The following is a 56,666-nucleotide window of genomic DNA, read 5'->3' as shown; positions in this document are numbered from 1 at the left end:
GTAGAGCACCAGCGCCTCGAGCGTCTCGCTGTGGCGAACGACGCCGACGAGCTCGTACTCGTTGCCCTTGTAGTGGCGGTAGTGGCCGGTGGGCGTGGGGGGCAGGGGCGGCAGCGCGTCGACTGGCATGGCCCACGATCGTAACTCAACTCATTGCGGAGGCGATCGCGTCTGGCGCCGAGCGGCCTGCCTCGATGGGGCGGCTCAGTCGGTCGGCAGGCTCGCCGCCAGCAGTGCGACGACACCCGAGAGCGCAGGGTCGGCGGTTCGGGGGGGAGCGGCACGAGACGGGAGCGAATTCACGCGAGAAACCTCGACGCGATGGTTATCCTGGCCCCATGCAGGCGACCGCACAATTGCGGCAGCGTCAATCCCCGAGCGTGTGCACCCAGTCCCGGAAGAACTGTCCGAACGCGTGGGGCTCGCCCCAGCGCTCACGGCACACAGGAGACGCAAGGCCATGACGACGATTCAGATCGAGTTGCCCGAGGCGACGTTCGGCCAGCGCATGCACGCCGGCGCAAAAAACAAGATCTGACCCCGGGGTTGACCCCGGGGTGGCTGGGGTGCGGCAGAATGGAGGGCACGACGGTCACGCCCAGAACCCCGAGTCTTCCACCCGCCATGCCCATGACCCTGGACCTGCGCACGCTCATGGCTGCGTTGGAGAACGTCTCCGACCTCGAATTGCTGCAGCTTCGCACTGCAGTCGCGCACCTGCTCGCCTCCCCGCAGCGCGTACTCGCCATCCGGCAGCGCCTGAACACCGGCTTGCCGATCGAGTACTGGAGCACGCGCGATCAGCGAATGCATCGCGGCCGTATCGCGCAGTTCAAGTCCGATCGGGTGCTCATCCACCGCGAGGCTGGCGGCCATGTATGGGTGGAGTACGCAGCCCTGGTGAGCGACGGTCTGCCTGCCGTACCGGCAACGGCTGCGCGGCCAACGCTCACACGCGCAGATTTCCAGCCCGGTGACACCGTCGGCTTCGAAGGGCGCGACCTGATCCAGCATATCGGCACGATCGTACGCATGAATCCCAAGACCGCCAGCGTCGCCTGTCCTGGAGGGGAGTGGCGCGTGTCGTATGCGCTGCTGCATCGGGTGGTCGAGGTGTGACAGAGCGCCGGCACCACGCAAGGGGAAACACGGATTGCCCGGACGCTCGGGCTGGCCAGTGGCCTGTCCCCACCTCCCGGGAACCTCTCGCCGGCAGTCGGGTCTGAACAGGGGCGATCGCGTCCAGAAGACAACGGCAGGTTGCATCAACCAACTGGGGAACTGTCATGGCTTCCGGCCTGCTTGCTCTGCTCGACGATGTGACGGCGCTGGTCAAGGTGGCCGCCGCCGCAGTGGACGACGTGGCCGCGCAGGCCGCCAAGGCGGGCGGCAAGGCCGCCGGCATCGTGATCGACGATGCTGCAGTCACGCCGCGCTACGTGGTCGGGCTGGGTGCCGATCGCGAGTTACCGATCATCCGCAGGATCGCCTGGGGCTCCGTCAAGAACAAGACGCTGTACCTGCTGCCTGGCGCCCTGCTGCTGTCGACGTTTGCACCATGGTCGATCACGCCGCTGCTGATCGCCGGTGGCATGTTCCTGTGCATGGAAGGATTCGGCAAGGTAGCCGAACTGGTACGGCCGCCGCGCGCCGGGCAGCCGACGCAGGCTGCAGCACCCATCGAGCCGACCGACCCGCACGCACTGGAACAGGCGCGGGTGTCCGACGCCATCCGAACCGACTTCATTCTGTCTGCCGAGATCATGGCGATCACGCTGGCGACCGTTGGCGACACCTCGCTCGGCACCAAGGCCGCGGTGCTGTGCCTGGTCGGCCTGGGCGCCACGTTCGCCGTCTATGGCGCGGTGATGCTGATCGTCAAGGCAGACGACTTCGGGCTGGCACTGGCCCGCGGCCGCGAACCGTGGGCGACACCGGGTCGCCTGCTGGTGCGCGCCATGCCCGGCGTGTTGACGACCTTGAGCGTCGTGGGCATGCTCGCGATGTTGTGGGTAGGCGGCGGCATCATTCTGCACGCGCTGTCCGAGTACGGCCTGAAGGCGCCTGAGTACGGCATCAAGCAACTGGGCGTGGCGATCGGCGCGCTGTCTCCGATCGGTGGCGACCTGCTCGGCTGGCTGGTGGCTGCCACCTTGTCCGGCGTGGTCGGGTTGGCCATCGGTGGACTCACCCAGGCGCTCGTGCATCGGGTGGTGCAGCCCGCGATACAGCGGGTCAAGGCAGTTTGAGGCAGATTGAGGCAGCGCCAGCACACAGACCACGAAGATCGTGCCCATGCTCCCCGGCACACAGGCCGCCGCGCCCTGCGGCAACTGATCGCCACCCCCTTGTAGCGATCGACGTCATGACCGATCGGGATGGCGCGCGGCTCGTTCTCGCGGATCGACTTCAGGACCTGACAGAACGCACAGGCCGGCGGCTTCTCGCTGCACGCGGACATGTCGATCAAGCCTGGCCAGCAGCGACACGGGGCTCGCGTAATGCGGTAGTTTCCACGCGTGGCCATGAGCCCGCCATTCGCCGGAATCAGGTTCCACTCGGCAGGACCGGCCGGCGCGTCGTTTATCGATGGAGGAGCTTCGGATGAATACCCTGCGCACGTTCGTACCGCTTGCGCTCGCCGCTATGGCTGCCGCAGCCCATGCCCAGCCGCGCGACTTCCCGCAGCGCCCGGTGCGCGTGATCGTGCCGGTACCGCCCGGCGGCAGCGTGGACGCCACCGCACGCCTGCTGGCGCCGAAGCTGTCCGAGTCGCTCGGCCAGCAAGTGGTGGTCGACAACCGCGCGGGCGCATCGACCAACATCGGCATGGAGGTGGTCGCGCGCGCGCCCGGCGACGGCTACACCTTGCTCGCGAATACCGCGCCGCTGGTAGCCAACCCGGCCCTGTTCCCGAAACTCGGGTTCACGCCCGAGAAGGACTTCGCGCCGATCTCCCTGGTAGTGAACGGCCCGGTGGTCGTGGTCGCGCATCCATCGCTGCCGGTGCGCGACCTGCAGGGTCTGGTCCGCCTGGCGAAGGCGAAGCCGGGCGCGATCAACTACTCGTCCTCCGGTGCGGGCACGCTGACCCACCTGGGCGCGGAACTGTTCAAGTACATCAGTGGCGCGAACCTGGTGCATGTCCCGTACAAGGGCGGTGGTCCGGCCATGGCCTCGACGATCGGCGGCGAGACCGAAGTGACCTTCCAGACGCCGCTCGCGGCCGTCGGCCATATCCAGTCGGGCCGCCTGCGCGCGCTGGCGGTAACCAGCGGCAAGCGGCTCGCGATGCTGCCCGAGGTAGCCACGACGGCCGAAGCCGGCATGCCGCGCTTCGATTTCCAGACCTGGGTCGGCTTGCTGGCCCCGGCGTCGACACCGGCACCGATCGTCAAGCTGCTCAACGAGCACGTGGTCAAGGCAGCGCGTTCACCGGAGGTCGCCGAGCGCTTCGCGCGCGAAGGGGCCGACGTCGTCGGCAGCACACCCGAGGCCTTCCGCAAGGTGATCGCCGACGAAACCGCCCTGTGGGCCCGGGTGATCCGCGAAATGGGCATCAAGGCCGAGTAGCCCCGCCCCACAACGCCATCCATCCCTTCTTTACCGGACGACGCACATGGAACACACCGAAGTCACCTTCTTCAGCGACGGCGACCGTATCGCCGGCTACCTCTACACGCCGGTCGACTGGAAGCCGGGCGATGCGCCGCGCCCGGGCATCCTGGTGCTGGCCGGCTACAGCGGCAACACGCAGGCCGACTGCACGCACATGATGAAGCGGCTGTGCGCCGAGGGCTGGTTCGTGCTCGGCTACGACTATGTCGGATTCGGCAAGAGCGAGGGCAAGCGCAACCGGCACCGGCCGCTCGAACAGGCGCAGAACACCTACGACGCACTGAGCTACATGCAGACGGTGGACGGCATCGATCCGGAGCGCCTGGCGATCTACGGCACCAGCTTCGGCGGCGCCAACGGCGTATGGGTCACCGCGCACGATGAACGCGTGAAGGTGCTGGTCACCAGCGTGGGCGTGATGAACGGCGAGGAGTGGATGCGCCGGATTCGCCGGCCGTGGGAGTGGCTTGCATTCAAGGAGCGCGTGCTGCAGGAGGCACGCCAGCGCGTGGTGACCGGCCAGTCGACGCTGGTGCCCAACGGCGAAATCATGCTGCGCGATCCGGAATCGCAGCGGCAGCGCGAGATGCATGCGCAGGCCGGCCACACGTTCCAGAGCGAGGAGCGCGACATCGAGAGCGGCGAGGCGGTGATGCGCTACCGCCCGGACTGGGTCGTGGACAAGATCAGCCCGCGCCCCGTGCTCACCATCTATGCAGAGCACGACAACCTGGTGCCGCCCGAACAGCAGCTGATCTGCCACGAGAAGTGCGGCGAACCGAAGAAGCTGGTCAAGCTTCCGAAGGCCGGCCACTACGACAGCTACGAGTTCCGCAACACCGAGATGTGCCAGGTCGTGTATGCCGAGACGATCGCCTGGTTCCGGCAGTACCTGTAGCCGGCATCCATGCAGCCTGACCGGATACCCGAGTTCCGCATCCGCGGCGGCGACTACGAGCACCTGATCGGCTTGCCCGGCGAGCGGCTGGGCTTCCGCTTCACCTTCGAGCCGTCGTCGCCGAACGACATCTTCAAGGCGATGATGCACAGCCGCCCCTACGAGGTGTGCGAGTTCTCGCTGGCCAACTACCTCACGCTGCGCGCGAACGGCGAGGACTGGGTGACCGCGATCCCGGTGTTCCCGAACCGCGCGTTCCGCCACGGTACGCTGATCACTCGGCGCGACAGCGACATCGTATCCCTGGCACAGCTGGGCGGGCGGCGCATCGCGGTCGACGACTACACGATGACCGCGGCGACCTGGGTGCGCGGCCTGCTCGAGGACGAGTACGGCGTCGACTGGCGATCGATCACCTGGGTCACCGGACGCAATCAGCGCCACGCCGCACCGGCCGGCGCACGCATCGACTTCATGGAAGGCGCGACCGAAGACCTGCTGCTCGCGGGACAGGCCGACGCCAGCCTCGGCTTCGTGGTGAAGGATTTCCAGAAGCCGCTGCACCAGCGCCAGTTACGCACCGTGCTGCGCGATGCAGAGGCGACCGAACTCGCTTACTACGAGCGCACAGGCATCTACCCGATCAACCACTGCGTGGTCGTACGTACCGACGTACATCAGCAGCACCCGGGCCTGCTGGCCGCAGTCGCGCAGTCGTACGTGGATGCCAAGCGCGAGGCCTATGCACGGAAGATCGGTTCGTCGCTGATGCCGTGGGCGAAGAACACCTGGGCGCGCGTGTTCGATATCTTCGGCGGCGACCCGCTGCCCTACGGCCTGACGCCGGTGAACCGGATGGTCGTCGGCAAGCTCGCTGGCTACCTGCAGGCGCAGGGGTTCATCGATGCGATGCCCGACATCGATGCGCTGTTCACGCTGCCTGAAGGGATCGCGTTTGGCGAATAGTGGGGGTTTCTACCGACCATGCCGCATCAGACCTGCCCATCAGTGCGTTCGGACCATGCGGGGCGGCCGTCCGGCACCGACCCGGTCGTTCGGGTGACGGTCGACTCCGAGCGAGCGTCGACTTCACGCGAATGGGCCGAGGAGATCGCCGCAGCCGCTCGCGCGACCGCCTGAGTGCAGCAGCAACAGCGCCGGGGGACGACCCGTTGCGGCGTGCGAGCAGGGTGGGGCAGCGTCAGGCAGCGCCGGTGATGGCGGCGCCTGCAGCTGCATCAGGCATGGCGTCACGCGCAGATGCAGACGCAGCTTCAGGCGCAGAGGATGCCGGTCCGGGCGGACCGGCACTCGCCTACTTCTTCAGCGGCGGCAGCAGGACGCTGTCGATCACGTGGATCACGCCGTTCGTGGCCTGGATGTCGCCCTTGATCACAGCGGCATCTTCGACCGTCACGAACGCACCCGCGCGCGACAGCGCGAGCGCGGTGCCCTGCGCCGACTTGACCGAGCTCGTCTTGACGTCGACGGCCATCACCTTGCCCGGCACGACGTGGTACGTGAGCACCTGGCGCAGCGTCCCCGGGTCGGCCAGGAGCTTGTCGAGCGTGCCCTTGGGCAGCGCGCGGAACGCCGCGTCGTTCGGGGCGAACACCGTGAACGGCCCCGGCCCTTTCAGCGTGTCGGTCAGGCCGGCGACCTGGATAGCCTTCGACAGGATCGTGAAGTCCGGCGAAGCGGCCGCGGTGGCCGCGATGTCGACGGGCGCGCTGTCCATCGAGGCACAACCGGAGGCCAGCACGGCGGCCGCGCAGACCAGCCAGAGACGACGTTTCATGTTTTCTGCTCCTGCGAGGATTCGGAAGGGCCCTGCATCACTTCGCCGGCCGCGCCCGGATCGGACATGGCTGGCAGGTGGGTCGACGGATGCCGTTCCCGTGTGCGCAGGCGAGGGGACGGTATCCGCCCAGTATGAAAACTCCGTGACAAACCCGAACACGGCGCAGAAGTCCAGCCGGCAAATGCACGCGGCTGCCATCAAGTAGTGACAATCTTGTCATCCACCGTCTCCAGCCTCGCGCCGATACGCCGCAAGCCACGATCGGCCCTGTATCGGCTGGCCAACCCGGCCCGACAGCGCTCGATGACGCCTGCGTCGCCCGTCATCAACCGCACCCCGATCGTTGCCGCCGCGTCTGTGGTGCACTTGATACGGCCTGTTCGACGTGCTGCAGGTCATGGGTACCGCCGCGTATGGTCCAATCCTTTGCCATGAACCAGATCAAGGAACTCATTGCCCATCTGCACAGCCATGGCGCGGGCCCGCGCCATGTGGCGCACCTGTTGCGCCTGTGGGTTCAGGCCTTGCCGCAGGGCCCGCGCCGCAGCCAGCCCGAGCACTTCCTGCCCCAGCGCGTGCGGCACGAGTTGCCCGCCTGGCAAGCCATGCTGCAGGGCCTGGCCATACTGCAACAGCGCCACCCGGCTGAGGACGGCAGCGAACGCCTGCTGGTGAAGCTGGCCGACGGCAAGACCGTGGAAAGCGTGCTGCTGACGCCCGAGCGCATTCCCGGCCTGTGCGTCAGCACCCAGGTGGGCTGTGCCGTGGGCTGCGGTTTCTGCATGACGGGGCAGGGTGGCCTGCTGCGCCAGCTGGGCAGCGCCGAAATCGTGGCGCAGCTGGCCCTGGCCCGCACGCTGCGGCCAGTGAAGAAAGTGGTCTTCATGGGCATGGGCGAGCCGGCGCACAACCTGGATGCCGTGCTCGAGGCCATTGAACTGATGGGCTCGCTAGGCAACATCGGCCACAAGAACCTGGTTTTCAGCACCGTGGGCGACCCGCGTGCCTTCGAACGCCTGATGGCGCTACACCAAGGCCAGGTGCGCCCGGCGCTGGCGCTGAGCCTGCACACCACCAAGCCGGGCCTGCGCGAACAGCTGCTGCCCCGTGCTGCCCGCATCACGCCGGGCGAATTGGTGGCCGCAGGTACCGCCTACGCGCGGGCCACTGGCTACCCCATCCAGTACCAGTGGACGTTGATGCAGGGCGTGAACGACGGCGACGACGAGATTGACGGCATCGTGCAACTGCTGCACGGCCAGTACGCGGTGCTGAACCTGATTCCCTACAACAGCGTGCCCGGCCTGCCCTGGCAGCGGCCCAGCTGGGAACGTGCGGCCGAAATGGCGCGGCTGCTGAAGCGCCGCGGCATCCTCACCAAGCTGCGCCATTCGGCCGGGCAGGACGTGGACGGTGGCTGCGGCCAACTGCGGGCGCGCAGCGAAGGCAGCGAGGCCCAGGTCAGCGCGGCATCGGCGCGGCGCACAGCCATTTCAGGTCACCCAGCGAGGTCGAACTGGTGAAGTAGTAGCGCCTGCAGGGTCCCGGACCGTCGCATTACGGATCGTCGAGGAGGCCTTTCCGGCCTTGACCGACCAACCGCGCGGTGGCCGGGACCGGCGCACCCTCCCCCGCCAGATCTCTACTCCGGCCTGGCGCCCGACGCCTGGATGATCTTGCGCGCCCGCTCGGTCTCGATGCGCACGAACTTCGTGAACTCTTCCGGCGACAAGGCCACCGGATCGAGGCCTGCATCGACGAGCCGAGCGCGCAGCGCCGGCACCTGCAGCGACTTGTTGATCTCGGCGTTCAGCCGGTTGACGATGTAGCGCGGCGTCTTCGCCGGGGCGTGCGCGCCGTACCAGAGGTCGAACTGGTAGCCGGGGACGCCGGCTTCGGACAGCGTCGGCAGGTCGGGCAGCTGGGCCCAGCGCTTCGCGCCTGTGGTGGCCAGCGGCACGAGGCGGTTGCCCTTGATGAAGCCGAGCGTGCCCGGTGCGCCCGAGATCATGAACTGGGTCGCTCCACCGACCAGGTCGGCCAGTGCCGGGCCGGTGCCCTTGTACGGCACGTGGACCATGTCGGTGCCGGTCATCTGCTTGAAGTATTCGGCCGCCAGGTGCGAGGTGCCGCCAGCGCCAGTGCTCGCGTAGTTGAACACGCCTTTCTTGGAGCGCAGCAGCACCAGCAGTTCCTTCACGCTCTTCACGTTCATCGATGGATGCACCACCAGCACGTTGGTGGTCTCGCCGATGAACGCGACCTGCGCGAAGTCGCGCACGCTGTATGGCAGCTTCGCATACAGGCTTTCGTTGATGGCTATCGCGTTATGCGTGATCAGGATGGTGTGGCCGTCCGGCTGGGCCTGGGCGGCGATCGCGGTGCCCAGCGTGCTGCCGGCGCCGGGACGGTTGTCGACCAGCCCCTGCTGGCCGAACGAATCCTGGAACATCTGCGCAAGGAAGCGCGCAGCAATGTCGTTGCCGCCGCCGGGGGCGAACGGCACGATGATACGGATCGGCCGTGTCGGATAGGGTGCATCCGCGGCCCGGGTCGCACCCGCGGCGGTGAGCAGGGCGGTAGCAGCCAGGGCAGCCAGGGCGGCCCGTCCAGCCAGGGGAACTGCCGGAACCGGGCGACGGGTCTTGTCATTCTGGGTCACGCACTGGCCTCCTCTGCACGGCGAACCAGGAAAGAATACCCCGGAACCTGTGCCCCCGGAACACAACGCTCCTGAGCCGGAGGGCGTAGCGCTGCCGGGCGGAAGTACGCCGCGCTGCGCTGCCATCGCCGCAATGTCACGGTGCTATCCTTCCGGCCCGATATAGCGTGTGGGCGAATCCATGAGCAAAGAATTGCGGGTGATGACTTCAGGCGCATTCACCGCCGCCCACCTCCGGCTGCTGCCCGCCGTCGAACGCATCACTGGACTGAAGGTCGTCACCGTCACCACGTCTATCGGCACCGGGGACATTTCGATCCCCAACCGGCTGAAACGCGGCGAAGTCGCCGACCTCGTGATCTGCGACGACAGCGTCATGCAGGGGTTCATCCGCGACGGCCTCGCACGGGCAGAAGGCCGTGTGCTGCTGGCACAGTCGGTGATCGGGGTCGCGGTACGGGCCGGAGCGCCCGCACCCGACATCGGCACGGTCGACGCCCTGCGCGACACCCTGTTGCGCGCCACCTCGATCGGTTATTCCGCGAGCGTGAGCGGGCGCTACCTCACCACCGAGTTGTTCCGGCGGCTGGGCATCCATGACGAAGTGATGCCGAAGTGTCAGTTCGTCGGCAACGGCCAGCGCGTCGGCACATTCATCGCCAATGGCGAGATCGAAATCGGTTTCCAGCAGGTGAGCGAACTGCTGCCGATCGAGGGCATCGCGCACATCACCCCGCTGCCGGACGAAGTCCAGCTGTTCACGACCTTCAGCGCGGCAGTCGGCGTGAGCGCCGTGCATCCCGAAGCGGCGGCACGCGCGATCGAGTTCCTCGCCTCGGCAGAGGCGGCCGACGACATCCGTGCGACAGGGCTGGAACCTGCTGCACGCTGATCGACGATCGGATTCATGCTCGCACCCCGGCGATACGCCGGGCGATGACAAGGCGACGCGCTGATGACCCGATGCAACTGCTTCCGAAGCTCGACACCGATCCCGCGGTGAAGGTGGTCGTGATCACCGACGCCGGCGACAGGGCGGTCTGCACCGGCAGCTGAAACGATATCCGGGCCGTGGCTTACTGCAGGCCGAAGGTATAGCGGCTGCCCACGTTCGAGTACACCACGCGATCCGGCATCTGCTGGCGCAGCATGTCGATGAAGCGCTCGCCGGTGCAATGCATCGGCACGATCACGTCGGGATTGATCGCCTGCAGTTCCTTCAGCGTGTGCTGCAGGTAATCCACCGGCGCAGGGCCCAGATGGAAGCCGCCCATCACGGCGTGTACCTTGTCGGTGTTGGCGGCCTTCATCGCGCTCCTCACGGTGTTGATGATGCCGGTGTGGCCGCAGGATGAAATCACTACAAGGCCCTTGCCCTTGACGATGTAGCAGGTGGCGTGTTCGTCGGGATGGGTGTCCTTGACCAGGTTGCCCGCGCGCTCGGTCGGCGTGAAATGGTCGTCCACCACCAGCGAGCCGCCGGTCACGGTCTCGAAGGAGGTGCGCTCGATGTAGCCCGAGGTGAAGGCACCATCCAGTGCCTGCGGCTGCGGGCAGCACACCGGCAGCACCTTCTGCGCCTCCAGCGCCGCGCGGTCGAGGGTGCACCACGGCAGGGTCTCGCCGCCTTCCTTCACCCACTTGGTGCGGAAGATGGTCTCGCCACCGACATACAGCGCGAGGTCATCGCGCATCTGCCCGCGATGCTGCTTGACGAAGCCCTGCAGGCCGCCGAAATGGTCGAGGTGGCCGTGGCTGAGGATCAGGCCGTTGATCTTGCCGGGCTCGATGCCGAGCAGTTCGAAGTTGCGGTTGATGATCTCCGGCGTGTAGCCGAAGTCGAGCACGTACTGCGCCTTCGCACCGTCCTTCTCCGAGGTCAGATGCAGCGACAGGCCCCACTCGCAGGCAAACGTGCTCTCCGGCCGGCCGATGATGCGGCCGACGTGCTCGATCTTCACGTGCGGATGGTCCATCCGCGGCAGGAAGCGCTCGTAGCGCGAATCCACCAGCACGCGTACGGAAAGGGCGTCGACGACGGGCGCGGCAAATGCATGGGTGGTCATGGTGTCCTCCTGGGTAATGGGTGGTTCCGGGCCATCATTCCACGGTCACGGTCTTGCCGAACAGCTGCATGAATTCGACCACCGGCACCATGATCCTGCCACTGCTGTTGCGTGCCGGTACCGACAGGCTGCGCTTGTCCACGCGGGGGTCCTCCGCCGCCACCCGGGTCTTTCCGTCGACGGTATCGCCGGGATGGATGGTGCCACCCACACGCAGGAAGCGCTCGCCGGGCTTGATGTTCACGGAAACCTGGTTGAACAGCACCGTCTTGACCGACACCATGTCCGAGGGCTTCTGGTTGTAGGCATGTACATCGTAGACGCGGAAATCCCTTTCGCCGTAGATGCGGGCAAGATCGTCCAGCGCCACCATCAGCGCACCCCCTTCGCGCACCGGCGCCGTGGCCAGCTTGACGCGGGACGTCGCGCCGCCCGATTCCGCCACCGTGGCGGTAGCCTGGCCCGCGCCCAGTCGCACCGCGGCGACGTTCCTCGGCGGCGTCCGATCGAGCGCGCGCTCGAAATGGTCGAAGGTGATCTGGTAGAGAGAGGCCGGGCCGAAGGAGTGGTGGCCGTTCTCGACCGTGATCGTGGTGAGGTTGCGCATCCGGCCGCGCAGGTTCTCCGCGTACCAGGTCTGGCAGGAGTTCCTGGCGTTGCCCACATAGAAGACGGTCACGTCGGCCGTGAAGCACGAAAGGACGGTCGGTATGTCGAGGATACGGTCGTTGAGGTCCGCGGCGTAGGGCTTGCTGCCGCCCGGCGCGGTCGGCGCCATCGCCTTGAACAGGTGGCCGTGACGCCGCACGAAGCTCATCGCACCCGCAGCGCCGGCGGAGTTTCCGAAGATGAACATGCGCTGGGGGTCGATGCTGTACCGCTGCCGGACCTGCTCCAGCGCGGCCAGCATGATCTGCTCGCCGGGTCCACTGCCCCACACCGGCCCGCGCGTCCAGCCGTTGGGTGACAGGATGATGTAGCTGTAGTGGTCGGCGTAGGCTTCGAGGCTGTTCAGCCCGAGCGCCGAAGGATGGTTCTTCAGATGGTCGTTCGGCCGTTCGAAGGGGGCGTTCTCGTTGCCGGTGGCGCCGTGCAGGTTGAAGGTGAACTTCGAAGGCTGCCGCGAGTCGTAGCGCGCCGGCACATACAGGCGATAGGGGACGATGCGGTCCACTGCCGACATCACGTGGATATCCTGCCCGTTCGCATCGGCCTTGCCGCTGAACACCCGGATGTCGCCCAGATACATCGAGAACCACAGGTTGCCGCGGTCGATGCTGCCGTCGAGCAGGCCGTTCATGGTCTTCACCCGCGCCGGGGTGATCGGCGTATTGGGCAGGCCGCGGTTGGCGTATGCCGGGTTGAAGATGTCATCTGCCGTGTCCTGCGGGTCGACATGGCTCACCGCCAGATAGCCACTGGCGGCGGTATCGTCGGTGATGGTCTTGCCGAGGGTGCGCATGAAGCTCGCCACGGGCACATAGATGCGCCCGTTCCGCTGTACCGGTGCCGCGGCCAGCGTCGCCGCAGCGGCCGCGCCGGCATTGGCCACCGCGGCCTTGTCGATCTGGTTGCGGTCGGTGACCGTGGCGTGGGTGGCCGACGAGGAGGTTGCCGCCGTGCTGCCGAGCGCATAGGCCCCCTGCCAGGCGATCCTGGTGTATTCGATCGTCGGCGCGCGCGAACCCGAGCCCGCCGCCACCCGCTTGCGGAAGAAGTGGTGCTGCACCGTGAAGCGCTGAGTCGAGGCGTCGACCGAGTAGCTCATGAACGGCGCGTAGATCCTGCGCAGGTCCGACAAGGCCACCATCAGCACGCCGTCCTGCATGAATGGCCGATGGTCGAGTTCGTGGCGTACCAACGCCTCGGCGTTGTTGTAGCGCAGCGAGGGATCGAAGGGATAGAAGGTGTCCATGAACACCGTCCGCCGGCTGCGCTCGCGGGTATTGAACAGCACCGAGTTCTTGTCCCACGAGTAGTCGAGATAGCCGGCGATCGGCCGGCTGCTTTCCTCCAGGGACGCGGGGGTGATCGCGCAGCCGGCGACCAGCAACGCCAGCGCGGCGAAGCTCAACAGGCGCGCAAGAGCGCCTGACGAATGACCTTGCATGACGTCCTCCTCCCTGATGGTGGCCGACAGCGCTGGCTTACGTGCACGCATGCGCGTGCTGCAGCGAATCGAAGCGAATCAGCGCAGGCAGGCCACCGCGCGGTGCCAACACCCCGTGATGGGGCGATTGCTGACGCTCTTCAGGGTTTTGCCGCGTTGGTTTTATTGAGCGGGGGTCATCACCGCTGCCTGAACCGCCTTCCTTGCCATGTTCTGGAAGGATTCGATCGATCCGCTTCCGGTTCGGAAAGAATCGCCCTGCACGGTCACCACGCCGCCGCCCAGAAAGGCACGCGACATGCTGTCCACGATCTTGCTCTCGACCACCATTGCCGGGATCTTCGAGTTGACGCCGCCGGCATGCGATGCAGCATTGACCACCAGTCCAATCGGCGTGAAATCGTAGAGCTTCAGTCCTGCAGGGTCGATCTCGGCACCGGTGATGGCAACCGAGATGCGGGCGACGCCAGGCCCAGGGGTACTCACGATTTTCATCGAGCCCCGACTGCCAACCGCTTCGTGGATCGCAGCCTGCAAAGTTGCCTTGGTCTGAGCGACGATTTCGGGCGTGATTTCCTTGGTGTAGGCAACATGCTTGATATCGATCGGATCGATGATGATCGAGGTATAGGTCGCCGGGTTGACCGACGCATCGCGGTAACGCCACAGCTTGACGTCTTTCGGCGTTCCACCGACTTCGCTCAGGAGGTTGTAGTCGGGCAGGAAACCAGACTGCGGAATGGGCTGACCCTTGTCTTTATGGCTGCCGGCGCAACCGGAGAGGGTCGCGGCGAGAGTCAGAGCCGCGGCGATAACGAGAATTCCTGATGTTCTCATGAGGGGTCCGGCAAGGCAGTTACGACAAAGTCTAGCTGATGAGGTTATCTGAAAACTCGTCTGTGAACGCACTGGACGTCCCCCAAGGCCCACCGCGGCACGATGACTGAGGCACGACCGAGCAGCTACCTGCGTGGCCGTGAGGGCTTGGCCGTCAGTCAGCTGCGCTACCGGGTGCAAGAGGCGCGCCTTGCACTGAACGCAACCTGGCCTACCCCAGCCCCACCAATAGACGCACCGCCCACCAGACGATGTCAGGCTGACCCCAACAAAGCCAGGCAACTTTGGTGCCGCCGCCAGCGCGAGGACCACCTCCGTCACCGCGGCGCTCACCGTGCGGCCGCGGCGAGCACGCGGGTCTGGCCCGGGTTGAACAGCACAAAGGCCTCGTCGGGCACGCCGTGGCGCGCCCGGGCCCGGGGCAACTCGTCCAGCGGCGCGTGGACGGGCTCGTCACACAGCCGGAAGGCGCCCCAGTGGATGCCCATCGACAGTCGGCTGCGCACGTCGAGGTGGATGCGAACGGCCTCGTCTTCGTTGACGTGCATGCTGGCGTGGAACCAGCGCGGCTCGTAGCAACCCACCGGGATCAGCGAGAAGTCGAAGCCCCCGAAGCGCTCGCCCAGCACCCTGAAGTCGGGCGAGTAGCCGGTGTCGCCAACGAAGAGCATCCGGTAGGGCAGCTGGCCCGCCGCGCCCTCGACGACGTAGCCGCCCCACAGCGTGGCGTGGCGGTCCCAGGGCGTGCGGCTCGACCAGTGCTGCACCGGCACGAAGTGCACCACCACCTCGCCGGCCGGCCCGGGCAGCGCGATGCGGTCCCACCAGTCCATGCGGCGCACGTTCGGGATACCCTCGTCGCGCATCCACAGGTCCACGCCCAGCGGCACCACGAACAGCGGTGGCCCGCCGGGCTGCGCCGCCAGCGCGTGCACGGTGCCACGGTCCAGGTGGTCGTAGTGGTTGTGGCTGAGCAGCACCACGTCGATACGCGGCAGCGCAGACAGCGTGGTGGGCAGGGGCACCATGCGCCGCGGCCCAGCGAAGGTCACCGGCGAGGCGCGGTCGCCGAAGTGCGGGTCGGTGAGGATGTTGAGGCCACCTATCTGCCACAGCACGGTGGAGTGACCGATCCAGGTGACGGTGACGTCACCACGATTGCCGTGCAACAGCTGCGCGTCCAGCGGCACGCTGCGCACGCGGTACAGCTCGTCCGGTGCCTGCTCGCCGAGCAGCCGCTCCCATTGCCAGCGCCAGAAGCTGGGCGCGTCGGCGCGTCGATTGTCGACAAACAGGTTGTTGAAACCGTCGGGACGATGGTGCTGCCGCGCGGGGTCGTAGTACGGGTTGACCGACGCGCAGCCGGACAGCGCAACCGCCAGCGCCAGCGTCCGCAGCAGCGCGGCGGTATGCCGGGCGAGAACCGTCGCGGCCACCGCCGCGTAGCGCGGGCGGCGGGTCAATCACGCGCCCCGCCGGCGCGGCTGCGGCGAGCCAGGCGCGGGCCCAGCCACATCGCCAGGCCAGCGGCGGCCACCAGCGGGAACACGCCCCACTGCACGATGGCCAGGAAGGTGTCGTTGGCGCGCAGGGCGCCGGAGTACACGAAGGCGCCGATGAATGGCGACGCCGCCAGATGCAGGTTGCGCAGGAGCTTGTACGGAAGCTGCAAGGGATCCTCCGGTTCTGGTGGGGTGGGCTTCGGGGGGTGGGATTGCGTTCAGTGCGCCGCGGCGCGCAGATCCAAAGGCTGCAGCAGTCGCTTGGACACCGCCGCCACCATCGCCCGCGGCACGAAGCGGTTGCCCAGCACCATCACTCGGTTCGTCAGCCCCACCACGCGGGTGAGTCCGCCCCCGAGCAGCAGATCCACGCCGACGGCGGCCACGTCGCGCGGGTCGGCGCGGCCGGCCTTGCCGAGGTGGTGGCCGCCGGCGATGCGACGCGGGTCGATGCCGTCGAAGAACGCCGTGTCGGTGGGCCCGGGGGCCAGGCAGCCGACGCTCACGCCGTGGTCCTCCAGCTCCTTGGCCAGCGCCTCGGAGAAGTTGAGCACGAAGGCCTTGGCGGCACCATAGGCAGCGAAGTACGGCGTGGGCTGGAACCCCGCCGTCGAGGCAACGTTGAGGATGCGGCCGGCCCTGCGCCGCTTCATCTCGCCGCCGTAGCGGTGGCACAGCTCCGCCACGGCCACGACGTCCAGCTGCAGCATGCGCTGCAGTTGCGCCACGGCGATGGCCACATGCTCGTCAACCACGCCGAAGCCGGCGTTGTTCACCAGCGCGTCGATACGCAGGCCCTGGTGCTGCGTGTGTTCGAACAGGTGCTGCGCTGCGCCGGGCTCGGCCAGGTCGATGGCGTGTACGTGCACCTCGGCGTCGTGCGCGCGGTGCAGTTCATCGGCGGCGGCCTGCAGCCGGTCGGCGTCGCGGCTGGCCAGCACCAGGCGCTGGCCGCGCGCGGCCAGCAGCCGCGCCATCTCCAGGCCGATGCCGCCGCTGCCGCCGGTGATAAGGGTCGTGGTGAGAAGGCTCATGGTCGGTTCCCCAAATAACGAAAACGTCGTTGCAGAATAGAAACACCGTTTCCATTAGCGCCGACAAAAGGGCTCGTGCAAGCCCTGACGACGGCCGCGGCGCGGGCCCGCGTCAGTAGCGCAGGTTGACGCGCAGCACCGCCGACTCGCGCGCCGCGACGGTGAAGCGCGACTCGTCCCGTTTCGGACTCGACGCCGCGAAGGTGCGGTTGTTCGGGACGCCGTAGCCCTCGGTGGGGATGCCCAGGGAGTTCTTGTCGAGACGGCCGTTGCCGTTCTCGTCGTGCACCACGGCCACCGCACAGGCGCCGGACGGGAGCTCATCGAACACGCAGGTGGCCTGCGCGCCGGAGATGGGAGGCGCGCGCCTGCGCCGGAGTGGCGGCGGCCCGCGTCGGCGCGAGGGACAGGCCGAGTCGGAAGGCGGCGGCCGACGCTGCGGCGGCGGTGTGGTCTCGAAGGTTCACGGGCGCGTCTCCGGGTGGGTGGACAAGGGGGGATGCATCAGTCGCAGACCGACCAGCACGTCAGTCACGGCCAGGCGGGCCAGGCGGCCGCCGTCGTTGCTGAAGGGGGGGATACCTTCGAGTTCGAGCGTGACCGGGCCATGCGCCGCGGCCCAGAGCCGCACGGCAGCCTCGTGGGCGTCGCTCGGGTCGTGGCCGAGTGCGCCGCGCGCCTCGGCCACCGCCGACTCCACGGCGCCCAGGGCCAGCCGCGCCTGCGCCCGCGAGTAGTCGGTGGGCACGTGCTCGGGCAGTGCGTTGCCGAACATCACGCGGAACAGCGCGCGCTGGCCCAGAGCGAAGCTGCGGTAGGTCAGCATCACGGGCAGCAGCGCGCGCACGGGATCGCGGTGGCGGCGCCGCTCGCGCTCGACGGCGAAGCGCAGCTGAGCGAAACCCTCCACCTTGAGGCCCTCGCTCAGGCCGTTCTTGCCGCCGAACAGCGTGTAGACAACCTTGGTGGAGCAGTTGGCCCGCTGCGCCAGCGTGCGCAGCGTCAGCGCCTGCGGCCCTTCCTCGGCCAGCAGCCGCGCGGCCAGCTCCAGCAGGCCGCGGCGGGCAACGGCGTCGCCCTCGGCGCGGGCATGCTGGTAGTCGAACGCGGGTTGGACGGCATCCATGAGCAACAGTGTTACCACGAATGGCGGTCTCGTCAAGGCCCACCCCCGCGGCCGGGGTCGCCCGCGGCTCAGCGGGGCGGTTTCGGCCAGCCCACCGTCTGCACCAGCAGCAACTTTTCGTCGTTAGCCCGGTGCATGGCGCGCGCCACCGCGATCCGCCAGATGATGCAATGGCCGATCAGCTCATCCAGCGACCCGGCCTGTACCGGCTCCCCGCTCAACCAACTGTCTCGCGCTCTTGCTGGTGAGCGGCCAGGCGGCGATGGCCGTGTACTACCCGAGGCTGTGTCTGATCAACGTCGTGCTGGCCGTGCTGCGCCCGCGCCTCGACTGGCCGCGCGCGAAGTCGCGCCCGGCCTGGGCATGGTCTGTCCAGGCCGAGGTTGTCCGACGTCGACAGCAGGATGACGGGATAAAGAGCGACTCCAGCCTTCTTCTGCTTGCCCGAATGCTTAGCATCGCCTAGCATCGATCGTGGAACCTGTCGCTTGCCACTCGGCGCTGGTCGACCTGGGCCAGCATGTCTTATGCCGAGCGGTCGCGGCGGAGTGCCGACGAACCGCCCAGGAGATGTCCGATGACGAATGTTCGACGTGTGCGCGGGGCTATGCTGTCGCTCTTGCTCTCGCTGGCGTTATCTGCTTGCGCCACCATCGAGCAGACCGAACCGGTTCCTGCCGGAGCCCAGCTGATGAGCGCGGGTGAGGTCTCGGCCTTGCTGTCGAGGCCGGCCACGTTCAACAACGCGATCTTCGGCGGGATGCGGTATGAATTCAGTCCGGACGGAAGGGTGCGCTATTCGATGCGAATGCTGCCGGTAAGGAAGACAGGACGATGGCAGTTGGACGGCGATCGGCTTTGCATCAACGTCGATAGCGATCCGTGGGATTGCGGAAACCTCTATCGCTTCTCCAAGTCCCGGTTCTACTTTGCCCTCCGCGGTTATGGCCAGGACTACAACACCCTGGAGTTGCAGTGATGCAGACCAGTAGCCGACCAGCGAATAGTACTTTCACCCCCCCCTGCCAGCCCCACCGCGCTGCCGCCTGAAGCCGGCTCGCCTCGCGCCGATGCGCTGCAGGCTACGATCGGCCCTGGATCGGCTGGCCAACCCGGTCCGACAGCACTCGATGGCGCCTGCGTCGCCCGTCATCACCCGTGCCCTGATCGTCGAGTGCAGCACGCCCCGCCCTGCACCTTCAGCGCCAGTGCACGGTGTGCGCTCGACCTGCCGACACCCTCCCTGACACCTCGGTGACGTACACGCCATCGGCGAAGATCATGTGAAAGTGCACGTTCAGATTCAATGCCGAGACAAAGCGCTGGATCAGCGTGGCCGCACCCGTGTGGCCGGAGATCGTGCAGTACACCACGCAGAGCACTTCGGGCAGCACCTCATCGGCCGGCAGCGCGCGCTTGCCGTGCGCAGGCGGTGGCGTGCATCGCACCAGAAACGCGGCCGCGCGGCCGGATCACGCATGCCGCATCGCGCCGGCGAACTTCTCCTCGACCTGCATGATCTCCTCGGCGGCCCAAGGCGTCATGTTGTAGACGGTCGGTATGGGCCCCACGTACTCATCGGGGCTGACGAGCGCCTTGCGATTCGCCGCCGAACCGAGTACCGGCGTGTGCACCTGCAACAGGATGTTCTCGTCTTCTGAAGTGACGTGTGCCCAGTGCGGCATGTTGCGCGGCACGATGTTGAAATCGCCCTCGCGGCAATCGAAACCGTTCTCCGGCGTGTAGATCTTGATGTCGCCCCTGACGATATAGTGGATCTGCTCGGCGTCGTGAATGTGCGGCACCGAGTGATAGCCACCCTTGCGCGTCGCGATCGTCATGTTGTGCTCCAGCCCGTGGACACACTTCGACGTGAGTTTGCCGGAGGCAGCCGCGCCGATGGCACCCGAATGCACGCTGGTCTTGAGCTCGGCGGCGCGCGCGACCAGCGGCCCTTCAGCCGGCGCTTCGTTCCTGCGCTCGGCTTCGTCCGCGTACTTGCGCGCGAGCCACACCACACGCGGATAGTCGGTGGGTATCGTCTCGCCTTCGTCGAACAACGCCGACCGCGATTGCCGCACTGCCGGATCGCCGGCGAGGGGCGGGCAATTCGACTGGTAGAACGTGCAGTTCGCGCCCGAGCGGTTCCACATCCAGTGCATCTTCATGCGCGGCACGCGGATCGCGTCGCCTTCGCGCAGAAGGTATCCGGTGCCGTCCACGTACACCCACAGCTCGCCGCATGCGACGTAGGTGATCTCCTCGGAGGCGTGTATCTGCGGCGCGGGGTGGTAATCAGGCTCACAGACACCCACCGCGAGTGCGACCGAGCGGCCGAACACCATCCGCAGGTCGACCCGGGCGGCGTCGGCCGGCGTCTCCCCCGACGCATAGAAGTTCCGGAGCTGGGAAATGTTCACGATCTGGGACATGGCTCGCTTCCTTGCATGCGGACTGTCATTCGATTGGCTTCAGCACCTTCTTCCACTGCGGCACTTCCTTCTGGATGAAGGCGCGGAACTGCTCGGGTGAGCTGTCGATGGGTTCGGCTCCCATTTCCACGAAGCGCTCGCGAACTTCCGGCGTCCGCTTGAACTGAGTGAGCTGCTCGCTCAACGCCGAAACGATGGTCCGCGGGGTGTTCGCAGGCGCAGCGAGCCCAACCCAGCCCGCCGTGTCGTACTCCGGCAGCCCCGACTCCGCGACCGTCGGGAGATCCGGCAGTGACGGCACACGCCTGGCGGTGGAAATGGCGAGCGCGCGCATCTTGCCCGACTTGATGTGCGGCATCAGCGCGGGAAGGCCACCGAACTGCATCTGCACCTGACCGGCAAGGAGGTCGGCGATCGCCGGGCCGGTGCCTTTGTAAGCGATGTGCTCGATCTTGACCTTTGCCATGCTCACGAAGAGCGCACCGGCCACGTGCGGCCCGCTGCCGGCGCCGGGCGCAGCGTAGTTGAGGCTGCCCGGTTTCTGCCGCGCGAGCTCGAGCAGATCCTTCACGCTCTTCGCGGGAACGGACGGATGGACGACCAGCACCTGCGGCACGAGCGCCGCGATGCCGATGGGGGCGAAATCCTTCGTCGCGTCGTAGCTCAACTTCGAGTAAAGCGCCGGGCTGGTGACCAGCGCGGGCGAGGCGACGAGCAGCGTGTACCCGTCGGGCGCAGCCCGCGCCACGATTTCGTTACCGATGTTCCCGCCGGCGCCGCCGCGATTGTCGATGATGGCGGGCACGTTCCACGCGCGATTCAGATGCTCGCCGACCATGCGGCCGATGAGATCGGTGTTTCCTCCGGCCGCCTGCGGTACCACCATGCGTATCGGCTTCTGCGGATACGCATCCGCCGCGTGGGCGGGGAGTTGCAGCGATGCGCAAAGGATTGCGCCTGCGACGGGAGTGCGTAATGCGGGCGTCACCTGAATCCTATTCGAACAGCTTCTCGCACGACATCACTGTACTTCCCCGTGCTCCGAGCGGTCAACTGCGGATTCACCACACACTCACAGGCGATGAATTTCCCCTCGCGACCCCGGTCCCCGAGGTCGAATCTCGTCGAATCTCGTCGACGCTCATGCCGACCGAAAGCGCGGCGGCAATGATGACGCCGGTGGAGTTGCCCGCGATCAGATCGCAGTAGTCGCACAGCCGGGAATCAGGATCGCCGCCATGGCGGGCTCCCGATGCGGATGCGCTATCCTCCCCCGCACAGACGAGGAGGGAACCCCATGCCGACGCACCCGAACGTCGTCCTGTTCAGCGTCCACAAGGACGCCATGGACGCAGCCGTGCGCGCCTTCGCCAGCGACTGGCCGGAGGCACGCACCAGCAACCTGCTCGATGACGGGCTGTTCAACTGGGTGCGCAGCGCCGGGGGCGTCGTGCCGGAGATGTACGACGCGTTTCGCACGCTGGTGCGCTACTCGATCTCGCGCGGTGCCGAGGGCATCGTGTTCACCTGTTCCGCCTTCCGCGACGTGATCGATGCCTGCGCGAAGGAGTTTCCGATCCCGATGATCGGACCCAACGAGGCGATGATCGAACAGGCGCTCGATGCCGGTTCGAGGTTCGCGGTGATGGCCACCGTCGGGCCGACGATCCCGTCGTTCTCGGCCGAGATGCTCGATGTCGCCGCCGCGCGCGGCCGGAAGATCGAACTCGTGCCGTACGTGGTCGATGGTGCCTTCGATGCGCTGGCCGGTGGCGACCCGGCCCGGCACGATGCGCTGGTCGCGGCGAAGGCGCGCGAGATCACGGGCTGCGACGCGATCGTGCTGGCGCAGTTCACGCTGTCGCGGGCGGTGCCGGCGGTGTCCGGGGTGAGCTCGCTGCCGATCTTCAATTCGCCGGGCGCAGCCGTGGCGAAGATGCGCCGCCTGCTCGACCGCTGAAGTGCAGATGTGCCGGCCTGCCTGGGCAGGCCGGCTGCCGGATCACTCCGGCTTGATGCCCACGGCGCGCACCACCTTGCCCCACTTCTCGTACTCGGAAAGCACGAACTTGCGGAACTGCTCCGGGCCGGCCGGGGCGATGTCGGTACCGGCCTTGCGGAAGCCCTCGACCACGTCGGGTGCCTTGACGAGCGCAACCGTCTCGCGATGCAAGGCGTCGACGACCGTACGCGCGGTCTTCACCGGTACCGACAGGCCCATCCAGAACGTCGCGTCGTAGCCGGGCACGCCAGCCTCGGCGAGGCTCGGCACATCCGGCATCTGTGCCGAGCGCTGCGCGGTGGTGACACCCAGCGCCAGCAGCCGGCCGGCGTTGTGGTGGGACAGCGCGATGGCGATGCCCGGGAACCCGATCTTCACCTGGCCGCCGAGCACGTCTGCGATCGCAGCACCACTACCCTTGTACGAGACGTGCGTGACCTTGATGCCCGCCATCGACATGAACAGTTCGCCGAACAGGTGCTGCCCGCCACCCACGCCCGATGATGCCCAGTCGAGCTTGCCTGGCTGGGGACGCGCCAGTGCGATGAGTTCCTTGACCGACTTCACCCCGAGCGACGGATGCACGACCAGCACGTTGGGCGAAGACGCGAACATCGCAACCTGCGCGAAGTCCTTCAGCGTGTCGTAGCCGAGCTTCGGATAGACATGGGGACTGACCACGAACGGGGTGGCGGTGACCAGCACCGAGTAACCGTCGGGCTCGGCCCTGGCCACGGTCGCGGTGCCGATGGCGCCACCGGCGCCGGGGCGGTTGTCGATGATGAACGGACTGCCCATCCGCTCGCCGAGCTTCGTGGCGAGGATGCGCGTGGGCACATCGGTCGCGCCGCCGGCCGCAAAAGGCACCAGCAGGCGGACGGGCTTGGCCGGATAGGCTGGCGCCTGCGCCCATGCAGCCGATGCAGCCGTTGCTGCGAAAACCGTTCCCAGCCGTACTCCAGTGCGATGCACCCAGCCTGCCATGTCGTCCTCCGGTCGAGCGCGCGCTTTGGCGCGGGGGCGCGATTCTATCCGAGCCCACGAATGGCGAAAGCCCGCCCGGTGACACCCGGCCCACGCCGGCACCGACTGCCACACTCCGGTACAGTCGCACGAAACAACCGTCCTGATCCATGCGACCTGTCACCGCGCAGGACGCCGATGAGAGCGAGACGAACGGATTGCGCGCCGGCACCTGTTTGATCCCGCACGGCGAGGACGGCCAACCGGATCCGGAGGAGAGTTACCATGAACACACCGCTGTCCTGCGCGGTGGCGACACTGGCCGCTGCTGCCGGTATCGCCCTGCCCTCGACCACCCTCGCCCAGGCGTGGCCTGCCAAGCCGGTGCGGGTCGTCATCCCCTGGCCCGCTGGCGGCTCGAACGATGTCGTCGGCCGCATCGTGATGCAGGAACTGTCGCGTACCCTCGGCCAGCAGTTCGTGATCGACAACCGGGCGGGTGCATCCGGCGTGGTCGGCGCCGACCTGGTGGCCAAGGCGCCGGGCGACGGCTACACCCTGATGGTCCACTCGACCACCCATGTCGGCAATGCACACCTGTACGGGAAGAAGCTGACCTACGACACGATGAAGGACTTCACCGGCGTCGGCATGCTCTCCTCGCAGCCGGGAGTGCTGACCGTGCATCCATCGCTACCGGTGAAGACGCTGAAGGACTTCATCGCGCTGGCCAAGGCGAAGCCGCGCCAGATCAACTATTCCTCGTCGGGCAACGGCAGTGCGCCGCACCTGCAGATGGCGCTGCTGATCTCGATGGCCGGCATCGACATCACTCATGTGCCGTACAAGGGCGGTGCACCACAGGTCGCCGCGCTGCTCGGGGGCGAGACCCAGGCCTCGTTTGCCACCATCGGCACGGTGATCAGCCAGATCCAGGCCGGCAAGCTGCGCCCGCTCGGCGTAGGCTCGGCTACGCGCACCAAGGCCCTGCCGGGCGTGCCCACCATTTCGGAGGCGGGGCTGCCCGGCTACGACATGAACCCATGGATCGGCGTGTTCGCCCCGGCCGGAACACCGAGAGCCATCATCGACCGGCTGAACACCGAGATGAACCAGACCCTGTCGATCCCGGAGGTGATGTCCACCCTGGCGAAGCAGGCACTCGATCCGGCACCGACCACGGTCGACGAGTTCAACCGCATCCTGCGCGTGGACTTCGAGAAGTACGGCAAGCTGATCGCGCTGACCGGCGCGAAAATTGAATGAACGTCGGTCGAATGAAAGTCGGTCGAACATGCTTCCTGGCGCGACGCACGGGAGGCTTCCGGTGAGCGCAGCACACGACGGCATCCCCGGCGCCGAGGGCGCCACGGTAGCCCAGGCGCGCTTTGCGTCCGCACTCGGGTTCGACCGGCTGCCACCCGAGGTGGTCGAGCGCACGAAGACCTGCGTGCTCGACACCCTCGGCTGCTGCCTGTTCGGGTCGACGCAGCCGTCGGTGCGCAAGCTGACCGCCATGGTCGCCGGCGAAGACAGTGGCGGCAGCGCGATCCTCATGGGGACCGCACGGCACGCAAGCGCCTCGATGGCGGCACTGGTCAATGCCACCGCCGCGCACAGCTTCCAGCTCGACGAGATCCACATCCAGGCCACGCTGCACCCTGGCTCGGCAGCGCTGCCGGCGGTGCTGGCCGTGGCGCAGTGCGCCGGGCGGCCGGTCAGCGGGCGCGAGGCGATCACCGCGCTGGTTGCCGGCTACGAGACGGCGCTGCGCACCGGGATGGCTGCGCGCGGCTCGATCTTCACGCGCGGCTACCACAACCAGGGCGCCACCGGCGCGCTCGCCGCTGCGGTCGCAGCCGGGAGACTGATCGGCCTCGATGCGCTGCAGATGCAGCACGCGCTGGGCATCGCCGGCTCGCAGGCTGCCGGACTGATGGCCGTACAGGAAGGTGCGATGGCGAAGAGCTTCCACTGCGGGCGGGCCTCGCAGGGCGGCGTCTATGCCGCGAAGCTTGCCGCCCTCGGCTACACCGGCATTCCGCAGGTGCTCGAAGAGCCCTATGGCGGCTTCCTCAGCACGATCGCGATCCCGGCACAGTGCGATGGCGAAATGCTCGCCGCAGGACTGGGCGAGCGCTGGGAGATCCTGAACGTCGGCTACAAGCCGGCGCCGGCCTCCAACGGCAGCGTGAGCGCGATGACCGCCCTCGATACGATCATGCGCGAACACGCGATCGACGCGGGGCAGATCGAGCGCATGACCGCGCATGTCAGCAGCAACACGCTCGGCCACTGCGGCTGGGAGTACACCCGCGACAAGGTGCAGGGCGTGCTGGCCGCGCAGATGAACCTGCGCTACGGGCTGGCGGTGATGGCGCTCGAGCGCGAGGCTACCGCCGCCCAGTTTGCTCCGGAGCGCCTGTTCGCCCCCGAGACGATGGCCTTCCTGCCGCGCATCCATGTCGAGCACGAGCCGAAGTACGACGGCCACGGCGGCATCTACCGGGTGGCCTGCCGGCTGCAGGTGCAGACGCGGGACGGACGCCTGCACGAGACCGAAGTGCTGTTCCGCAAGGGCAGCAACGAGGATCCGATGAGCGCCGGGGAACTGCGCCACAAGTTCCTCGGGCTGGCCTCGCCGGTGCTCGGCGAAGGCCGCGCACGGGCGCTGACCGATGCGGTCGACCGGCTGGAAACGATCGACGATCTCGGCGCCCTGTCTTTGCTGCTTGCGGCCACTTGAGTGAGCGTGCGCTCACATCCGGACATCGCGCTACCATCCCGGCATTGAGGGCGAACGTCATCGGGACTGCCATTCGCGCACCCGTGGCCGACGGCGCCCGGACCGCGACCTGAGGAGACACGCGTGGCCAACGACAAGCTGAACGCCTACAACATCTTCGACCTGCGCGAGCAGGCGCTGCGCCGCGTGCCGAAAGGCCTGTTCGAGTTCACCGACCGCGGCACCGAAGACGAAGTCTCGCTGAAGAACAACCGGTCGATCTTCGACGGCATCCGCTTCAAGCCGCGCACCCTGGTCGACGTGTCCAAGCGCACCCAGGCCACCACGATCTTCGGCGTGAACCACAAGATGCCGATCGCCATCGCACCGACCGGGGTCGCCGGGCTGATGTGGTACGAGGGCGAGGTCGCGCTGGCGCGCGCAGCGCGCGCGGCCGGCATTCCGTTCACGCTGGCCACCGGTTCGGTGACGCCGATGGAGAAGGTCGCGAAGGAAGCCGGCGGCGACCTCTGGTTCCAGCTCTACATGTGGCCCGACCGCTCGCTGTCGCACGAGCTCGTGATGCGCGCGCGCGACGCCGGCTACAAGGCGCTGATCGTCACCGTCGACGGCGTGTCCTCGGGCAACCGCGAATACAACATCCGCAACGGCTTCACGATCCCGTTCACCTTCTCGACCCGCAACATGGTCGACATGATGAAGCACCCGCGCTGGCTGTTCGGCACGATGGCGCGCTACCTCGCCACCAGCGGCATGCCGACCTATGCCAACTATCCGGCCGCAGCGCGCGCGAAGCTCACCGCCGGCCCGGTGGGCCGCTCCAGCCTGCGCTCGGACTCGATCAACTGGGACGACCTCGACGCGCTGCGCAAGATCTGGCCGCACAAGCTGATCGTGAAGGGTGTGCTCGATCCGGCCGACGCGCTACGCGCAGTCGAACACGGCGCCGACGGGATCGGCGTATCGAACCACGGCGGCCGCAACCTCGACGGCATCATCTCGCCGATCGAAGCCCTGCCCGAGATCGTCGACGCGATCGCAGGACGGGCGACCGTGTTCATGGACAGCGGCGTGCGGCGCGGCAGCGACGTGGTGAAGGCACTCGCCCTGGGCGCCGACGCGGTGATGGTCGGCCGCGCCACGCTGTACGGTGTGGCCGCCGGTGGCGAGGCCGGTGCCGCCCGCGCACTCGACATCTTCCGCGACGAGATCCACCGCGTGCAGGCGCTGCTCGGGGTGCACCACCTCGGCCAGCTCGGCCCGCAGTACCTGAAGCTGGTCGACCCGACCCTGCGTGCGCCGAAGTACGTACGCCGACCGCTGCAGGCCGTGCCTGCCGATCCGGCAGCGGCCGCCGCCGCCGAGGCCGCCAAGCCGCGCTGAACGGCAGCCCCGGGCGCATTGCCGCCCACCCGATGGAGCCAGAGAAGATGACCGTGGTATCCCCTGCCGTACTCGCCGACCTGGCACCGACTGGCAAGCTTCGCGCCGGCATCAACTTCTCCAACTTCCTGCTGACCGCGCGCGAGCCGGACGGCACGCCAAGGGGCGTCGCGCTCGACCTCGCGCATGAACTCGGGCGGCGGCTCGGCGTGCCGACCGAGATCATCGAGTTCCCGAACCCGGGCAAGCTGGCCGAGAGCGCGGACAAGGGCATCTGGGATGTCGGCTTCCTCGGTGCCGAGCCGGCGCGCGCGGTGCTGATCGATTTCTCCGCGGCCTATGTCGAGATCGAGGCCACCTACCTGGTACGCGACGGTTCGCCGTTGAAGTCGATCGCCGATGTCGACCGCGATGGCGTGACGGTGATCGTGCCGGCCAAGGCCGCCTACGGGCTGTGGCTGGCGGCCAACCTGAAGCACGCAAAGCTCACCGGCGTCGACATGGCCGATACGGCCGCCCGCCGGTTCGTCGAGGAGAACTTCGACGCGCTGGCTGGCCTTAAGGATCGACTGACCCAGGACGTGGAGAAGATCCCCGGCACGCACCTGATCCCCGGGCAGTTCGCAGCCGTGCAGCAGGCGGCGGGCACGCCGAAGGGTCGCCCCGCCGGCAACGCCTACCTGTGCGATTTCATCGAGGACGTGAAGGCGTCGGGCCTGGTCGCGAAACTGATCGACAGGCACAACGTCGGGCACGGGCTGGCGGTGGCGCCGCAGCGCTGAGAGGTCAGGCCGGTCACCGGCCCAGATTCAGCTCCATCTGCTCCAGCACTGCTCGGCCATGAACGCATAGCGCCCGGTGACCTGGGCGCGGTTCGCCGCATGGCCCGCCTGGTCGAAGGACGCATCGAGTTCGGCCTGGTCCGGGTCGAGCCAGACGACAGAGCCACGCGTCGGACCGTGCATCGCCCTTACTCCGCCTTGATGCCTGCAGCCTTGATCACCTTCGGCCACTTCGCCAGTTCCGCTTCGAGGAACGCGGTGAAGCGCGCCGGCGTGCTCGCGACCGGTTCGTAGCCCTGGTCGCGCAGGCGCGCCGCAACCTCCGGACTGAACAGGGCCTTCGCAGCCTGCGACTGGATCGTGTCCACGAAGGGTTTCGGCGTACCTCCGGGGAACAGCAGGCTCTGCCAGGTCGCCACTTCGTAGTCCGGGAAGCCCCCCGCTTCGGCGACCGTCGGCACGTCGGGCAGCGACGGCGCACGCTTCGACACGGTCACGGCCAGCGCACGCACCCTACCGGACTTGATGTGCGCGGCGGCCGACGGCAGCGTCGAGGACATCACCAGCACGCGGCCGCCGAGCAGGTCGGCCAGCGCAGGTCCGCTACCCTTGTAGGGAATGTGTACCATGCGGATGCCGGCCACCACGTTCAGCAGCTCTCCCGCCAGGTGCTGCGGCGAGCCGGGGCCCGGCGATGCGTAGTCGACCTGCCCCGGCCGGCTGCGGGCGAAGTCGATCAGTTCCCTGAGGGTGCGCGCCGGATGCGACGGATGCACCAGGAATACGTTCGACGACTCGGCGAGCAGCGTGATCGGCGTGAAGTCCTTGCCCAGCCGCAACGGCCGATCGGGCGACAGAGCCGCGTTGATGACCAGGCTCGCGCCGCCGAGCAGCATGGTGTGGCCGTCGGGCAGCGCTCGGGTGACGATGTCGCTCGCGATCGCCCCGCTGGCACCGGGCCGGTTATCGACCAGCACCGAATGCCCGAGGTACTCGCCCAGCTTCTGCGCGGAAATCCGGCCAACGGTGTCCGACGCGCCGCCGGGGGACTGGCCGATGATCAGGCGGATCGGCCGCTGCGGATACGGCGCCTGTGCGGCGGCGTCGCCGGTCGCGAGTGACGGCAGCAGTACGGCTGCAGCGATGATCGCGGCTACCGATGTATCGAGAAGACGTCGATGGCATTGCATGCGGCACCTCCTGCGGGGTTATGCGGGCAGCGCCACCACGTCACGATGCCCGACCTGCAGCGTCAATGTACCGGCGGCGGCCTGCCGCCTGCGCAGCATTGCCCACTGGTTCACCGGGTCGACCAGCGCCCCCTCGGCCGACAGTGTCGAGTCCGCCACCGCGGCGCATTCGTCAACCATCCGCAGCAGCATCCCGTCCTGTCCGGCTTCGATGCGCCAGTCGCTGCGGGCGCTTTGCGTACGATAGCCCCGCGCATCCAGCTTCGCCAGCAGCGCGGCGGCGGCGGCCGGGCCGACCGAGGCTCCGAAGCCCTTGTCGCCCCGCTGGTGCCGCTCGAACGCGGCTGCGATCGCGGCATCGCCGTCGGCGGGCGGCTGCCACTCGCGCCGACCATCCACCGTGAGGGTGGCCAGCAGCGGCAGCGCCGCGGCGGCGACACGATCGGCCAGCCGCTCGAGCCATGCGTCCGATACCAGGTCGAGGAAGGCGGTGGTGGTCACACCATCGAAGGACCCCAGGTGCAGCTGGTCGAACGATGTCTGGAGGTCCAGCCGGCGGGCGCGCACGCGCCACTGCGCACGGCCGGTATCGATCAGCAGGCCACCGGCGGCGGCGCTGCAGTGCCAACCCTGCGCGCCTGCCCAGCGGCCGAGCGCGCCCGCCTGCGCCGCGATCAGTTGCGGATCGTGGTCGACGAGCAGCCAGTCCTGGTCGCCCGGTATCTGAGGCGCCAGCACGCGCAGGTTCGCACCGGCACCTGCAGCAAGGTCGACCATGCGCGCTGCCCCAGGCCTCCAGGCGGTTGGCGCCGTACCGACGGGCGAGGCGGCATCAGGTGTACTGCCTGTCGTGCGCATCGATGCCCGCGCAACGACCGCCGAGATGAAGCACCGCGCCAGAGCGCCATCGCGCGCAGCTGCATCGAACGGCTCGCGCAGCGCGAGCCAGCCGGCATCGAAGCCGCTCATGCCGCGAGCCGATCGGCTGCGTCGGCCCAGTGCCGTACCGCCGTCGGCCAGTCGGGCAGCGCAGCCGCTGCCTCCAGGGCGCCGGCGGCAAGCTGCTGCCGCAGGGCTGCATCGACCATCAGCCGTTCGAGCGCAATGCGCAACGCATCGACGTCGCCGGCCTCGACCAGCAGACCCGCCGTCTCCGGCACCGTATCCGGGATCGCGCCTGCCGTGGTTCCGATTACCGGAAGCCCGCGCGCCATCGCTTCTGCATAGGCCATGCCATAACCCTCGTGGCTCGATGGAAGGACGAATACGTCGGCATCGTGCCACGCTTCGCGCAACGCATCCGGCCCCACCTCGCCCGCAAGTGCCACGCGGCCATCCAGTCCATGGCTGGCGATCGCAGCACGCACACCGGCGACCGCAGCGAGATCGCGCTCGGTGCTGCCGATGCAGTTCAGGCGCCACGGTAATGCCTTCAGTCCGGCCAGTGCTTCGACCAGCAACCGGTGTCCCTTGCGCGGCACGACGCTGCCGATCGACAGCAGCCTCAGCGTGCCGCCATCACCCGCACCCGCCAGCTGGTGTACGGCGTCCTCCGGCGGGCGCTCGGTGCCGGGCGGCGTGACCGCGATGCGCGCCGCGTCGACGCCCGCGTTTGCGAGGCAGCGCGCCGTGTGCGCACTCGGGCACAGCAGCCCGCGCAGCATCGGCCACAGCCTGCGCTCGATGCCGGCCATGCGCTCGGCCATGGCTGGCGCAATGCCGGTCTCGAGCGACAGCGGATGATGGATGAAGCCGAGCAGACGAAGGCGCTTCGCCTCGGCCTGCAGGCAATCTGCGAAGCCCGGCAGCGCGAGCCCGTCGATCACGGCGAGGCTTCCGTCGGGCAAGGCATGCAGTGCATCTGTTGCAGCCGCGCGCGCAGCCGCGTCCGCATCGGGATAGGCGCCGGGCAGTTCCACCACGCGCACGCTGCGCCCCGATGCGCGCAGGCCGTCAACCACCCGGCGGTCGAACAGATAGCCGCCGGTAAACTGGTCCAGTGCGCCGGGTACGAGCATTGCCAAAGGCGATCCAACCTCTGCCAAAGGCGATCCAGCCCGCACCACGGGCGATCCGGTCAACGCAACACGCCTTCGTAGCTGGCCCAGGCGACCGGCGACTCGCGCAGCGTCACCCGCATGGATGCCAGTTGTCCCGCCGTACCGGGTCCGACCTCTCCGGCCGCGATCCGTGCCTGCATGCGGCGAAAGATCTCGCCCGCCATGAACTCGGTGGTGGTGTTGCGGCCGGCCAGTTCGGGCAGCGTGTCGAGATTCTTGTAATTGAGCCCGGCGAGCACGTCGCGCAGCGCCTGCAAGGCAAGACCGATGTCGCACACCAGCCCGTTCGCATCGAGTTCTGCGCGACGCAGCTCGATCTCGACGCCGTAGGTGGCGCCGTGCAGCTGCTGCGCCGGGCCGAAGATCTCGCCGTTGAAACTGTGCGCGATCATGATGTGGTCGGAAACGGCTAGGCTGTACATGCGGGTACTCCAGGATCAGGAATAGGTCACGACGGTGCACAGCGCACCATCGGGTGAATGGGCGAGCCGCGCCATCGCGTAGGGCAGATCGTCGAAGCCGACCTGTGCCTCGACCAGCGCATCGAAAGCGTCGTCGGCCAACAGGTCGAGCGCCAGCGCCATGCGCCGGCGGGTATCCCAACGCGCGCGCTGCGCGGTGGCAACCGCCCCGACCTGCGACGAGCGGAGTATCAGCCGGCGGCTGTGGAAGGACTCCCCGAGCGGCACGGGCACGCTGCGATCGCCGTACCAGCTCATCTCGAGCACCGTGGCCTCGAAGCCGGCGAGCGACAAGGCGGTCGCGAGCCCGTCCGGATGGCCACTGGCATGCACGACGATGTCGCGCTCGCCGGCTGCGTCGGACGGCAGCACATGGCGCAGTCCGAGCCTGCCGGCAACGGCGGCACGGCGTACGTCCGGGTCGACCAGTTCGACCTCGACACCGGGGATGCGCGCGGCGAGCGTCGCGACCAGCAGGCCGACCACGCCCGCGCCCACGACGGTGAGCCGGTCGCCCAGGCGCGGAGCGGCGTCCCACAGGCCGTTGACTGCGGTCTCCATGTTCGCGGCAAGTACCGCGCGCGGCGCCGGAAGCGACGCGGGCAGCCGGGTGACCCATCCGGCAGGCACGACATAGCGGTCCTGGTGCGGATGCAGGCAGAACACGCGCTGCCCGAGCAGATCGTCGACGCCGTCTTCGACCACACCGACCGAGCAGTAGCCATACTTCACCGGCGCCGGAAAGTCGCCCTGCTGGAACGGGCAGCGCATCGCCTGCCACTGGCTCGGTGGCACCGCACCCCGGAACACCAGCGCTTCGGTGCCGCGGCTGATGCCGCTGTACAGGCTGCGTACGCGTACTTCGCCCGCTCCGACCGGCGGCAGCGGCGCATCGCGCAGTTCGCCCCGAGAAGGACCGGTGACCCAGAATGCACGCGCGGTGGCGGCAGGAACATCGGCCCCGCTGCCGCCGTTCGCGATGCCCTCAAGCATGGGCACCCGGCCCGGCATCAACGAGCGATTCGAGATCGCATTCGATCATCACGTCATCGCCCAGCATCACGCGCCGGGTGCGCGGACGCAGGCTCAGCCCCAGATCGCGGATCTCGGGCAACGTGATGGCGGGGCGGCCCGAGCCCAGGATCACCGGTGCCACCGTGACCTGCAGCCGGTGCAGCGCGCCCGCCTCGAGGAATCGTGACACGGTGATGCCGCCGCCTTCGACCAGCAGCCGATGCAGCCCGCGCCGAGCCAGGACACGACAGATCTCGCGCGGATCCAGGCCACGCGCGCCGCGTTCGACCGGTACGACCTGCGCGCGGCCGACGCGTTCGCCCTCCTGCCCGCGACCTGCGGCCACCAGCAGCAGCGTCGGCGCGGCATCGTCGACGAACACGCGCTGTGTGCCATCGAGTCGACGTTCGGGATCGATCACCACCCGCACGGGGTGGCGGCCGAGGCAACGGCGTACGGTCAGCTGCGGATCGTCATGCAGGACGGTGTTCACGCCCACCAGGACGGCATCCGAAATCGCGCGCATGCGATGCGTGTGCAGCAGGTCTTCGTCACCGCTGAGCCAGCGCGACATGCCGCTGGCGGTCGCGATCCGGCCGTCCAGGCTCTGCGCGAGATGGCCGACCACCAGCGGCCGGTCCCGTCGTCCCGCACACAGCGGTCCGTACAGAGATACCAGCGGGTCGTGCGGCCACTGCGCGAGCGCCACGGTATCGCCATCGAGCAGCGCCTGCCATTGCACGCCGCCAGCCGGCGCCGGTTCGGCGGAAGGATGGGCAGTCACGTCGAGTTCGGGCGGCATGGGTCGGTGTTCGGTTTCGATGCGGGCGGAATATCAGCGGGGCGCGAAGGCGGTGAAGCCGTCGAACACGATATCCGGAGCGCTGAGGTTGTGATGCGAGGGCTCGCTGCGACCGAAGCGCGCAGCTGGCGCGCGAATGCCCCCGAAGGAAAGAACTGGTGCGGTCGACTGCGTGCCGGCAGCCCCGGCGTTCCAGGCGACCAGCGACACATCCGCCTGGTCAGTCGTGACGAACATCGACCGCAGCGCCGCGAACGGGCGGTCGGGCGCCAGCGGCCGGTCGAGCGACAGCGACAGCACGAGCTGCTTGCGCGACACCTCGGAGACGCCCAGACGCCCGCGCGAACCATCGCGGAACACCAGGTCGAAGTTCTCGCGCACCGGGTCAAAGGTGACTTCGCGCAGCGCGACATACGGACGACCGTCATGCTCTACCGGGCCGAACAGAAAGGAACTGCCATAGGCACTGTCGGGCAGCGTCGATGGCGGCAGCGGCTTCGGACGCCAGTAGCCGTCCGACGGATAGAGCACGAGTATCTCGACATCGCGCGGTTTGGGCTCAGGGCCGGGAACCGCCAGCCGCACCAGTTGCACGAGATGCAGGCCGCGCTCCACGCGGTCACCCACGCGGAAGTCGACCGACTCCGGCCGCCAGAACGTCGGGAATGCGTGCCCCACCAACCGCGTGCGGGCGTCCTCGTACAGGATCACGGTCCGCGGTTCGAACTTGTACACCGGGTCGTTCGACATGTCGCAGTTCGTGAAGTCGGGGTCTGTGCTGTCCTTCACCACCGAGGCAATGTACGGCGGATGTTCGGCCACGATCCGGAACGCGGAGATGCCGGTGCCCACGACCTTCACATAGACGTTGTCTTCTTCGGCGCACAGCGTCGGCTGGCTCGCGTTGATGAATTCGGCCTGCACCGGCATGGTTGCCCGGCGCGCCGGGTCGATGACCGTACAGCCGACCGTTCCCGCCAGCGCAGTAGCCGACAGCAAGCAGACAAGGATCTTGCGCATCAGCCGTTCGCCGCCATCGAAGGCTCGAGGCCGGGTGCGAACAGTTCGGCGGCGGCAGCGTCGGTCGCCACCACCGCAGCCGGCCATGTCTCGTCGGGCGTGCGGCAAAGACCGGCGCGCGCCATCGTCCGACCGAGGGCAGGCGAGGCCGTGGCCATCGCGAGCGGTATCGCCAGCAGCAGGCCGAGGTAGATCGGCAGGCCGAACCAGAACGCCCCGGGCGCGATCCACAGCGTCGCGCCAGCCAGGACCAGCCCGGTCAGCGCCTGCGGCCAGAGACAGCGAACCGCGACCGACAGCGGCACCTGCGCGGCGTCGCGCTGCTGGGAGGTCCAGCCGACGCGGCGACCGAACGGCAGTCCGAGCAGGAAGATGCTGATGGCGACTGCCGAGACAGGTGCCAGCAGCGTGGTCAGCAGCAGTTCGATGAAGGCACTGGCCAGGATGCGCAGCGTTCCGCCGAAGGCAGCACGCAGGCGCGCACGCGCCAGCACGTTGAACAGCGTCGCCAGCTTCGGCGCGAAAGTCATGGTGAGTATGGCCACGAACAGCATCAGGCCGGTATCGGGGCGCAGCGGCAGCTGCCGCACCAGCCCCGCGAACATGAGCAGCAGCCAGGCGAGCGAGCCGAAGTACATCGCGATCGCCAGCACCAGCTGGATGCGGCTGACCGGCAACAGGTCGCGCAGGCCGAGCAGCTTCAGGTACTGCATGTTGCCCTGGCACCAGCGCAGGTCGCGGCGGATGAACTCGGGCAGCGCCGGCGGATTCTCTTCCCAGCTGCCGTCCTCGACCGGCAGTACCCGTACTTCGTAGCCGGCACGGCGCATCAGCACTGCCTCGACCTGGTCGTGGCTCAGCACATGCCCGCCGAGCGGCGGGCCGCCGGGCAGCACCGGCAGGTGGCAATGCGCGGTGAACGGCGCTACACGCAGGATCGCGTTGTGGCCCCAGTACGGACCGCAATCGCCCTGCCAGAATGCGGAGCCGAGCGTGTACGACCGCATGCCCAGGCGCATGCCGAACTGGAACACCCGCGCGAACGGGCTCGCGCTCGGCAGGCCGGTCACCAGTGTCTGCACGATGCCGAGGTGCGGCCGCGCCTGCATGATGCGCACCAGCCGCAGCATCGACTCCGCAGTCATCACGCTGTCGGCATCGAGCACGATCGCGAACGGGTGGCGGTCGCCCCAGCGCTCGCAGAAGTCGCGGATGTTGCCCGCCTTGTAGCCGGTGCAGACGCTACGCTGCCGGTAGGTCACCTGCACGAGACCGTCGAAACGCGCGGACAGGGCCGCAGCCGTCTGCGCTTCGGCAGCGGCAATCGCTGCGTCGTCGCTGTCGCTCAGCATGTAGAGATGGAAGGCGGACGCATGGCCGGTGGAGACCAGCCCCTGCAGCATCCACTCGAGGTTGCGCTGCAACCGCCGCGTATCCTCGTTGCGCACGCAGATCAGCAGCGCGGTGGAGCTATCGATAGGCGCATCGTCAGCCACGTTGCACAGGTCGGGTGCAACTGCCTGTGCCGGATCGCGGCTGAAAGTCATCACCGCGAAGCCGATAACGGCGTTCCAGAACCCGATGGCGGTCCAGGGCAGCGTCAGGGCGAACAGCGCCAGCATCAGCAGCCCGATCGGATCGACATCGTCGACGAACAGCGTGAGCGCCATCAGCCACAGAAGCGCGCCCGAGGTCGAAAGCACCAGCGCGGCGAAGCCGACGCGACGCCACGTCATCGAGGGACGGATATTTCCGGAGGCCACGGCCAGACGGTCCGCGGCAGGTGTGTCGTTAGACATCTGTATCGCCTGCTAGGTCATTCGTTTCAGGAGGCCGTCGCGACGGACGAACGTGTGGTAGACCACGCCGGCCAGATGGCCTCCGATCAGAAGGATGATCGTGATCGCCCCGCACCAGTGGAACAGCGAAAGCCATTGCGCCAACGACTCATTCTTGCCAATCGGAGATGGCAGCGGCAGCACGCCGAACACCGACAGCGGGAAACCCCAGGCGTTGGTCGCGAGGAATCCGATCACCGGCATCAGGAGCAGCAGCGCGTATAACGCGCCATGGGTCAAATGCGCGCACAAGCGGACCCATGTCGGCGTATCGTCTGCCAGCGGAGGCGGCGGATTCAGCCGACGATAGACGATGCGCGCCAGGGCGAGGACGAACACAATCACGCCCAGACTCTCGTGCACGTTGTAGAGGCGCATCTTGAATGCCTCGTCGGCCGGCTCGAAGTAGACGATCCAGAGCCCGGCGACGATGATCACCAGCATCAGGGCGGCGGTGATCCAGTGCAACCATCGTGCAGGTGGCAGGTAGCGCAAGGCAGGCAGGATGCGGTCTCCGGGCGGGCTCTGGCGACGACAACAGGGCCGCGCCTTCGGGGTTTTGCCTGCAGGCTGCAGGGCAAACCCCGGATGCTACTACGCCGGCACGCGAGAAACCGTGTGATTCTGCGTGTCTGACCGTCAGCAGCTCGGTGCATCAACGCCAGAACACGACGCCCGTCCGACAGCGATGCGGCGAAGGCGCGCCGCGAACGTCGGCCCCGCGACAGGTCACGCGGGCCGCCCCGGCTCAATCGACCTGGATGTTCGCGCCGCGGATGACCTTCTCCCACTTGGCGATCTCGGTCTTGATGAAGGCGGTGAACTCGTCAGGCGTGCTGCCGATCGGGTCGGCACCCAGACTCGCGAACCGTTCGCGCACATCGGCGTTCTTCAGCAGGGCGGCCGTGTCGCGCCAGGCCTTGTCGACGATCGGCTTCGGCAGCCCGGCCGGCCCGAGCATCCCGAACCAGAGCGAGACGGCGTAGCCCGGCACGCCAGCTTCGGACACCGTCGGGATGTCGGGCATCGCGGCCGACCGCCGGGGGCTGCCGATCGCCAGCGCGCGCAGCTTGCCGCTCTTGATCTGCGCGCCGATCGAAATCAGGTTCTCGAAGATCATGCCGGCTTCGCCGCGCATCAGGCCGATCACCGACTCGGTACCCTTGTAGGGCACGTGCACGATATCGACCTTCGCCAGGCTCTTGAACAGTTCCATCGCCATGTGCGGCGAACTGCCGTTGCCGCCGGAGGCGTAGTTGAGGCTGCCCGGCTTCGCGCGGGCCAGCGCGAGCAGCTCCTTCACCGACTTCACAGGCAGGGACGGATGCACCGCGAGGAAGGTGTCGATCGACACCACCTGCGTGATCGGCGTGAAGTCGCGCAGCGGGTGGTAGTCGAGCTTCCGGTACAGGCTGAGGTTGGCGGCGTGGCTCAGGCCGACCATGAACAGCGTGTAGCCATCCGGCGGTGCCTTCGCCACGATCATCGCGCCGATGTTGCCACCGGCCCCTGGTCGGTTGTCGACCACGATCTGATGCCCCCAGTTCGCGGTAAGTCCCTGGCCAACGACGCGGGCAAGGCCGTCGGTCGCGCCGCCCGGCGGGAACGGGATCACCAGCCGCACGCTGCGCTGCGGGTAATCCTGGGCGCAGGCGCCAGCGCTGAGGATCGCGGCGAATGCAGCTGTCGAAAACAGGAAGGCGCGGGCAGGCAGTTTCATTCGAAGGCTCCGGTGTCGGTACATCCAGCCATGCATGAACCGTACCGGCCGGATCGAAGGTGGCTCAAGGCGTCACGCGTCGGCGGTGGCAAGCGCAGGCCAGCGCGCAGCCCACGGATGCGCTTCCTCGAACTGCCGTGCCAGCTGCAGCACGGTCAGGTCTTCGCCGAACGCCCCGACCAGCTGCATGCCGATCGGCAGGCCCGCCGGGGAAGGATCGACCGGGACGCTGATCGCCGGCAGGCCCGCGGCGTTCACGTAACCCGAGAAGAGCCCAGAGCCGCGCGCGGCTGCGGGGCGTCCGTCGATCTCCTTCGGCAACGGATACTCGACCGGCCATGGCATTGCAGTGGAGGTCGCAGTCAGCAGGATGTCGAACGTCTCGAACTCGGCGGTCGCGCGGACGCGCAGCGCCTGCAGCGAATCGAGCGCGTTCACATAGTCGGTCGCGGTCAGGCGCAGGCCCTTCGTCCCCCAGTCGAGGATCGCCTCGCCGACCTTCTCGCGCCAGTCGGCGTGCTTCTCGACCACGCGCGCGACGGCTGCGCCGCTGAGCACGCCACGGATCGCATCGACCTGGTCGATGTCGAACGGCACCGGCCCTTCGACCACCTCGTGGCCGAGCGCGGCGACCTGCTGCGCGGCCTGGGCGATCGCCGCGCGCACCTGCGGGTCGACCGGCTCACTGCCGATGCCGGATACGTACCGGATGCGCAGCCGGCGCAGCGACCGGGACTCCAGTGACTGCGGCAACGGCCGGTCACCGAAGGCGAGCGACGCACGATCGGCAGCCTCGGGGCACGCAACGGTGCGGAACACCTCGTACAGCTCCGCAACCGTGCGCGCCGCCGGGCCGATCACCTGGAAATCGTTGGCGAGCGCCGGGAAGCCATGCCGGCGCGGGATGCGTCCGGTCGACGGGCGCAGCCCCACGATGCCCGTGTAGCCCGCCGGGCGCCGGATCGAGCCGCCGGCATCGGTGCCGATGGCGATCGGCGCCAGCCCGGCGGCGATCGCCGCGACCGCGCCACCGCTGGAGCCGCCGGGCGTGAGCGCCGTATCCCACGGATTGCGTGTCTTGCCGAACAGCAGGTTATCGGTATGCGCGGCCAGCGCGAGTTCCGGCGTATTGGTCTTGCCGACGATCACCCCGCCCGCCGCGCGCAGGTTTGCGACGACGCGATCGTCGTCCGCCGGCATGAATCCGTCGAACAGCCGGCTGCCCCATGTCGCCGGCAGGCCTTTCGCGAACAGATTGTCCTTGATGGTCGCGGGAATGCCGTCGAGCACGCCCAGGCGGGTGCCGGACATCATCCGGTGCTCGGAGGCCTGCGCGGCGGCGCGCGCGCCGTCGATATCGAGGGCGACGATCGCGTTGAGCACCGGGTTGATACGCTCGATCCGGGCGAGGTACATCTCGAGCAGTTCGACCGGTGAAAGCGCCTTGCGCGCCATCAGCGCGGACAGCTCGATGACGGTCGATTGCCAGGGATGCTGCGACTGCCGGGACAGCGATGCCATGAATCCAGCCTCGACGAATGCGGTCGATCGACAGTACACGAATCGTCCCGCAGCGTGTTCCGGCAGCGGCTGCGGCGCCGCGTGCTAGATTGACACCTTACGAGAACAGACCTTCCGGAGGAGCATCGAATGCACAGATCCAGGTCGTTGCGCCTGGGCGTCGCCATCGGCCTGCTGGCCGGGGCGATGTCCGCACACGCGCAGAGTTTTCCCAACCGCTCGTTGCGTATCGTCGTGCACTTCCCGCCCGGAGGGCCGGTGGATTTCGTCGCCCGTGCACTCGGGCAGCGCCTGGGCGATGCCTGGAAGCAGCCGGTGGTGATCGAGAATCGGCCCGGCGCCGGCGGCGTGGTAGGCGTCGAGATGGTGCTGCGCTCGCCACCCGACGGGCACACGCTGCTGCTGGGCACATCGGGCTCGATGGCCGTGGCGCCAGCGGTAAGCAAGCTGCCCTATGACGTGTTCACCGACCTCGCACCGATCGCACTGCTGGTGATCAACCCGCAGATCCTGGTGGTGCACCCGTCGCTGCCGGTGCGAACGGTGAGCGAACTGGTCAAGCTCGCGAAGTCGAAGCCGGGGCAGATCAACTATGCATCGGTCGGCCCGGGAAGCCCGAACCACATGGGGATGGAACTGCTGAAGTCGATGACCGGCATGGACATGGTGCACATCCCCTACAAGGGCACCACGCCGGCCATGACCGATGTCATATCCGGCCAGGTCTCGCTGCTGTTCAACAGCATGCCGTCGGTGCTGCCGCACATCAAGTCGGGACGGCTGCGCGCCATCGCCGTCGGCAGTGCGAAGCGCTCCCCGGCCGCGCCGGACGTGCCCACCGTCTCCGAGACACCGGGGCTGCAGGCCTTCCAGTACACGACCTGGTACGGGCTGTACGGCCCAGCCGCAATGCCGAGGGACATCGTCAACCAGGTCAACGCCGAAACGGTGAGAGCGCTCAACCAGCCCGACATGTCCGAGCTGTTCGCGAGCCAGGGCGCAGAACCGGCACCGAGTTCACCCGAGGGGCTGGCGAAGTTCATGCGCGCGGAGTTCGAAGCGTGGCGCAAGGTGATCAAGGCAGCGAAGATCACGCTGCAGTAGCCGCGGGCGGCGGCGCTGCTGCGTCAGCCGTCCAGTTCCGCGAACACCTGCCGCGCCTTCTCGAACGCGGCGCGGCCGCTGGCTGCGCCGGCGAGCGCACCGGCGAGGATGAAGATCTCGCCGATGCGCTCGCGCGTCACGCCACCGCGCACCGCGCTGCGCACATGACGGTCGACCGCGCCCACCTGGCCGGCGGCCGATGCGATCGCCAGGCAGAGCTGGCTGCGCATTTGCCGGTCGAACAATGGCCGAGACCAGATGTTGCCGAAGCAGAAGTCGTGGGTGATCGACCAGAACAGGTTCATGAAGTCGCCGGCCTCGCGCTCGTTGCGATCGACGTTCTCGTCGCCGAAAAGCGTGCGCCGCATGCGGGCTCCGTCGGCCGTGCGCCCGGCGATGGTCGTCGACGGTGCCGGCGGGTTGACCACCGCTGCAAGCGAAGGCGGCAGCTCGCCGGCGGCTTCCATCGCATCGAAGGTCGCGCGCGCCGCAGTGAAGCTGGACAGCCCGGCGTATACCCCGGCATAGCAGTACACCTGCAGCAGGGCCTCGCCGACCTCGCTGCGCCCGAGGCCCTGCGCCACGCAACGTCGCACCTGCGCCGGCACCTTGTCGTCCTCGCAGCGTGCGGCGACCATGGCCAGTGCGAGCAGTGCGCGGGTACGGTCGTCGATGCCGGGGCGCTGCATCACCGCGTCTGCGTCGGCCTCGTCGTGAAGGTCGTGAAGGTCGCGAAGGTCGTCCAGCAGTTGCGTGAACGCGCGGCGGTCATCATCGTCCACGGAAGGCCTCCGGCCAGTGCTGGGATGCATGGATGGTATTCATCCCGGCGCACGGCGTCACGCGTGCGCGGCGCCCCGGCCGGTGCCCCGGTGCAGTAGCCTAGCGCCGGGCGCCGCGCCTGCCGCGCCACTGCCGGAGGATGTACATGGACTGCTGGGCTGGCCCGTCGTCGGACTATGAAACCACCCAGGCCGCGCTGCTGGCCGCAGGCCTCACCGACGGGCTGCCGGTGATTCCGCCGACGACCGCGCGCGTCGAGCGGATGATGGCGGCGGCCGGCGTGGATCCGGCAGGCACGCTCGGGGTCCTGCCGCCGACCTATGTCGACGTCACCTGGCAGCAGGTGGCGATCAACGCGGTGATGGCCGGATGCACGCCGACCTGCCTGAAGATCGTGGGGGCGGCGGTCGCGTCGATGTGCGCGGACGACTTCAACATGCTGGGCATCGCGACCACCACCGGCTCGGCCTGCCCGATGGTGATCGTCAACGGGCCCGCAGCACTCGCGGCCGGCATGAATGCGGGCGCCAACGCGCTCGGTCCGGGTAACCTGGCGAACGCGTCGATCGGCCGCGCGCTCGGCCTGGTGCTGCGCAACGTAGGCGGCGCGATGCCCGGCGAGGTCGACATGGCCACGCTCGGGCAGCCGGGCAAGTACAGCTTCTGCGTCGCGGAGAACGAGGCGGACAGCCCATGGACGCCCCTGCACGTCGATCGTGGCTTCGACCCGGCGCAGGGCGTGGTCACGGTCGTCGGCGCAGCGGGCAGCGTCGAGATCAACGACAGTTCCAGCCGCGATCCGGCCGACCTCGCGCAGACCTACGCCGGCTCGATGCCGGCCGCCGGCAATGTAAGCGCGGCCGGCACCGTCGGCGGCGGGCAGGCGGTGCTGCTGGTACCGCCCGAGCATGCAACGCTGTTCCAGCGCGGCGGATGCAGCAAGGCACAGGCCGCCGCGCTGATCCATGCGCGCGCACGGCTACCCATCGACTGGCTGGGTGAGCCGATGCGCCGCTCGCTGGCGGAACAGGGTGCGGCGCTCGCGCACGGCGGGCTGCCCGTCGGCGCGACGCCGCAGGACCTGCTGCTGGTGGTCTGCGGCGGCGTCGGCCGCAAGGCGGCCTACATCCCGAGCTGGAGCGGGCCGACCCGCGCAGTAAGTCGCGCGATCGGCTGAGGCTTCATCGCGCGTGCCTGCGCAGCTGCCCGCCAAGGCTGGCGATGTGCGCACGAGCATCGGTGGCCGGCGGAATCGGAGCACACCCTCGGGATGCATTGTAGGATCGTCGATCGTGATCCTATCGTCCGCAGCACAGGCCCCGATGAAACTCACCCTGATCGAGAATTTCCGTGCGCTGTTCTATGCACCCTTCTACGCCGCCGCCGAACTCGGTGCCTGGCGGGCCGAAGGCCTGGAGATCGGCATGATCACGCCGAAGACCTCTGCCGAGACGATCCAGATCCTCGCGACCGGCGGCGCAGAGGTGTCGTGGGGCGGTCCGATGCGGCTGATGATCGCGCTCGACAAAGACCCCGAATCCGATTCGGTGGCCTTCTGCGAAGTGGTCGGCCGCGATCCCTTCTTCGTGCTCGGCCGCACGCCGAATCCAGGCTTCACGATGCAGCACCTGGTCGGTCCGCGGGTCGCCACGGTGAGCGAAGTACCCACGCCCTGGATCTGCCTGCAGCGCGACCTCGTGCTGGCCGGCATCGACCCGAAGCAGGTGGCGCGTGCGCCGGAGCGCACGATGGCCGAGAACGTGGCCGCCCTGCGCGCAGGCGAGGTCGACGTGATCCAGGTGTTCCAGCCGTTCGCGCAGGCGGCCATCGACGAGGGCATCGGCCATGTCTGGTACCGCGCGTCCGACCGCGGGCTGGCCTGCTACACCACGCTCAACACGACGCGGGCGTTCATACGCAGCCATCCGGATACGGTGCTGGGCGTCACGCGAGCGATGTACCGCACCCAGAAGTGGATCGCGGCACACTCGGGGGCTGAACTGGCCGGGGTCGTGTCCGGCTACCTGCCCGAGGTGCCGCGCGACGTGCTCGCCACCTGCTTCGACGGCTACAAGGCGACCGGCGTCTGGAGCGCCGACCCCATCGTCCAGCGCACCGGGCTCGACTGGAAGCGCGACGCGATGCTGTCGTGCGGCGCGATCTCCAGGTCCGGTGCATATGAAGACTACGTCGACCTGCAGTTCGCCGAGCGTATCGTGCGCGAAGACCCGCCGTCGATCTGATCCAACCCGAAGGACAAGACGAGGACACCATGCTGAAGAAACCCGAACGGTTCGGCTATTCGCCGGTCTCGCGCAGGCCCGCTTTCACCTGGCCGGATGGCAAGCGCCTCGCGCTCTACGTTTCGGTCAACGTCGAGCACTTCCCGTGGGGACAGAACTCGGGCCCCGACCTCGACCGCCCGACGCTACCCTGGAGCCAGCGCAGCTGGCTGTGGCGCGAGTACGGCAACCGCGTCGGCGCCTGGCGCCTGATGAACCTGTTCGACGAGCTCGAGCTATCCGTCGGCGTGATCGCCAACACCGCGATCTACGACCATTGCCCGGAGGTGCTCGAGGCGCACGTGAAGCGCGGGGACGAACTCATCGCGCACGGCCGCAACCAGGTCGAGCGCCAGATCGAGATGACGCTCGAGCAGGAGCGAGAGATGGTGCAGGACGTGACGCGCACCTTCACCGAGCGCAACGGCGTCAAGCCGGTGGGCTGGATGTCGCCCTACCTCACGCCGAGCGAGCACACGACCGACCTGCTTGCCGAGAGCGGCTACCAGTACTGCATGGACTGGGGCATCTGCGACGAGCAGCCGTTCTGGGTGAAGTCGGCGACCGGCAGCATGCTGGCGATGCCCTACCCGATCGAACTCAACGACCAGCCGGCGGTGGTCTACCGGCGCAACACCGGCGCGGAGTATGCCGAGATGCTGGTCGACAACTTCGACGAGATGCTGCGCAGTTCGAAGGACACGCCGCTGGTCTACGCGATCTCGATCCACACCTTCGTCGTCGGGCAACCCTACCGGCTGGCCCGGCTGCGCCGCGCGCTGCAGCACATGCTTTCTCACGGCGACGATGTCTGGGTTGCGATGCCGAAGGACATCGCGGCCCACTACGCGGCACTGCCTGCAGAGCAGCAGCTGCACGCACGGTGAGCGCGACAGCCCGGCTCGCCAGCTTCATCGCGGACGCGCGCTGGAGCGACGTGCCGGCCTCGGTGCGCCACGATGCCAAGCGCTCGCTGCTCAACTGGCTGGGCTGTGCCATCGGCGGCTCCCGTGCACCGTCGGTGGACCTCGCGATCGAGTCCCTGGCCGTCTTCTCGGGACCGGCACAGGCCACGGTGATCAACCGTGACCGCCGGTTCGACGTGGCGACCACCGCGATCATCAACGGTGTCGCCTCCAGCGTGCTCGACTTCGACGACACCCACCTGCAGACGGTGATCCATCCGTCGGTACCCGTGGCCTCCGCCACGCTGGCGCTGGCCGAGCACCTGAAGGTGCCCGGCGAGGCTTTCATGCATGCGTTCGTCATCGGCATCGAAGCAGCCTGCAAGGTGGGCAACGCGATCTCGCCCGAGCACTACGCCTGCGGCTGGCACGTCACCTCGACCTGCGGCACGATCGGCGCTGCGGCCGCCTGCGCGCGGCTGCTCGGGCTCGACCAGACGCAGGCCGCGTACGCGATCAGCATGGCGGCCAGCCAGTCCGCCGGGCTTTCGGAGATGCTGGGCAGCCCGACCCGGATGTTCAACATGGGCCATGCAGCCCGCAACGGTTTCATGGCCGCCTGGTACGCCTCGAAAGGCATCACCAGCTCCGCCTGCGCGCTCGAGGCACCGCGCGGCTTCGGCAATGCCTTCACGACGCGCTGCGACTGGTCCGCGCTGACCGATACGCTCGGCCTGACCTGGGAGCTCGCGGCCAACGCATTCAAGCCCTATCCCTGCGGCATCGTCGTGCATCCGGTGATCGACGGCTGCCTGCTGCTGCGCGAGCGCCACGCCATCCGCGCGGGCGACATCGATCGCGTCGAGGTCACCGTGAACCCGGCTGTGCAGATCATCATGTCCCGACCGGATCCAGCCGACGGCATGCGCTCGAAAGTGTCGGCGGAGCATTGCATCGCGGTGGCGATGGTGCAGGGTGCCGCCGGCGTGCAGCAGTTCACCGACGCCGTGGTACGCGATCCCGAAGTGACAGCACTGCGTCGGCGCGCCAGGCTTCTGTGTTCCGATACGGTCGCAAAGGATGCCGCCGGCGTGTGCGTGGTGATGAAGGATGGCACGCGGCACGAGACCTTCATTGCGCATGCCAGAGGCAGCGTAGAAGTGCCGCTGACCGATCGCGAACTCGAGGACAAGTTCCGCAGCCTGTTTGCCTACGGACGCAGCGGCAGCGACGCCGCGCGCGTGATCGGGATCGTACGAGACCTGGAGACGCTCCGTGATGCGGGTGCACTCGCGCGGACGTGAGTGCGTCCTGCAGGGCGACGACCGCCTTCCAAAGCCGGGCTTTCAGTCGGCAACCCTCGCTTCGAGGGTCAGGCCCATCGGATCGAACGCCCGCACCGCTTCTTCGGCGAACGCCATGAAGACGGCGATGCGCCGCGGCACGCGGGGCATGCGGCGATAGAGCATCGACAGCGCGGGTGCACCCGGCCATTGCCATTGCTCCAGCACGCGCACGAGCCTCCCGCTGCTCAGCAATGCCGGCGAGAACATACCCATCCGGAACAGGCCAGCGCCGGCGATCGCAGCCTCGAGCAGGGCCTCCCTGTCGTCGGTGACCAGATGATGGCCCACCTGCACGGCTCCCTCGACTCCGTCGCGCTCGTAGGTCCACTGGTCCCACGGCGCGATCGTGCTGGAGCGTGGTGACTTGTGCACCAGCGTACGATGCGCGCGCAGTTGCTCGGGCGAGGCCGGGATACCATGGCGCGCGAGGTATCCTGGCGATGCGTAGACGCCGAACCTGAGCCGCGCGAGCGGGCGGACGACCAGCGAGCTGTCTGCAACCGGGCCGATACGAAAGTGCAGGTCGGCCCCACTCAGGTGCATGTCGACCACGGAGCCGCTGTTTCGCATCTCGATCCGGATATCGGGATACCGTCTGTTGAACTCCGGCAGCATCGGCATCAGCACATGCCGCGCGAAGCCGGGCGGCGCCCCCAGCTTGAGCGTGCCCGCGGCCCGGTCGCGTTGCGACGTGGATACCGACTCGATCCGGCTCAGCGTCGCGAGCGCTTCGCGCGCATGGCGCAGCACCTCCGCGCCTTCGGTGCTGACCTGCAGTTGCCGAGTCGTCCGATAAAACAGCACGACGCCCAGTTCGCGCTCGAGGGTCGTGATCGCATGACTGACCGCAGAGGGCGTGATCAGCAGCAGCCGCGCGGCCCGGGCAAAGCTGCCGGCATCCGCGACCCTGGTGAGTATCTCGAGCTTCCTGAGTCTGTCCACGACGAGCTGACTGCCGACGGTTTATTGGTGAATCCTATTCACTTGTGTTCTGTGCGGCAACCGCTCGACCGACGGCCTCGCCCTGCATAGAGTGTGCGCCACACCATCAGCTGGACGAGATATGGACTCGAAAGGCAGGACCACCTTCGCGCTCGCCGCCGTGTGCATCACCACCGCCATGCATGCCGCGGCGCAGCCCTTCCCCACGCAACCGATCCGGGTGCTCATCGGCCTTCCGGCCGGGACTTCACCCGACGTGGTCGCGCGCACGCTCGGTGCCGCGATGGGACCACTGCTGGGCCAGCCGGTCATCGTCGAGAACCGCCCGGGTGCCGGTGGCACGCTGGCGACCAGCGCCACGGCCACGGCAGCGCCCGACGGCCACGTGCTCAACGCCAGCGGCTGCTCGGGCGACTCGATCACGCATGCGTTCGTCAGCCAGGGTCGGCCGCCGCTGGCGCTGTTCAAGGACCTCACGCCCGTCGGCAGGATGATGCGTGACCACTGGCTGGTACTGGTAACGGGAAATTCGCCGGTCACCAGCCTCAAGGCACTCGCGGCGTTCGCCCGCAGCCAGCCGAACCCGGTTGCCTATCCATCTCAGGGCGAAGGCAGTTCGCCCCACCTTCAAGGCGCGCGGCTCGCACGGGCCCTCGGCTTCGAGGCGCTGCACGTGCCCTACAAGGACGGCGCGATGAACGACCTGATCGGAGGCCGCCTTGCCTATGCGGTACAGGGGTCCGCCGCTGCGGTACCGCTAATCGCGTCCGGAAGGCTGCGCGCGCTCGCCGTGCTGTCGTCGGAGCGCCTGCCGGCCTTGCCTGAAGTCCCGACCGCCGAGCAGGCCGGGCTGAAGGGCCATGTATTCAATGGCGGCATCTGCCTCTGGGCACCCGGCAGGACGCCAGGCTCGACGCAGGCTCGGCTCAACGCGGCGCTGGCAGACGCCTCGCGCGATCCGGCCGTACGCGCCCGGTTCGACACCCTCGGCGTCGAACCCATGACGTCCGACCTTGAAGAGACCGTGCGCTTCGTCACTGCATTTGCTGCAGCAAGCGACCAGTGGCGGACGGAGGTGTTCGGACCGGGCCGCTGACCGGTCGAGGCCAGGCCGGGATAGCAGACAATCGACCGCGGGGTTAACCTTCGCGGGTCGATCCGGTCAAAGGCCCTCCATGAAGATCAAGCGCATCGAACACGTCGGCATCGTCGTCGGCAACCTCGAGCAGAGCCGCGCGCTCTGGGAAGACTGCTTCGGCATCAAGCTCACCGGCACCGAGAAGATGCCGGATCGTCCGGTCGAGCTCGCGTTCTACCCGGTCGGCGATTCGATGGTCGAACTGATCGCTGGCACCACGCCCGACAGCAAGCAGGCGAAGATGGTCGCCGAAGGCAAGGGTGGCCTGAACCACATCTGCTTCGAGGTCGAGGACATCGACGAGGCGCTCGAAGAACTCAAGGCGAAAGGCATCCCGCTGCTCGACGCGGTACCGCGCATCGGCCACGGCGGCGCGCGCATTGCCTTCATCGACCCGTCGGCCACCGGCAACTGCCTGGTCGAACTCGCGCAGCTGTCTGCCGACGCGCACTGAGGCCGCGCCGATGACCGTCCCCGAGTACTTCACCGCCAGCGACGGCGTGCGCCTCGCCTACCGAGTCGACGATTTCACCGACGCCTGGAAGCCTGCACCGGTCCTGGTACTGATCCATCCGGGCATGGGCAGCGCCGAGCGGCTGCAGGCCTGGGTGCCGCACTTCGCGCGCGAGTACCGGGTGGTGCGGCCCGACCTGCGCGGCCACGGCCGGTCCGACGCCGGCCTCGACCAGCCGCTGACGCTGGAGCGGCTCGGGCTCGACCTGCTCGAACTGTTCGATCATCTCGGCATCGTCGAAGCGCATGTGATGGGCTCGTCCGCAGGCGGCATCATCGCGATGGACGCGGCGCTGCAGGCGCCGTCGCGCTTCGCCTCGCTGGCACTGTTTGCCGCGACGCCGGGTATCCACCCGTCGCGCCCGAAGAAGGGCAACTGGCTGGAGCGGGTCGGCAAGAACGGCGTACGTCATTTCCTCAACGAGACGGTGCACGACCGGATCGGCGAGGCGTCTCCTGAAATGATCCGCTGGTATCTCGATACGGCGGAGGGCGTGACGCCCGAGTTCCTCGGCCGCTTCGTGCCACTGCTGGCCAGCCATTACTTCCCCGAGAAGCTGGCTGCATTCGATTTCCCCGTGCTGATGTGCGTTCCGGAGCCCGACCCTTCGGTCGAGGACAGCGAGTACGCGCTGATGCGCACCTGCCTGCGCCACTGCACCTATGTGGGCATCCCCGGCGGCGGCCACGGCATGACCGCGCAGATTCCCGATGCCTGCTCGCGCGTGCTGCACGGCTTTCTGTCGGGCCTGGGTCGGCCGGCGGCGGCCGACGGCGCTGCGCCGCGCATTGCGCCCGCCGACCCGGCGCACAGCGCCGACCTCGCGCTCGTCTACGACCGCATCACCGCCACGCGCGGCTACGTCTCCGGCATCCTGGCCAGCATGAGCCACGCGCCGGACGGGCTCGGCTGCTTCGCAGCGCTGGGCGAGTACGTCCGCTACCACAGCTCGCTGTCGGGCCGGCCGCGCGAGTTCGCGATCCTGTCGATGGCGCGCGGCAACCAGTATGCGTGGACGCACCATGTACCGTCGGCACGCAAGGCCGGCATCACGCAGGCGGAGCTCGACGCGCTGAACGCGGGCGAGGTTCCTTCGACGACCGACGACATGGAGCGGGCCGCAATCGCCTATGCGCGCGCGTTCCGGCACCACGGCCAGGTCGGCGACGAAACCTTCGCCGCGGTGAAGCAGCGGCTGGGCGAACGCGGCATCACCGACCTCACGATCACCTGCGCCTACTTCCTCGGGCTCGGCTCGATCGTCAACGCGTTCCGGGTGCCGCTGGAGCCGGACTTCCCGCCACAGATGAAGCCGGTACACGACTGATGAAATCCCTGACTACCGCATCCCCTTCGCCGGCAGCGGCGATGCTTGCGATCTGCGGCGCGGCAGCGCCGTTGTTGCTGCCGCTGCCAGCGTCCGCGCAGGCCTTCCCGGCAAAGCCCATCCGCTTCGTCGCCGCCTTCCCGGCTGGCGGGCCGAGCGACATCGTCACCCGCGCGGTCGGCCGCCGGCTGTCCGAGATGCTCGGCCAGCCGGTGGTGATCGACAACCGAGCCGGCGCGGGTGGGCATATCGCCGCCGAGAACATCGCGCGCTCGGCACCCGACGGCTACAGCCTGCTGCTCGCCGGCAGCTTCGTGACCATCGGGCCCAGCCTTTACAAGAAGCTCGGCTACGACGTCACGCGCGACTTCACCGCGATCGGGCTGGTCGCGCAGAACCAGTACCTGCTGGTCTCGCACCCGTCGGTGCCGGCGAAGAACGTGAAGGAGCTGATCGCGCTCGCCCGCAGCCGCCCGGGTCAGATGACCTACGGCTCGTCCGGTGTCGGTGCACCGCCACACCTGGCCGGTGAGCTGTTCAAGACGATGGCGAAGATCGACGTGCTGCATGTGCCGTACAAGGGTGCTGCCCCGGTGCTGGCCGACCTGATGGGCGGCCAGATCGACTTCTACTTCGGCGGCATCTCCGGTGCGCTGCCCTATGCGCGCAACGGCAAGCTGCGTGGGCTCGCGGTGACCGGACGCACGCGCTCCAGCCAGCTGAAGGACGTCCCGACAGTGGCCGAATCGGGGCTGCCCGGCTACGACATCACGACCTGGTTCGGACTGGTGTCGTCGGCCGGCGTACCGAAGCCGATCGTCGACACACTGAACGACGCACTTCGCAAGATGGTGGCCGAACCCGATATGCGGAAGTTCCTCGATGCGCAGGGCCTCGATCCGATCAGCAGCACGCCGGAGGAGTTCGCATCGTTCATGCGCGCGGAGGTACCGAAGTTCGCGGCGATCGCCAAGGCGGCCGGCCTCCAGCCCGAGTGAAACTTCAGCGGTCGTCGTCCTGCTCGAGCCCGCCGCGCAGTGCCTCTAGCGGATCGGTACGATCCCGGCTGAGGTGCTTCACCGAGTCGCCGGCCACGACCTCGAACCACGGCCGTCCCTCATCGGCCAGCGCCTCGGTGCGGTAGAACACTTCCAGCCGTGACGAGACCTTGCCCGGATGGACATGCAGGGCGGCGCGCTGCGTGCCGTCCTCGGCGGTGGAGAGCTTCACCCAGCCGCCATGGCCATCGGCCTCGAGTTCGGGACACGCATCGAGCAAGGCCTTCAGCGCCCCGGCATCAGGCACGCGGTAGTGGTCGGTGACGAACACAAGGGGCTCGCCAGTCGACGCGTCCCGGAGTTCAGACGGTTCGGCCGGCATCAGTACATGGTCGAGCCAGATCGCCATGATGGCCCAGCCCTGCTCGTAAATGCGCTCTTCCGCTGGGATGTCCTCGTGCGCCAGGTGCTCGCGCACGCCGTCGATGGCGTGGCCCGCACCGAGTTCCGGGAACGGATAGAGGCACCCGGACAGCTCGTGCCGATCGCCGAGCTTCAGGATGCGGCAACCGAGCAGCAGGCCCGGATCGGCGGTATCCGAGAGCGCCACGTCGTTGACGAACACCGGCGGCTGGCCAGGCGCGAGCGCATCGACCAGCGTCACGCCTTCGCGTGCGGTGACATCGGTCACGTAGTAGAGGCCGAGCGGGGTGGTCCCGAGTTGCCGGAGGTACTCGCGCTGCGCAGGATTCAGTGGCGGCCCGCCATCGGCGAGCACCATGTCATTGAGCCGGTGCAGCTCCTTCCGGATCTCGATCGATCCGGCGGCCAGCATCCACTCGTTGATGTTGATGATGATCTGCTGCATCAACTGCGGGTCGACGTCCTCGGGATGCGGACCATCCTCGGGCCAGAGATCCTCGAACAGCAGGTCGGTGGTCTCGCGTTCGAGTGCCTTGCGGTGGCGGTTGCCGATCCACTCGAGCGCGCGCCGGCCGGCATCGACATGCGAACGATCGCCGGCCGCCTCCGGGCCGGGATCGCGGCCGTGGCAGAGCTTGAACTTGCGTCCGCTGCCACAGGGGCAGGGATCGTTGCGGCCGGTCTTGCTGCTCATGTGCGCGCCATCCTCGAAGCCCGCGAGGGTAGCAGGTTACACGCCGCCGCCCATGAGAGCGCTACCCGCGCGCGATCGTGCGCGCCACCACGCCCATGTCGCGCCACGCCGCCGGATGGCAGGTGAACAGCAGCACCTGGTGGCGCTGCGCCGCGTCGAACAGCACGCGCTTCATCCGGTCGAGCCGCTCACTATCGCTGTGTACCAGGGCATCGTCGAGGATCACCAGCGTCGGGCGGCCAGCCTCCTGCAGCAGGTCGGCATAGGCGAGCCGGGTCAGTACGCCCATCTGCTCGCGCGCACCGTGGCTGAGTTCAGAAACTGCGCCAGACTCGTCGCCCTGCGTCGCCGGACGGGTGAGCAGGCCGGGCAGCAGGTCGTCGCCGACCTCCAGCGCGGCCTTCGGAAACAGCAGGCGGATGTAGTGGTCGATGCGCGCCTGCAGCGGCGCGCGCAGCTGGCGCATGCGCTCGCGGCGGCTCGCCTCGAGCCGTTCGAGCAGCAGGTGCAGCGCCCTGGCACGCAGGTCGAGCTCGCGCTGGCGGCGCAGTGCGGCCTCGAGGCGCACGGCCAGCGCGGCGCGGGCTTCCTCGAAGCCCTGTGCGCCGGCCTCCTCCAGCATGCCGTTGAGCCGCGTGATGTCGCGATCGCGCTCCTGGTGCGCACGCTCGGCGAGCTCCGCGCTGCGCCGGAAGCGCTCCACCGACTGCCGCAGTATGTCGGGCTGCGTGCCCGCGACCGCGTCCGCCTTCGACGCGATCGACGCGAGCAGTGCCTGGCGCTCGGCCCGGACGGCCAGCAGTTGCCGGCCCGCATCCTGCTCCCGCGACTGCCGGTCGGCGGCGCCGAGACTGACCTGCAGCCGGGCGTGCTCCCGAATCGCCGCGGCATGCTGTTCATGCGCGACCAGGCGCGCCTGCGTCGCCTCGGCCAGCTGTGTACCGATCGTCGCGGCCTGGTCGCGCGCAGCCTGGTGCCGGGTATCGGCCTCGGCGAGCGAGGCTGTCGTACCCGGGTCGCCAGCCGCCCGTTCGTCCGCCGGAAGTGCCGCCATCTGCTGCTGCAACACCTCGATCCGGGCGAGCAGCCCGACCCGGTCGGCCTTCAGCGCATCGATGCCCTTCGGCGCCAGGCTCGCCAGCGTCCGCGACGCCTGGGCGCCGTCCTGCAGCGCCTGCCGGTGCCCGGACAGGCGGGCTTCGGCGTCCGCGACGGTCGCCACGCCACAGCGCTGCAGCAGCGCATCGCAGGCCGCGCGGGCATCGGCCTCGTCCCGCGCGAGTGCGCCCAGCGTGTCGCCGCCAGGTACAACCTCGAGATGTCCTCCAGGTATTTCGATAGATGTCGCCGAAGTGAGCAGACGCTCACCTTCGCCCTGCAGCGGTTCGCCGGCGAGTGTTACCTGTGCGCCGTCGACGAGCCGGAAGCGGATCCGGGTCGCCACGACCTGCTGCCGGATGCGCAAGGCCTCGAGTTCCGCGGCCAGGCCGCGCAGCCGGTCGACGTCCGCCGGCTCGATGGCGGTGGCCGCCGCCTGCTGGCGCAACTGTTCGATGCGCACCTGCTCAGCGACGGCGCGCTGCAGCAGCGTGTCCAGTTCCCGCACGCGCGTGTCGGCGTCGGCCGCACGCTCGGCCAGGTCGCGGCGCAGGTCATCGTGGCGCGCCTGCTCGAGCGCGGCTGCAGTCAGGCCGCAGGCGGCTTCGGCCTGGGCGTGTTCGCCGGCACGGCGCGCCTCGATCGCGGTGGCCGCCTCCAGGCGCTGCGCCGCCTCGGCCAGTCCGGCTTCGCGCTGCGCCAGTGCGCGCCGGTCCTCGTCGTAGCCGGCCAGTTGCAGCTCGGCCATCTGCAGCCGCTCCTCGACCGGCTGCAGCGACGCCCTGTCCGCGTCGAGCTGCCGCGCGAGGGCCTCGCTTGCGGCGAGCGCCTGCTCCGCCGCCTGCTGCTGCAAGCGCAGCGCATCCCAGGGCCGCGCCACCTGCTCCAGTGCGTGCTCCGCCTTGAGCGCCGCGAGCTGGTCTACCTGCCGGCGGTAGGCCTCGATCCGCGCATCCTGCTCGGCGAGCTGTGCCTGCAGCTCGTCGCACTCATCGAGCGCACGCTTCAGTTCGCCGCGCGGCTTGTCGTCCTTCGGAGTAAGCAGCAGGTCGCGCTCGGCGCGTACCTTCGCGATCAACGCGTCGCCCTGGGTGCTCGCGACTTCGCCGACCGACACGTCCAGTGCCTTGCGCAGGTGGTCGGCCGCGTTCTCGACCGAGGACTTGATGAGGTGTCCCTGCCCCTGCTCGATCCAGAGCAGCCCGGGGATACCCCAGTGCTCGGGACGGCTGGCACCCTTGCCGGCGAAGCTGAAACCGAGCAGCTCGGCGAGATACTGCTCCGCATCCTCGCCATCGAGCGTGCGGGCCCCGTACTTCAGCTCGCAACGCTTGCGCTGCAGAAATGACTTGCGCAGATGGAAGGCGGTGTCGCCCACCGTGAAGTCGAGCTCGATGGTCGGTGTCGCAGTGGCCTCGCCCCACGGCCGAAGGTCTTCGACCGTGGATGACCGATGCCGCTCGAAGAAGGCGGCGCGGATCGCCCGCACCAGCGTGCTCTTGCCCGCCTCGTTCTCGCCGACGAACAGGTTCAGCCCCGGCTCGATGCCATCGAGCTCGAACGGCGCGCGGAACTGGCGCAGCTGCTCGACCTTCAGCCGCTGCAGCCTCATGCCGGCGCCACCGCATCGCGGCCTTCGAGCAGGAAGGTGGCGAGGAGCCCGAGGGCATGGCCGGCGACGGCTGCCGCCTCGGGATCGGCGCCACCGGATTGCGCGTCGCGCAGCTCGGCGATCAGGTCGCCGAGGTAGCCGTCCGCATCCAGCGCGGCAATGTCCTCGGCGGTCGGCACCAGCCGCAGCGGCGCGAGATCAGATTGCAGATGGCGCATGGCGGCCTCGGCCAGCCCGATCGCCTCGCGCAGCCGGACCAGCCCCGGCAGGTCGACCTGTCCCGTCACCTGCAGCGAAAGGACGTCGGCCGCCTGTGCCGCGGCGAGCGTCCTGGCCAGCTGCTCCACGTCGCTCGCCACCGACAGGCTGGCCTCCAGCGTGCGCCAGCGGTAGCGGCCGGTCGCGATGCGCGTCACCACCGGCAGCGTCCCGGGCGCCTCTATCTCCACCCGCAGCACATGGCCGGGATCGTTGTCGCGGAAGCGGTCCGGCTCGGGCGTGCCGCTGTACCAGGTGCGCTCGTCCATCTGCCGGCAACCATGCCAGTCGCCGAGCGCCAGGTAGTCGAGCCGCGACCGGCGCGCCCGATCGGCGCCGATCGGATTCGGCGAATCGATGTCCTCGGCCAGCTGGCCCTGCACGCAGCCGTGCGCCAGGCCGATGCGCAGCAGGCCCGGCGGCGTCGTTGCGGTGTCGAACCACTCGGTGAGGTCGTTGTAGGTATGGCGCTGGGTCAGCGGTGCCGCGAGCGCCACGAAGCCGAGCGCCGCGAAGTCGAGCACGCCCGGTTCTAGGGCCAGGTGGACGTTGGGCGGTACCGCACCGATGCGCCGCGCGCAGGTCCAGACGCTCTCGGCGAGCGCGGCATCGTGGTTGCCGGGAATCATCAGCCAGGGACCCACGAAGCCGGCGAGCTGCGCGAACAGCCGGCGGATCGTGCGCTCGGAGACTGCCTGCGCATCGAACACGTCGCCGGCCACCAGCACGGCGTCGACCGCATGCTCGGTGGCCAGCCGGGCGATCGTCGCGACCGCCTCGAGCCGCGCCTCGGCCAGCGGCACGCCATCGTCCGGCGGGAACTGGCTGTACTGGCGGCCGATCTGCCAGTCGGCAGTGTGCAGGAAGCGTGGCATCGGGCTACTCCGGCGTGATGCCGACGGCCTTCACGAGCTTCGCGTACTTCGCGATCTCGGCGCGCAGGTACTGCGCGAACTCGGCGGGCCGCGCCGTGGTGAACGGCACGATGCCCAGCACGTGCAGCCGCTCCTTCACGTCCGGCAGCGACAGCGTACGGGCGATCTCGACGTTGAGCATGTCGACGATGGGCGCAGGCGTGCCGGCCGGTGCGATGAACGAGTACCAGTTGTCGATCGCGAAGCCGGGCACGCCGGATTCGCCGATCGTCGGCAGGTCGGGAAACAGGTCGGAGCGCACGGCCGAGGTGTTGGCGAGGGTGCGTACCTTGCCGCTCTTCATGTGGCTCGCCGCGGTGGACACGGTGGCGAAGATCAGCTGCAGGTTGCCACCGACCAGGTCGGTCATCGCCGGGCCGCCACCCTTGTATGGCACGTGCTGCATCCGCACCCCGGCCATCATCGAGAACAGTTCACCGGCAAGATGGTCGGCGCGGCCCGCGCCCGAGGAGCCGTAGTTGAGCTTGCCCGGGTTGGCGCGCGCAAATGCGATGAGGTCCTTCACCGACTGCACCGGCACCGACGGATGCACCACCAGCACGTTGAGCGCCGACACCGCGCGCAGGATCGGCGCGAAATCCTTCAGCGGATCGTAGGGCAGCTTCGCGTAGAGGCTCGGGTTCACCGCGAGCGGACCTACCCCGCCCTGCGAGATCGTATAGCCGTCCGGGTTGGACCGCGCGAGCATCTCCAGGCCGACGATGCCGCCCGCCCCGGAA

54 protein-coding genes and 2 pseudogenes (2 of these 56 only partly in view) are annotated in these 56,666 nt (G+C 68.3%); 22 read left to right on the top strand and 34 right to left on the bottom strand.

The window, feature by feature from the left end; genetic code table 11:
* A protein-coding gene (locus ING98_04550) for a DUF1653 domain-containing protein (protein MCA3101120.1) crosses the window boundary here: on the bottom strand, window positions 1–129 show its 5' portion. The gene continues 144 nt to the left of window position 1, outside the view; the window shows 129 of its 273 coding nt (coding positions 1–129); it begins with the start codon at window positions 127–129; its stop codon lies off the left edge, out of view.
* A 495-nt stretch (window positions 130–624) separates the two neighbouring features.
* Between ING98_04550 and ING98_04545 the strand changes: the two genes are divergently transcribed.
* The 5 genes from ING98_04545 to ING98_04525 all read left to right on the top strand — a co-directional run bounded on the left by ING98_04545 (window position 625) and on the right by ING98_04525 (window position 5,482).
* Window positions 625–1,119, top strand: a complete 495-nt coding sequence (locus ING98_04545) for a hypothetical protein (protein MCA3101119.1) — start codon at window positions 625–627, stop codon at window positions 1,117–1,119.
* A gap of 167 nt (window positions 1,120–1,286) precedes the next feature.
* Window positions 1,287–2,249: a DUF808 family protein gene (locus ING98_04540; GenBank protein ID MCA3101118.1), complete on the top strand. Its 963-nt coding sequence runs from the start codon at window positions 1,287–1,289 to the stop codon at window positions 2,247–2,249.
* Between the two features lie 355 nt (window positions 2,250–2,604).
* Window positions 2,605–3,573 carry a tripartite tricarboxylate transporter substrate binding protein gene (locus ING98_04535; GenBank protein ID MCA3101117.1) on the top strand — a complete coding sequence of 323 codons (969 nt, stop codon included), beginning with the start codon at window positions 2,605–2,607 and terminating at the stop codon, window positions 3,571–3,573.
* A gap of 46 nt (window positions 3,574–3,619) precedes the next feature.
* Window positions 3,620–4,516, top strand: coding sequence for an alpha/beta hydrolase (locus ING98_04530; protein MCA3101116.1), 897 nt, complete (start codon window positions 3,620–3,622; stop codon window positions 4,514–4,516).
* Between the two features lie 9 nt (window positions 4,517–4,525).
* On the top strand, window positions 4,526–5,482 hold the full coding sequence (locus tag ING98_04525; protein ID MCA3101115.1) for a PhnD/SsuA/transferrin family substrate-binding protein: 957 nt from the start codon (window positions 4,526–4,528) through the stop codon (window positions 5,480–5,482).
* Between the two features lie 349 nt (window positions 5,483–5,831).
* On the opposite strand, the gene ING98_04520 is transcribed toward ING98_04525, so the two are convergent.
* The gene (locus ING98_04520) at window positions 5,832–6,314 is read right to left on the bottom strand and encodes a fasciclin domain-containing protein (protein MCA3101114.1); all 483 of its coding nucleotides are present in this window, start codon (window positions 6,312–6,314) and stop codon (window positions 5,832–5,834) included.
* A gap of 434 nt (window positions 6,315–6,748) precedes the next feature.
* On the opposite strand from ING98_04520, the gene ING98_04515 reads away from it, so the two are divergent.
* On the top strand, window positions 6,749–7,840 hold the full coding sequence (locus ING98_04515) for an RNA methyltransferase (GenBank protein ID MCA3101113.1): 1,092 nt from the start codon (window positions 6,749–6,751) through the stop codon (window positions 7,838–7,840).
* A gap of 119 nt (window positions 7,841–7,959) precedes the next feature.
* Here the strand turns inward: ING98_04515 and ING98_04510 are convergent, their stop codons facing one another.
* Window positions 7,960–8,979, bottom strand: coding sequence for a tripartite tricarboxylate transporter substrate binding protein (locus tag ING98_04510; GenBank protein ID MCA3101112.1), 1,020 nt, complete (start codon window positions 8,977–8,979; stop codon window positions 7,960–7,962).
* Between the two features lie 181 nt (window positions 8,980–9,160).
* On the opposite strand from ING98_04510, the gene ING98_04505 reads away from it, so the two are divergent.
* Entirely contained in the window at window positions 9,161–9,871 is a 711-nt protein-coding gene (locus ING98_04505; protein MCA3101111.1) for a substrate-binding domain-containing protein, read from the top strand.
* Window positions 9,872–10,055: 184 nt separating this feature from the next.
* On the opposite strand, the gene ING98_04500 is transcribed toward ING98_04505, so the two are convergent.
* The 9 genes from ING98_04500 to ING98_04460 form a co-directional block, all read right to left on the bottom strand.
* On the bottom strand, window positions 10,056–11,045 hold the full coding sequence (locus tag ING98_04500) for an MBL fold metallo-hydrolase (GenBank protein MCA3101110.1): 990 nt from the start codon (window positions 11,043–11,045) through the stop codon (window positions 10,056–10,058).
* Between the two features lie 34 nt (window positions 11,046–11,079).
* Window positions 11,080–13,155: a hypothetical protein gene (locus ING98_04495; GenBank protein MCA3101109.1), complete on the bottom strand. Its 2,076-nt coding sequence runs from the start codon at window positions 13,153–13,155 to the stop codon at window positions 11,080–11,082.
* 162 nt (window positions 13,156–13,317) lie between these two features.
* On the bottom strand, window positions 13,318–13,992 hold the full coding sequence (locus ING98_04490) for a DUF3313 domain-containing protein (GenBank protein MCA3101108.1): 675 nt from the start codon (window positions 13,990–13,992) through the stop codon (window positions 13,318–13,320).
* Window positions 13,993–14,321: 329 nt separating this feature from the next.
* Window positions 14,322–15,374 (bottom strand): MBL fold metallo-hydrolase, encoded by a 1,053-nt coding sequence (locus ING98_04485; protein ID MCA3101107.1) that lies wholly within the window; start codon window positions 15,372–15,374, stop codon window positions 14,322–14,324.
* Window positions 15,375–15,451: 77 nt separating this feature from the next.
* Window positions 15,452–15,664, bottom strand: a complete 213-nt coding sequence (locus ING98_04480; GenBank protein ID MCA3101106.1) for a hypothetical protein — start codon at window positions 15,662–15,664, stop codon at window positions 15,452–15,454.
* Between the two features lie 48 nt (window positions 15,665–15,712).
* Window positions 15,713–16,528 carry an SDR family oxidoreductase gene (locus ING98_04475; protein MCA3101105.1) on the bottom strand — a complete coding sequence of 272 codons (816 nt, stop codon included), beginning with the start codon at window positions 16,526–16,528 and terminating at the stop codon, window positions 15,713–15,715.
* Between the two features lie 112 nt (window positions 16,529–16,640).
* The gene (locus ING98_04470; protein MCA3101104.1) at window positions 16,641–16,883 is read right to left on the bottom strand and encodes a DUF2141 domain-containing protein; all 243 of its coding nucleotides are present in this window, start codon (window positions 16,881–16,883) and stop codon (window positions 16,641–16,643) included.
* Between the two features lie 108 nt (window positions 16,884–16,991).
* Complete coding sequence (locus tag ING98_04465; GenBank protein ID MCA3101103.1) at window positions 16,992–17,654, bottom strand: WHG domain-containing protein; 663 nt, start codon at window positions 17,652–17,654, stop codon at window positions 16,992–16,994.
* Window positions 17,655–17,722: 68 nt separating this feature from the next.
* Window positions 17,723–17,875 (bottom strand): hypothetical protein, encoded by a 153-nt coding sequence (locus ING98_04460; GenBank protein ID MCA3101102.1) that lies wholly within the window; start codon window positions 17,873–17,875, stop codon window positions 17,723–17,725.
* Between the two features lie 356 nt (window positions 17,876–18,231).
* Between ING98_04460 and ING98_04455 the strand changes: the two genes are divergently transcribed.
* Entirely contained in the window at window positions 18,232–18,633 is a 402-nt protein-coding gene (locus ING98_04455; GenBank protein MCA3101101.1) for a hypothetical protein, read from the top strand.
* A 271-nt stretch (window positions 18,634–18,904) separates the two neighbouring features.
* Here the strand turns inward: ING98_04455 and ING98_04450 are convergent.
* The 3 genes and pseudogenes from ING98_04450 to ING98_04440 form a co-directional block, all read right to left on the bottom strand.
* Window positions 18,905–19,000 (bottom strand): annotated as a pseudogene (locus tag ING98_04450) (transposase).
* Between the two features lie 126 nt (window positions 19,001–19,126).
* Window positions 19,127–19,999, bottom strand: a complete 873-nt coding sequence (locus ING98_04445; protein MCA3101100.1) for a cupin domain-containing protein — start codon at window positions 19,997–19,999, stop codon at window positions 19,127–19,129.
* Window positions 20,000–20,111: 112 nt separating this feature from the next.
* The gene (locus tag ING98_04440; protein MCA3101099.1) at window positions 20,112–21,080 is read right to left on the bottom strand and encodes a tripartite tricarboxylate transporter substrate binding protein; all 969 of its coding nucleotides are present in this window, start codon (window positions 21,078–21,080) and stop codon (window positions 20,112–20,114) included.
* A 303-nt stretch (window positions 21,081–21,383) separates the two neighbouring features.
* On the opposite strand from ING98_04440, the gene ING98_04435 reads away from it, so the two are divergent.
* Window positions 21,384–22,046 carry an arylsulfatase gene (locus tag ING98_04435; GenBank protein MCA3101098.1) on the top strand — a complete coding sequence of 221 codons (663 nt, stop codon included), beginning with the start codon at window positions 21,384–21,386 and terminating at the stop codon, window positions 22,044–22,046.
* A gap of 42 nt (window positions 22,047–22,088) precedes the next feature.
* Here ING98_04435 and ING98_04430 read toward each other — a convergent pair whose 3' ends face one another.
* Window positions 22,089–23,072 (bottom strand): tripartite tricarboxylate transporter substrate binding protein, encoded by a 984-nt coding sequence (locus ING98_04430; protein ID MCA3101097.1) that lies wholly within the window; start codon window positions 23,070–23,072, stop codon window positions 22,089–22,091.
* A 264-nt stretch (window positions 23,073–23,336) separates the two neighbouring features.
* On the opposite strand from ING98_04430, the gene ING98_04425 reads away from it, so the two are divergent.
* From ING98_04425 to ING98_04410, 4 genes are all read left to right on the top strand, one after another.
* On the top strand, window positions 23,337–24,317 hold the full coding sequence (locus ING98_04425) for a tripartite tricarboxylate transporter substrate binding protein (protein ID MCA3101096.1): 981 nt from the start codon (window positions 23,337–23,339) through the stop codon (window positions 24,315–24,317).
* A gap of 61 nt (window positions 24,318–24,378) precedes the next feature.
* Window positions 24,379–25,797, top strand: coding sequence for an MmgE/PrpD family protein (locus ING98_04420; GenBank protein ID MCA3101095.1), 1,419 nt, complete (start codon window positions 24,379–24,381; stop codon window positions 25,795–25,797).
* A gap of 123 nt (window positions 25,798–25,920) precedes the next feature.
* Window positions 25,921–27,180, top strand: a complete 1,260-nt coding sequence (locus tag ING98_04415; protein MCA3101094.1) for an alpha-hydroxy-acid oxidizing protein — start codon at window positions 25,921–25,923, stop codon at window positions 27,178–27,180.
* Window positions 27,181–27,227: 47 nt separating this feature from the next.
* Complete coding sequence (locus ING98_04410) at window positions 27,228–27,962, top strand: transporter substrate-binding domain-containing protein (GenBank protein MCA3101093.1); 735 nt, start codon at window positions 27,228–27,230, stop codon at window positions 27,960–27,962.
* Window positions 27,963–27,989: 27 nt separating this feature from the next.
* On the opposite strand, the gene ING98_04405 is transcribed toward ING98_04410, so the two are convergent.
* The 12 genes from ING98_04405 to ING98_04350 form a co-directional block, all read right to left on the bottom strand.
* Window positions 27,990–28,145, bottom strand: a complete 156-nt coding sequence (locus ING98_04405; GenBank protein MCA3101092.1) for a hypothetical protein — start codon at window positions 28,143–28,145, stop codon at window positions 27,990–27,992.
* A gap of 5 nt (window positions 28,146–28,150) precedes the next feature.
* On the bottom strand, window positions 28,151–29,152 hold the full coding sequence (locus ING98_04400; protein ID MCA3101091.1) for a tripartite tricarboxylate transporter substrate binding protein: 1,002 nt from the start codon (window positions 29,150–29,152) through the stop codon (window positions 28,151–28,153).
* Between the two features lie 18 nt (window positions 29,153–29,170).
* On the bottom strand, window positions 29,171–30,121 hold the full coding sequence (locus tag ING98_04395) for a hypothetical protein (protein ID MCA3101090.1): 951 nt from the start codon (window positions 30,119–30,121) through the stop codon (window positions 29,171–29,173).
* Complete coding sequence (locus ING98_04390) at window positions 30,118–31,170, bottom strand: glycosyltransferase family 4 protein (GenBank protein MCA3101089.1); 1,053 nt, start codon at window positions 31,168–31,170, stop codon at window positions 30,118–30,120. The genes ING98_04395 and ING98_04390 overlap by 4 nt, the downstream gene beginning before the upstream one ends.
* Before the next feature lie 59 nt (window positions 31,171–31,229).
* Complete coding sequence (locus tag ING98_04385; protein MCA3101088.1) at window positions 31,230–31,634, bottom strand: 6-carboxytetrahydropterin synthase; 405 nt, start codon at window positions 31,632–31,634, stop codon at window positions 31,230–31,232.
* Window positions 31,635–31,649: 15 nt separating this feature from the next.
* Window positions 31,650–32,666 carry a zinc-binding alcohol dehydrogenase gene (locus ING98_04380; GenBank protein ID MCA3101087.1) on the bottom strand — a complete coding sequence of 339 codons (1,017 nt, stop codon included), beginning with the start codon at window positions 32,664–32,666 and terminating at the stop codon, window positions 31,650–31,652.
* A complete protein-coding gene (locus ING98_04375) occupies window positions 32,659–33,489 on the bottom strand; it encodes a RibD family protein (GenBank protein MCA3101086.1) in 831 nt (276 codons plus the stop codon). The genes ING98_04380 and ING98_04375 overlap by 8 nt, the downstream gene beginning before the upstream one ends.
* A 33-nt stretch (window positions 33,490–33,522) precedes the next feature.
* Complete coding sequence (locus ING98_04370) at window positions 33,523–34,509, bottom strand: hypothetical protein (GenBank protein MCA3101085.1); 987 nt, start codon at window positions 34,507–34,509, stop codon at window positions 33,523–33,525.
* Entirely contained in the window at window positions 34,509–36,245 is a 1,737-nt protein-coding gene (mdoH, locus tag ING98_04365; GenBank protein ID MCA3101084.1) for a glucans biosynthesis glucosyltransferase MdoH, read from the bottom strand. The genes ING98_04370 and mdoH overlap by 1 nt, the downstream gene beginning before the upstream one ends.
* Window positions 36,246–36,320: 75 nt before the next feature.
* Complete coding sequence (locus ING98_04360) at window positions 36,321–36,842, bottom strand: cytochrome b (protein MCA3101083.1); 522 nt, start codon at window positions 36,840–36,842, stop codon at window positions 36,321–36,323.
* A gap of 253 nt (window positions 36,843–37,095) precedes the next feature.
* Window positions 37,096–38,067 (bottom strand): tripartite tricarboxylate transporter substrate binding protein, encoded by a 972-nt coding sequence (locus ING98_04355; protein ID MCA3101082.1) that lies wholly within the window; start codon window positions 38,065–38,067, stop codon window positions 37,096–37,098.
* 72 nt (window positions 38,068–38,139) lie between these two features.
* Complete coding sequence (locus ING98_04350) at window positions 38,140–39,588, bottom strand: amidase (GenBank protein ID MCA3101081.1); 1,449 nt, start codon at window positions 39,586–39,588, stop codon at window positions 38,140–38,142.
* A 129-nt stretch (window positions 39,589–39,717) separates the two neighbouring features.
* Between ING98_04350 and ING98_04345 the strand changes: the two genes are divergently transcribed.
* Entirely contained in the window at window positions 39,718–40,692 is a 975-nt protein-coding gene (locus ING98_04345) for a tripartite tricarboxylate transporter substrate binding protein (protein ID MCA3101080.1), read from the top strand.
* Between the two features lie 23 nt (window positions 40,693–40,715).
* Here the strand turns inward: ING98_04345 and ING98_04340 are convergent, their stop codons facing one another.
* Window positions 40,716–41,474, bottom strand: a complete 759-nt coding sequence (locus ING98_04340) for a carboxymuconolactone decarboxylase family protein (protein MCA3101079.1) — start codon at window positions 41,472–41,474, stop codon at window positions 40,716–40,718.
* A gap of 146 nt (window positions 41,475–41,620) precedes the next feature.
* Here ING98_04340 and ING98_04335 point away from each other — a divergent pair, with 146 nt between their 5' ends.
* From ING98_04335 to ING98_04320, 4 genes are all read left to right on the top strand, one after another.
* Entirely contained in the window at window positions 41,621–42,652 is a 1,032-nt protein-coding gene (locus ING98_04335; GenBank protein ID MCA3101078.1) for a hypothetical protein, read from the top strand.
* A gap of 145 nt (window positions 42,653–42,797) precedes the next feature.
* Window positions 42,798–43,718 carry an ABC transporter substrate-binding protein gene (locus ING98_04330; protein ID MCA3101077.1) on the top strand — a complete coding sequence of 307 codons (921 nt, stop codon included), beginning with the start codon at window positions 42,798–42,800 and terminating at the stop codon, window positions 43,716–43,718.
* Window positions 43,719–43,747: 29 nt separating this feature from the next.
* The gene (locus ING98_04325; GenBank protein ID MCA3101076.1) at window positions 43,748–44,644 is read left to right on the top strand and encodes a polysaccharide deacetylase; all 897 of its coding nucleotides are present in this window, start codon (window positions 43,748–43,750) and stop codon (window positions 44,642–44,644) included.
* Complete coding sequence (locus ING98_04320; GenBank protein ID MCA3101075.1) at window positions 44,641–45,966, top strand: MmgE/PrpD family protein; 1,326 nt, start codon at window positions 44,641–44,643, stop codon at window positions 45,964–45,966. The genes ING98_04325 and ING98_04320 overlap by 4 nt, the downstream gene beginning before the upstream one ends.
* A 42-nt stretch (window positions 45,967–46,008) precedes the next feature.
* On the opposite strand, the gene ING98_04315 is transcribed toward ING98_04320, so the two are convergent.
* Window positions 46,009–46,950, bottom strand: coding sequence for a LysR family transcriptional regulator (locus ING98_04315; GenBank protein ID MCA3101074.1), 942 nt, complete (start codon window positions 46,948–46,950; stop codon window positions 46,009–46,011).
* Window positions 46,951–47,071: 121 nt separating this feature from the next.
* On the opposite strand from ING98_04315, the gene ING98_04310 reads away from it, so the two are divergent.
* The 4 genes from ING98_04310 (at window position 47,072) to ING98_04295 (ending at window position 50,927) form a co-directional block, all read left to right on the top strand.
* A complete protein-coding gene (locus tag ING98_04310; GenBank protein MCA3101073.1) occupies window positions 47,072–48,046 on the top strand; it encodes a tripartite tricarboxylate transporter substrate binding protein in 975 nt (324 codons plus the stop codon).
* A gap of 79 nt (window positions 48,047–48,125) precedes the next feature.
* Window positions 48,126–48,542 carry a VOC family protein gene (locus ING98_04305; GenBank protein ID MCA3101072.1) on the top strand — a complete coding sequence of 139 codons (417 nt, stop codon included), beginning with the start codon at window positions 48,126–48,128 and terminating at the stop codon, window positions 48,540–48,542.
* Window positions 48,543–48,552: 10 nt separating this feature from the next.
* A complete protein-coding gene (locus ING98_04300) occupies window positions 48,553–49,929 on the top strand; it encodes an alpha/beta fold hydrolase (protein ID MCA3101071.1) in 1,377 nt (458 codons plus the stop codon).
* Window positions 49,929–50,927, top strand: coding sequence for a tripartite tricarboxylate transporter substrate binding protein (locus ING98_04295; GenBank protein MCA3101070.1), 999 nt, complete (start codon window positions 49,929–49,931; stop codon window positions 50,925–50,927). Before ING98_04300 ends, ING98_04295 begins: the two co-directional genes overlap by 1 nt.
* Before the next feature lie 1,039 nt (window positions 50,928–51,966).
* On the opposite strand, the pseudogene ING98_04290 reads toward ING98_04295, so the two are convergent.
* From ING98_04290 to ING98_04275, 4 genes and pseudogenes are all read right to left on the bottom strand, one after another.
* Window positions 51,967–52,035: pseudogene (locus tag ING98_04290) on the bottom strand (SEC-C domain-containing protein).
* A gap of 70 nt (window positions 52,036–52,105) precedes the next feature.
* A complete protein-coding gene (locus tag ING98_04285) occupies window positions 52,106–54,754 on the bottom strand; it encodes an AAA family ATPase (protein ID MCA3101069.1) in 2,649 nt (882 codons plus the stop codon).
* On the bottom strand, window positions 54,751–55,887 hold the full coding sequence (locus ING98_04280; protein MCA3101068.1) for a DNA repair exonuclease: 1,137 nt from the start codon (window positions 55,885–55,887) through the stop codon (window positions 54,751–54,753). Before ING98_04280 ends, ING98_04285 begins: the two co-directional genes overlap by 4 nt.
* Before the next feature lie 4 nt (window positions 55,888–55,891).
* Window positions 55,892–56,666 carry the 3' portion of a tripartite tricarboxylate transporter substrate binding protein gene (locus tag ING98_04275; protein ID MCA3101067.1) on the bottom strand. 209 nt of this gene lie beyond the right edge of the window, so 775 of the gene's 984 nt are visible here — the last part of the coding sequence; the start codon falls outside the window, past its right edge; the stop codon is at window positions 55,892–55,894.

The organism is Rhodocyclaceae bacterium, assembly GCA_020248265.1.
In the GTDB taxonomy this organism is placed as follows: domain Bacteria; phylum Pseudomonadota; class Gammaproteobacteria; order Burkholderiales; family CAIKXV01; genus CAIKXV01.
This window is presented reverse-complemented; position numbering and strand designations above follow the sequence as displayed.

Excerpts from the sequence above, each read along its gene's own strand:
- ING98_04545 (MCA3101119.1), top strand. The coding sequence starts at position 625 with ATGCCCATGACCCTGGACCTGCGCACGCTCATGGCTGCGTTGGAGAAC.
- ING98_04540 (MCA3101118.1), top strand. The coding sequence starts at position 1,287 with ATGGCTTCCGGCCTGCTTGCTCTGCTCGACGATGTGACGGCGCTGGTC.
- ING98_04535 (MCA3101117.1), top strand. The coding sequence starts at position 2,605 with ATGAATACCCTGCGCACGTTCGTACCGCTTGCGCTCGCCGCTATGGCT.
- ING98_04530 (MCA3101116.1), top strand. The coding sequence starts at position 3,620 with ATGGAACACACCGAAGTCACCTTCTTCAGCGACGGCGACCGTATCGCC.
- ING98_04525 (MCA3101115.1), top strand. The coding sequence starts at position 4,526 with ATGCAGCCTGACCGGATACCCGAGTTCCGCATCCGCGGCGGCGACTAC.
- ING98_04520 (MCA3101114.1), bottom strand. The coding sequence starts at position 6,314 with ATGAAACGTCGTCTCTGGCTGGTCTGCGCGGCCGCCGTGCTGGCCTCC.
- ING98_04515 (MCA3101113.1), top strand. The coding sequence starts at position 6,749 with ATGAACCAGATCAAGGAACTCATTGCCCATCTGCACAGCCATGGCGCG.
- ING98_04505 (MCA3101111.1), top strand. The coding sequence starts at position 9,161 with ATGAGCAAAGAATTGCGGGTGATGACTTCAGGCGCATTCACCGCCGCC.
- ING98_04500 (MCA3101110.1), bottom strand. The coding sequence starts at position 11,045 with ATGACCACCCATGCATTTGCCGCGCCCGTCGTCGACGCCCTTTCCGTA.
- ING98_04495 (MCA3101109.1), bottom strand. The coding sequence starts at position 13,155 with ATGCAAGGTCATTCGTCAGGCGCTCTTGCGCGCCTGTTGAGCTTCGCC.
- ING98_04490 (MCA3101108.1), bottom strand. The coding sequence starts at position 13,992 with ATGAGAACATCAGGAATTCTCGTTATCGCCGCGGCTCTGACTCTCGCC.
- ING98_04475 (MCA3101105.1), bottom strand. The coding sequence starts at position 16,528 with ATGAGCCTTCTCACCACGACCCTTATCACCGGCGGCAGCGGCGGCATC.
- ING98_04465 (MCA3101103.1), bottom strand. The coding sequence starts at position 17,654 with ATGGATGCCGTCCAACCCGCGTTCGACTACCAGCATGCCCGCGCCGAG.
- ING98_04455 (MCA3101101.1), top strand. The coding sequence starts at position 18,232 with ATGACGAATGTTCGACGTGTGCGCGGGGCTATGCTGTCGCTCTTGCTC.
- ING98_04445 (MCA3101100.1), bottom strand. The coding sequence starts at position 19,999 with ATGGTGTTCGGCCGCTCGGTCGCACTCGCGGTGGGTGTCTGTGAGCCT.
- ING98_04435 (MCA3101098.1), top strand. The coding sequence starts at position 21,384 with ATGCCGACGCACCCGAACGTCGTCCTGTTCAGCGTCCACAAGGACGCC.
- ING98_04430 (MCA3101097.1), bottom strand. The coding sequence starts at position 23,072 with ATGGCAGGCTGGGTGCATCGCACTGGAGTACGGCTGGGAACGGTTTTC.
- ING98_04425 (MCA3101096.1), top strand. The coding sequence starts at position 23,337 with ATGAACACACCGCTGTCCTGCGCGGTGGCGACACTGGCCGCTGCTGCC.
- ING98_04410 (MCA3101093.1), top strand. The coding sequence starts at position 27,228 with ATGACCGTGGTATCCCCTGCCGTACTCGCCGACCTGGCACCGACTGGC.
- ING98_04405 (MCA3101092.1), bottom strand. The coding sequence starts at position 28,145 with ATGCACGGTCCGACGCGTGGCTCTGTCGTCTGGCTCGACCCGGACCAG.
- ING98_04400 (MCA3101091.1), bottom strand. The coding sequence starts at position 29,152 with ATGCAATGCCATCGACGTCTTCTCGATACATCGGTAGCCGCGATCATC.
- ING98_04395 (MCA3101090.1), bottom strand. The coding sequence starts at position 30,121 with ATGAGCGGCTTCGATGCCGGCTGGCTCGCGCTGCGCGAGCCGTTCGAT.
- ING98_04390 (MCA3101089.1), bottom strand. The coding sequence starts at position 31,170 with ATGCTCGTACCCGGCGCACTGGACCAGTTTACCGGCGGCTATCTGTTC.
- ING98_04385 (MCA3101088.1), bottom strand. The coding sequence starts at position 31,634 with ATGTACAGCCTAGCCGTTTCCGACCACATCATGATCGCGCACAGTTTC.
- ING98_04380 (MCA3101087.1), bottom strand. The coding sequence starts at position 32,666 with ATGCTTGAGGGCATCGCGAACGGCGGCAGCGGGGCCGATGTTCCTGCC.
- ING98_04375 (MCA3101086.1), bottom strand. The coding sequence starts at position 33,489 with ATGCCGCCCGAACTCGACGTGACTGCCCATCCTTCCGCCGAACCGGCG.
- ING98_04370 (MCA3101085.1), bottom strand. The coding sequence starts at position 34,509 with ATGCGCAAGATCCTTGTCTGCTTGCTGTCGGCTACTGCGCTGGCGGGA.
- mdoH (MCA3101084.1), bottom strand. The coding sequence starts at position 36,245 with ATGACGTGGCGTCGCGTCGGCTTCGCCGCGCTGGTGCTTTCGACCTCG.
- ING98_04355 (MCA3101082.1), bottom strand. The coding sequence starts at position 38,067 with ATGAAACTGCCTGCCCGCGCCTTCCTGTTTTCGACAGCTGCATTCGCC.
- ING98_04350 (MCA3101081.1), bottom strand. The coding sequence starts at position 39,588 with ATGGCATCGCTGTCCCGGCAGTCGCAGCATCCCTGGCAATCGACCGTC.
- ING98_04345 (MCA3101080.1), top strand. The coding sequence starts at position 39,718 with ATGCACAGATCCAGGTCGTTGCGCCTGGGCGTCGCCATCGGCCTGCTG.
- ING98_04335 (MCA3101078.1), top strand. The coding sequence starts at position 41,621 with ATGGACTGCTGGGCTGGCCCGTCGTCGGACTATGAAACCACCCAGGCC.
- ING98_04330 (MCA3101077.1), top strand. The coding sequence starts at position 42,798 with ATGAAACTCACCCTGATCGAGAATTTCCGTGCGCTGTTCTATGCACCC.
- ING98_04325 (MCA3101076.1), top strand. The coding sequence starts at position 43,748 with ATGCTGAAGAAACCCGAACGGTTCGGCTATTCGCCGGTCTCGCGCAGG.
- ING98_04310 (MCA3101073.1), top strand. The coding sequence starts at position 47,072 with ATGGACTCGAAAGGCAGGACCACCTTCGCGCTCGCCGCCGTGTGCATC.
- ING98_04305 (MCA3101072.1), top strand. The coding sequence starts at position 48,126 with ATGAAGATCAAGCGCATCGAACACGTCGGCATCGTCGTCGGCAACCTC.
- ING98_04300 (MCA3101071.1), top strand. The coding sequence starts at position 48,553 with ATGACCGTCCCCGAGTACTTCACCGCCAGCGACGGCGTGCGCCTCGCC.
- ING98_04295 (MCA3101070.1), top strand. The coding sequence starts at position 49,929 with ATGAAATCCCTGACTACCGCATCCCCTTCGCCGGCAGCGGCGATGCTT.
- ING98_04285 (MCA3101069.1), bottom strand. The coding sequence starts at position 54,754 with ATGAGGCTGCAGCGGCTGAAGGTCGAGCAGCTGCGCCAGTTCCGCGCG.
- ING98_04280 (MCA3101068.1), bottom strand. The coding sequence starts at position 55,887 with ATGCCACGCTTCCTGCACACTGCCGACTGGCAGATCGGCCGCCAGTAC.